This is a genomic window from Pseudomonas profundi, from assembly GCF_008638305.1.
Classification (GTDB): Bacteria; Pseudomonadota; Gammaproteobacteria; order Pseudomonadales; family Pseudomonadaceae; genus Halopseudomonas; species Halopseudomonas profundi.
Window position 1 is genome coordinate 229,395 of sequence record NZ_VTPZ01000006.1, and the last position, 48,730, is coordinate 278,124.

The 48,730-nt window shown below is 59.0% G+C and carries 55 protein-coding genes, 1 tRNA gene and 5 pseudogenes (1 of these 61 running past the window's edge); 33 read left to right on the forward strand and 28 right to left on the reverse strand.

Translation table 11 applies throughout. The features are described 5' to 3' along the window. Positions 1–330, forward strand: the end of a protein-coding gene (recA, locus tag FZE95_RS10450; protein WP_150300822.1) for a recombinase RecA. Its footprint begins 708 nt before the window's first position; 330 of the gene's 1,038 nt are visible here — the last part of the coding sequence; the start codon falls outside the window, past its left edge; it ends in the stop codon at positions 328–330. An 18-nt stretch (positions 331–348) separates the two neighbouring features. Continuing rightward, complete coding sequence (locus tag FZE95_RS10455; RefSeq protein ID WP_150300823.1) at positions 349–798, forward strand: regulatory protein RecX; 450 nt, start codon at positions 349–351, stop codon at positions 796–798. Here FZE95_RS10455 and FZE95_RS10460 read toward each other — a convergent pair. The 4 genes from FZE95_RS10460 to FZE95_RS10475 form a co-directional block, all read right to left on the reverse strand. Then, complete coding sequence (locus FZE95_RS10460) at positions 758–1,846, reverse strand: LOG family protein (protein WP_150300824.1); 1,089 nt, start codon at positions 1,844–1,846, stop codon at positions 758–760. The genes FZE95_RS10455 and FZE95_RS10460 overlap by 41 nt on opposite strands. 30 nt (positions 1,847–1,876) lie before the next feature. Then, on the reverse strand, positions 1,877–3,280 hold the full coding sequence (locus FZE95_RS10465; protein WP_150300825.1) for an MBL fold metallo-hydrolase RNA specificity domain-containing protein: 1,404 nt from the start codon (positions 3,278–3,280) through the stop codon (positions 1,877–1,879). Positions 3,281–3,363: 83 nt separating this feature from the next. After that, entirely contained in the window at positions 3,364–3,762 is a 399-nt protein-coding gene (locus FZE95_RS10470; RefSeq protein WP_150300826.1) for a PA3611 family quorum-sensing-regulated virulence factor, read from the reverse strand. A 122-nt stretch (positions 3,763–3,884) separates the two neighbouring features. After that, the gene (locus FZE95_RS10475) at positions 3,885–4,673 is read right to left on the reverse strand and encodes an IclR family transcriptional regulator domain-containing protein (RefSeq protein WP_150300827.1); all 789 of its coding nucleotides are present in this window, start codon (positions 4,671–4,673) and stop codon (positions 3,885–3,887) included. 364 nt (positions 4,674–5,037) lie between these two features. Here FZE95_RS10475 and FZE95_RS10480 point away from each other — a divergent pair, with 364 nt between their 5' ends. Beyond that, a complete protein-coding gene (locus tag FZE95_RS10480; protein WP_150300828.1) occupies positions 5,038–6,354 on the forward strand; it encodes a short-chain fatty acid transporter in 1,317 nt (438 codons plus the stop codon). A 98-nt stretch (positions 6,355–6,452) separates the two neighbouring features. Here the strand turns inward: FZE95_RS10480 and FZE95_RS10485 are convergent, their stop codons facing one another. After that, positions 6,453–7,382: a DMT family transporter gene (locus FZE95_RS10485; RefSeq protein WP_150300829.1), complete on the reverse strand. Its 930-nt coding sequence runs from the start codon at positions 7,380–7,382 to the stop codon at positions 6,453–6,455. A 190-nt stretch (positions 7,383–7,572) separates the two neighbouring features. Between FZE95_RS10485 and FZE95_RS10490 the strand changes: the two genes are divergently transcribed. From FZE95_RS10490 to FZE95_RS10510, 5 genes are all read left to right on the forward strand, one after another. Continuing rightward, entirely contained in the window at positions 7,573–8,229 is a 657-nt protein-coding gene (locus FZE95_RS10490; RefSeq protein ID WP_150300830.1) for a response regulator, read from the forward strand. A gap of 14 nt (positions 8,230–8,243) precedes the next feature. Next, positions 8,244–8,615, forward strand: coding sequence for a diacylglycerol kinase (locus FZE95_RS10495; protein ID WP_150300831.1), 372 nt, complete (start codon positions 8,244–8,246; stop codon positions 8,613–8,615). A gap of 106 nt (positions 8,616–8,721) precedes the next feature. Next, positions 8,722–12,219 carry a hybrid sensor histidine kinase/response regulator gene (locus FZE95_RS10500; RefSeq protein ID WP_150300832.1) on the forward strand — a complete coding sequence of 1,166 codons (3,498 nt, stop codon included), beginning with the start codon at positions 8,722–8,724 and terminating at the stop codon, positions 12,217–12,219. A 247-nt stretch (positions 12,220–12,466) separates the two neighbouring features. Continuing rightward, positions 12,467–13,198, forward strand: a complete 732-nt coding sequence (locus FZE95_RS10505; protein ID WP_150300833.1) for an AzlC family ABC transporter permease — start codon at positions 12,467–12,469, stop codon at positions 13,196–13,198. After that, positions 13,185–13,511, forward strand: coding sequence for an AzlD domain-containing protein (locus tag FZE95_RS10510; protein WP_150300834.1), 327 nt, complete (start codon positions 13,185–13,187; stop codon positions 13,509–13,511). The genes FZE95_RS10505 and FZE95_RS10510 overlap by 14 nt, the downstream gene beginning before the upstream one ends. On the opposite strand, the gene FZE95_RS10515 is transcribed toward FZE95_RS10510, so the two are convergent. The 3 genes from FZE95_RS10515 to FZE95_RS10525 form a co-directional block, all read right to left on the reverse strand. Further along, positions 13,504–14,736: an MFS transporter gene (locus FZE95_RS10515; RefSeq protein ID WP_150300835.1), complete on the reverse strand. Its 1,233-nt coding sequence runs from the start codon at positions 14,734–14,736 to the stop codon at positions 13,504–13,506. The two genes, FZE95_RS10510 and FZE95_RS10515, sit on opposite strands and share 8 nt — an antisense overlap. Positions 14,737–14,795: 59 nt before the next feature. Further along, complete coding sequence (locus tag FZE95_RS10520) at positions 14,796–15,878, reverse strand: metal-dependent hydrolase (RefSeq protein ID WP_150300836.1); 1,083 nt, start codon at positions 15,876–15,878, stop codon at positions 14,796–14,798. A gap of 80 nt (positions 15,879–15,958) precedes the next feature. Beyond that, on the reverse strand, positions 15,959–16,648 hold the full coding sequence (locus tag FZE95_RS10525) for a crotonase/enoyl-CoA hydratase family protein (protein WP_150300837.1): 690 nt from the start codon (positions 16,646–16,648) through the stop codon (positions 15,959–15,961). A gap of 197 nt (positions 16,649–16,845) precedes the next feature. On the opposite strand from FZE95_RS10525, the gene FZE95_RS10530 reads away from it, so the two are divergent. Next, a tRNA-Ser gene (locus FZE95_RS10530) sits at positions 16,846–16,936 on the forward strand. A 143-nt stretch (positions 16,937–17,079) separates the two neighbouring features. On the opposite strand, the pseudogene FZE95_RS10535 reads toward FZE95_RS10530, so the two are convergent. The 6 genes and pseudogenes from FZE95_RS10535 to FZE95_RS10555 form a co-directional block, all read right to left on the reverse strand. Next, positions 17,080–17,202, reverse strand: a pseudogene (locus FZE95_RS10535) (type I restriction enzyme endonuclease domain-containing protein); the annotation flags it as partial. A gap of 401 nt (positions 17,203–17,603) precedes the next feature. Then, the gene (locus FZE95_RS19610) at positions 17,604–17,780 is read right to left on the reverse strand and encodes a hypothetical protein (RefSeq protein ID WP_190324548.1); all 177 of its coding nucleotides are present in this window, start codon (positions 17,778–17,780) and stop codon (positions 17,604–17,606) included. After that, positions 17,777–18,718 carry a recombination directionality factor gene (locus tag FZE95_RS10540; protein ID WP_150300839.1) on the reverse strand — a complete coding sequence of 314 codons (942 nt, stop codon included), beginning with the start codon at positions 18,716–18,718 and terminating at the stop codon, positions 17,777–17,779. Before FZE95_RS10540 ends, FZE95_RS19610 begins: the two co-directional genes overlap by 4 nt. A 94-nt stretch (positions 18,719–18,812) precedes the next feature. Continuing rightward, the gene (locus FZE95_RS10545; RefSeq protein ID WP_150300840.1) at positions 18,813–19,820 is read right to left on the reverse strand and encodes a YqaJ viral recombinase family nuclease; all 1,008 of its coding nucleotides are present in this window, start codon (positions 19,818–19,820) and stop codon (positions 18,813–18,815) included. A gap of 96 nt (positions 19,821–19,916) precedes the next feature. Next, the gene (locus FZE95_RS10550; RefSeq protein ID WP_150300841.1) at positions 19,917–20,885 is read right to left on the reverse strand and encodes a DUF932 domain-containing protein; all 969 of its coding nucleotides are present in this window, start codon (positions 20,883–20,885) and stop codon (positions 19,917–19,919) included. Positions 20,886–20,967: 82 nt separating this feature from the next. Further along, entirely contained in the window at positions 20,968–21,276 is a 309-nt protein-coding gene (locus FZE95_RS10555; RefSeq protein ID WP_150300842.1) for a hypothetical protein, read from the reverse strand. A gap of 414 nt (positions 21,277–21,690) precedes the next feature. Here FZE95_RS10555 and FZE95_RS10560 point away from each other — a divergent pair, with 414 nt between their 5' ends. Together FZE95_RS10560 and FZE95_RS10565 are read left to right on the forward strand one after the other, a co-directional pair. Then, entirely contained in the window at positions 21,691–22,026 is a 336-nt protein-coding gene (locus FZE95_RS10560) for a YegP family protein (protein WP_150300843.1), read from the forward strand. Between the two features lie 167 nt (positions 22,027–22,193). Next, on the forward strand, positions 22,194–22,808 hold the full coding sequence (locus tag FZE95_RS10565) for a tyrosine-type recombinase/integrase (protein WP_150300844.1): 615 nt from the start codon (positions 22,194–22,196) through the stop codon (positions 22,806–22,808). 213 nt (positions 22,809–23,021) lie between these two features. Here FZE95_RS10565 and FZE95_RS19750 read toward each other — a convergent pair whose 3' ends face one another. Genes FZE95_RS19750 through FZE95_RS10580 form a run of 3 tightly spaced genes read right to left on the reverse strand, consistent with a single transcriptional unit; the run spans position 23,022 to position 25,447 of the window. Continuing rightward, positions 23,022–23,234: a hypothetical protein gene (locus FZE95_RS19750; RefSeq protein ID WP_036991829.1), complete on the reverse strand. Its 213-nt coding sequence runs from the start codon at positions 23,232–23,234 to the stop codon at positions 23,022–23,024. A gap of 8 nt (positions 23,235–23,242) precedes the next feature. Further along, positions 23,243–24,322 (reverse strand): ACR3 family arsenite efflux transporter, encoded by a 1,080-nt coding sequence (gene arsB, locus FZE95_RS10575; RefSeq protein ID WP_036991827.1) that lies wholly within the window; start codon positions 24,320–24,322, stop codon positions 23,243–23,245. A gap of 51 nt (positions 24,323–24,373) precedes the next feature. Next, on the reverse strand, positions 24,374–25,447 hold the full coding sequence (locus FZE95_RS10580) for an ArsO family NAD(P)H-dependent flavin-containing monooxygenase (protein ID WP_150300845.1): 1,074 nt from the start codon (positions 25,445–25,447) through the stop codon (positions 24,374–24,376). Between the two features lie 116 nt (positions 25,448–25,563). Here FZE95_RS10580 and FZE95_RS10585 point away from each other — a divergent pair, with 116 nt between their 5' ends. From FZE95_RS10585 to arsJ, 8 genes are all read left to right on the forward strand, one after another. Continuing rightward, entirely contained in the window at positions 25,564–25,977 is a 414-nt protein-coding gene (locus FZE95_RS10585; protein WP_150300846.1) for an arsenate reductase ArsC, read from the forward strand. A 7-nt stretch (positions 25,978–25,984) separates the two neighbouring features. Continuing rightward, the gene (locus FZE95_RS10590; RefSeq protein ID WP_036991825.1) at positions 25,985–26,341 is read left to right on the forward strand and encodes a metalloregulator ArsR/SmtB family transcription factor; all 357 of its coding nucleotides are present in this window, start codon (positions 25,985–25,987) and stop codon (positions 26,339–26,341) included. Positions 26,342–26,366: 25 nt separating this feature from the next. Then, positions 26,367–26,837 (forward strand): arsenate reductase ArsC, encoded by a 471-nt coding sequence (locus tag FZE95_RS10595; protein ID WP_036991824.1) that lies wholly within the window; start codon positions 26,367–26,369, stop codon positions 26,835–26,837. A 14-nt stretch (positions 26,838–26,851) separates the two neighbouring features. Then, entirely contained in the window at positions 26,852–27,562 is a 711-nt protein-coding gene (gene arsH, locus FZE95_RS10600) for an arsenical resistance protein ArsH (protein ID WP_150300847.1), read from the forward strand. A gap of 18 nt (positions 27,563–27,580) precedes the next feature. Beyond that, the gene (locus FZE95_RS10605) at positions 27,581–28,075 is read left to right on the forward strand and encodes a phosphatase domain-containing putative toxin (protein WP_036991822.1); all 495 of its coding nucleotides are present in this window, start codon (positions 27,581–27,583) and stop codon (positions 28,073–28,075) included. Position 28,076: 1 nt separating this feature from the next. Continuing rightward, a complete protein-coding gene (locus FZE95_RS10610) occupies positions 28,077–28,409 on the forward strand; it encodes a YnfA family protein (RefSeq protein WP_223825027.1) in 333 nt (110 codons plus the stop codon). A gap of 24 nt (positions 28,410–28,433) precedes the next feature. Then, positions 28,434–29,438, forward strand: coding sequence for an ArsJ-associated glyceraldehyde-3-phosphate dehydrogenase (locus tag FZE95_RS10615; protein WP_036991821.1), 1,005 nt, complete (start codon positions 28,434–28,436; stop codon positions 29,436–29,438). A 117-nt stretch (positions 29,439–29,555) separates the two neighbouring features. Further along, positions 29,556–30,773, forward strand: a complete 1,218-nt coding sequence (gene arsJ, locus FZE95_RS10620; protein ID WP_036991819.1) for an organoarsenical effux MFS transporter ArsJ — start codon at positions 29,556–29,558, stop codon at positions 30,771–30,773. A gap of 313 nt (positions 30,774–31,086) precedes the next feature. Here the strand turns inward: arsJ and merR are convergent, their stop codons facing one another. Further along, positions 31,087–31,521, reverse strand: a complete 435-nt coding sequence (merR, locus tag FZE95_RS10630) for an Hg(II)-responsive transcriptional regulator (protein ID WP_000429838.1) — start codon at positions 31,519–31,521, stop codon at positions 31,087–31,089. A 71-nt stretch (positions 31,522–31,592) separates the two neighbouring features. Here merR and merT point away from each other — a divergent pair, with 71 nt between their 5' ends. Genes merT through merE form a run of 6 tightly spaced genes read left to right on the forward strand, consistent with a single transcriptional unit; the run spans position 31,593 to position 34,740 of the window. Next, positions 31,593–31,943: a mercuric ion transporter MerT gene (gene merT / locus FZE95_RS10635; RefSeq protein ID WP_001294667.1), complete on the forward strand. Its 351-nt coding sequence runs from the start codon at positions 31,593–31,595 to the stop codon at positions 31,941–31,943. A 15-nt stretch (positions 31,944–31,958) separates the two neighbouring features. Then, complete coding sequence (gene merP / locus FZE95_RS10640; protein ID WP_000735441.1) at positions 31,959–32,234, forward strand: mercury resistance system periplasmic binding protein MerP; 276 nt, start codon at positions 31,959–31,961, stop codon at positions 32,232–32,234. A 2-nt stretch (positions 32,235–32,236) separates the two neighbouring features. Next, positions 32,237–32,482, forward strand: a complete 246-nt coding sequence (merF, locus tag FZE95_RS10645; RefSeq protein ID WP_000654684.1) for a mercury resistance system transport protein MerF — start codon at positions 32,237–32,239, stop codon at positions 32,480–32,482. Then, complete coding sequence (gene merA / locus FZE95_RS10650) at positions 32,479–34,125, forward strand: mercury(II) reductase (RefSeq protein WP_000136268.1); 1,647 nt, start codon at positions 32,479–32,481, stop codon at positions 34,123–34,125. Before merF ends, merA begins: the two co-directional genes overlap by 4 nt. A gap of 16 nt (positions 34,126–34,141) precedes the next feature. Then, complete coding sequence (merD, locus tag FZE95_RS10655) at positions 34,142–34,507, forward strand: mercury resistance co-regulator MerD (protein WP_003465059.1); 366 nt, start codon at positions 34,142–34,144, stop codon at positions 34,505–34,507. After that, entirely contained in the window at positions 34,504–34,740 is a 237-nt protein-coding gene (gene merE, locus FZE95_RS10660) for a broad-spectrum mercury transporter MerE (RefSeq protein ID WP_001087809.1), read from the forward strand. Before merD ends, merE begins: the two co-directional genes overlap by 4 nt. A gap of 52 nt (positions 34,741–34,792) precedes the next feature. Here merE and FZE95_RS10665 read toward each other — a convergent pair whose 3' ends face one another. The 5 genes from FZE95_RS10665 to tnpA all read right to left on the reverse strand — a co-directional run bounded on the left by FZE95_RS10665 (position 34,793) and on the right by tnpA (position 39,657). After that, positions 34,793–35,407, reverse strand: a complete 615-nt coding sequence (locus FZE95_RS10665) for a recombinase family protein (RefSeq protein WP_000904941.1) — start codon at positions 35,405–35,407, stop codon at positions 34,793–34,795. 60 nt (positions 35,408–35,467) lie between these two features. Further along, the gene (locus FZE95_RS10670; RefSeq protein ID WP_003465063.1) at positions 35,468–36,685 is read right to left on the reverse strand and encodes a TniQ family protein; all 1,218 of its coding nucleotides are present in this window, start codon (positions 36,683–36,685) and stop codon (positions 35,468–35,470) included. Further along, a complete protein-coding gene (locus tag FZE95_RS10675) occupies positions 36,682–37,590 on the reverse strand; it encodes a TniB family NTP-binding protein (protein WP_003465065.1) in 909 nt (302 codons plus the stop codon). Before FZE95_RS10675 ends, FZE95_RS10670 begins: the two co-directional genes overlap by 4 nt. Positions 37,591–37,592: 2 nt before the next feature. Then, the gene (locus FZE95_RS10680) at positions 37,593–39,272 is read right to left on the reverse strand and encodes a Mu transposase C-terminal domain-containing protein (RefSeq protein WP_003465068.1); all 1,680 of its coding nucleotides are present in this window, start codon (positions 39,270–39,272) and stop codon (positions 37,593–37,595) included. A 76-nt stretch (positions 39,273–39,348) separates the two neighbouring features. Beyond that, positions 39,349–39,657, reverse strand: coding sequence for an IS66-like element accessory protein TnpA (gene tnpA / locus FZE95_RS20075; protein WP_090275499.1), 309 nt, complete (start codon positions 39,655–39,657; stop codon positions 39,349–39,351). A gap of 138 nt (positions 39,658–39,795) precedes the next feature. Between tnpA and FZE95_RS19755 the strand changes: the two are divergent. Beyond that, a pseudogene (locus FZE95_RS19755) lies at positions 39,796–40,016 on the forward strand (IS3 family transposase); the annotation flags it as partial. A gap of 58 nt (positions 40,017–40,074) precedes the next feature. On the opposite strand, the gene cadR reads toward FZE95_RS19755, so the two are convergent. Continuing rightward, entirely contained in the window at positions 40,075–40,503 is a 429-nt protein-coding gene (gene cadR / locus FZE95_RS10690) for a Cd(II)/Pb(II)-responsive transcriptional regulator (RefSeq protein WP_036991837.1), read from the reverse strand. A 79-nt stretch (positions 40,504–40,582) separates the two neighbouring features. Here cadR and FZE95_RS10695 point away from each other — a divergent pair, with 79 nt between their 5' ends. Then, positions 40,583–41,476 carry a cation transporter gene (locus FZE95_RS10695; protein WP_036991838.1) on the forward strand — a complete coding sequence of 298 codons (894 nt, stop codon included), beginning with the start codon at positions 40,583–40,585 and terminating at the stop codon, positions 41,474–41,476. 9 nt (positions 41,477–41,485) lie between these two features. Further along, a pseudogene (locus tag FZE95_RS10700) lies at positions 41,486–41,758 on the forward strand (signal peptidase II); the annotation flags it as partial. A 243-nt stretch (positions 41,759–42,001) separates the two neighbouring features. On the opposite strand, the pseudogene FZE95_RS10705 reads toward FZE95_RS10700, so the two are convergent. Beyond that, a pseudogene (locus tag FZE95_RS10705) lies at positions 42,002–42,183 on the reverse strand (IS256 family transposase); the annotation flags it as partial. A 272-nt stretch (positions 42,184–42,455) separates the two neighbouring features. Between FZE95_RS10705 and lnt the strand changes: the two are divergent. From lnt to FZE95_RS10720, 3 genes are all read left to right on the forward strand, one after another. Next, the gene (gene lnt / locus FZE95_RS10710; RefSeq protein ID WP_036992120.1) at positions 42,456–43,895 is read left to right on the forward strand and encodes an apolipoprotein N-acyltransferase; all 1,440 of its coding nucleotides are present in this window, start codon (positions 42,456–42,458) and stop codon (positions 43,893–43,895) included. A 254-nt stretch (positions 43,896–44,149) separates the two neighbouring features. Further along, positions 44,150–45,343, forward strand: a complete 1,194-nt coding sequence (locus FZE95_RS10715) for a protein-disulfide reductase DsbD family protein (protein WP_220469429.1) — start codon at positions 44,150–44,152, stop codon at positions 45,341–45,343. A gap of 16 nt (positions 45,344–45,359) precedes the next feature. Next, complete coding sequence (locus tag FZE95_RS10720) at positions 45,360–45,944, forward strand: protein-disulfide reductase DsbD domain-containing protein (RefSeq protein ID WP_036991839.1); 585 nt, start codon at positions 45,360–45,362, stop codon at positions 45,942–45,944. 399 nt (positions 45,945–46,343) lie between these two features. On the opposite strand, the gene lspA is transcribed toward FZE95_RS10720, so the two are convergent. The 3 genes and pseudogenes from lspA to FZE95_RS10740 all read right to left on the reverse strand — a co-directional run. Continuing rightward, positions 46,344–46,856: a signal peptidase II gene (gene lspA, locus FZE95_RS10730; protein WP_150300848.1), complete on the reverse strand. Its 513-nt coding sequence runs from the start codon at positions 46,854–46,856 to the stop codon at positions 46,344–46,346. Continuing rightward, positions 46,853–47,200, reverse strand: coding sequence for a DUF3703 domain-containing protein (locus FZE95_RS10735; RefSeq protein WP_036991842.1), 348 nt, complete (start codon positions 47,198–47,200; stop codon positions 46,853–46,855). Before FZE95_RS10735 ends, lspA begins: the two co-directional genes overlap by 4 nt. A 140-nt stretch (positions 47,201–47,340) precedes the next feature. Then, positions 47,341–47,481, reverse strand: a pseudogene (locus tag FZE95_RS10740) (MerR family DNA-binding transcriptional regulator); the annotation flags it as partial. Between the two features lie 495 nt (positions 47,482–47,976). Here FZE95_RS10740 and FZE95_RS10745 point away from each other — a divergent pair. Both FZE95_RS10745 and FZE95_RS19915 read left to right on the forward strand, forming a co-directional pair. Then, positions 47,977–48,252 (forward strand): hypothetical protein, encoded by a 276-nt coding sequence (locus tag FZE95_RS10745; RefSeq protein WP_036991844.1) that lies wholly within the window; start codon positions 47,977–47,979, stop codon positions 48,250–48,252. A 133-nt stretch (positions 48,253–48,385) separates the two neighbouring features. Further along, positions 48,386–48,514 (forward strand): hypothetical protein, encoded by a 129-nt coding sequence (locus tag FZE95_RS19915; RefSeq protein ID WP_259364921.1) that lies wholly within the window; start codon positions 48,386–48,388, stop codon positions 48,512–48,514. Positions 48,515–48,730: the final 216 nt, after the last annotated feature.

Sequence of the window (48,730 nt, forward strand, 5' to 3'; positions counted from 1 at the left end):
GTCGGCAGTGAGACCCGCGTCAAGGTCGTGAAGAACAAGGTCGCGCCTCCGTTCCGTCAGGCTGAATTCCAGATTCTTTACGGTCAGGGCATTTACCACAATGCCGAGATTATTGACCTCGGTGTGCAAATCGGCCTGGTTGAAAAGGCGGGCGCCTGGTACAGCTACAAGGGCAACAAGATTGGCCAGGGCAAGGCAAATGCTGCCAAGTACATGGCCGAGAACGTTGCGATTGCCGAAGAGATCGAAAAGGCGATTCGTGACAAGTTGCTACCCAAGCCTACCAAGCCCGGCGCGGTGGTTGAAAACAGCGCCGAAGCGGATGCCTGAAGCCATTCGTGCTGAATAATGTTTGGTCGCAAGGGGCCCGGGCTGGAAACGCCGGTAGCTATTCGCCGCACCGCGCTGGATTTGCTGGCGCGGCGAGAACATACCCGTCTTGAGCTGCAACGCAAGCTGCTTCAGCGCGAAGCGGTAAGTGATCTGTTGGAAGTTGAGCTGGACCGTCTCGAAGAAGACGGCCTGCTCAGCAACGAACGGTTTTGCGAAGCCTACGTGCATGCCCGGTGCCAGCGGGGTTACGGCCCGCAGCGTTTATGCCAGGAGCTGCGTGAACGCGGTGTCGCTGAATATCTGATCGATTCGATATTGCGCGACGAAGCCTACGATTGGAACGAGCTTGCCCGTAAAACCTTCTGCAAGCGCTTCCCCGAAGGCGTAGCACGTGAACCCAGGGAACGTGCCAGGCAACTTCGCTTTATGCAGTACCGTGGTTTTGCTGGTTATGAGGTTGATTAAGCACGTCGATCAGCGCGCGCAAGCGTCCGTGGTCGCGGCCATTGAACACAAAACCCAGTCTTACCAGCTGGTTCAACTCGGGTTCGTCTGATTCGCTTGGTGAATCATGTGTTTGATGAAACCCGGGCTCCTTGCAGATTCCTGCAAACTCCTCATTGATCTGCTTGATTGCCGCTTCAGTCAGCGGGCGATACAGCCTGATGACGTATTGGTCGTCGACCCAGCGTGCCGAGTGGTAATTACTGTAGAACCGCAGGATGTGTTCCATGGCTTCGTCAGGCGAGTGGGCGACGGTCATCAGGTTCAAGTCTGATTCAGCAATGTAGCCGGACTCGCATAGTTGATGCCGGAAAAATTCCACCAGACCACTCCAGAATCGGCCATCCGGAAGGTCCAGCAGGATAACCGGCACTACTGGGCTCTTGCCGGTCTGGATCAGCGTCAGGAGCTCCAGCGTTTCATCCAGCGTGCCGAAACCACCGGGGCACAGCACCAACGCATCAGCCTCCTTGACGAAGAACAGTTTGCGCAGGAAGAAGAACTTGAATGGCAGCTCGTGATCGGTGCCGCGCACTATGTCATTCGAGCGCTGTTCGAAGGGTAGGGTGATATTGAATCCAAGGCTGTTATCGAGTCCGGCACCTTCATGGGCGGCGGCCATGATGCCAGCCCCCGCGCCGGTGATGGTCATGAATTCGTTACGGGCCAGAGCAGCGCCCATCTTTTTGGCGAGCATATACAGGTCGTGACTGATAGGCGTGCGTGCCGAGCCGAACACGGTGACCTTGCGACGCCGTTTGAACAACTCCAGCCGGGCGAACGCCTGCTCCAGTTCGCGTATCGTCTGCAGCATGATCTTGGCATCCCAGCGGTCCCGGTCAGCCTGGGCCATGCGCACCACAGTCAGGACCATCTCCTTGTATAACGCTGCGTTTTCGCTACTGCCCTGGCAGGCGTTGATCAGATCATCGACCTTGTCCTGGATGCCGGTGTCGCCGGTGCGCAAGTGCCGGTTCAGATACCCCACCGTGTTCAAGTCATCGGACATCTGTCACTCCTGCTAGCTCATGGATACTGATCACAAGGTGATCTTCTGCCCCTGTTCAGGGAGTTTGGCTTGTATGCCCAGCTGCTCCTTGATTGCCGCTGCGAGCATCTGGCTCTTTTCTTCTTCACCATGGACCAGATACACCTCGGGTGCGCTGGTAAAATGCCTGAGCCAGCCGATCAGATCGCTTTGGCCAGCATGTGCCGAAAAGCCACCCAGAGTATGCAGTTGAGCGTTGACCGCAAGGCTCTGATGCACCACGCGAATCTGTTTTTCGCCATCGACCAGTCGCCGCCCCACGGTGCCCTTGGCCTGAAAGCCCGGGAAGATCACATGGCAGTTCTTGCGCCACAGGTTGTGCTTGAAGTGATGGACAATACGTCCACCGTTGCACATGCCTGCTCCGGCAATGATGATCGCGCCGCTAGTGACCTTGTTGATCGCCATGGATTCATCCGGCGCCTGGGTGCACTTGAGTATCGGTAGCCAGTCGCGCAGGGTGCCCTTGCCGCTGGCCTTGATCAGTGCCTGGTCTTCTTCGCTGAACTGGTGATGGTAGCGGTCGTAGATTCTGGTGGCAGCGATAGCCATCGGACTATCGAGGAACACTGTATGTTGTTTGAGCAGTCCTGCCTGGTAGAACTTGCCCAGATAATAGAGCAGGTCCTGCGTGCGGCCTACGGCGAAGGAGGGGATCAGCACGTTGCCGCCGTCCTTCCAGGCCCGCTCCAGAATTTCCTGCAGCTCTACCAGAGTCTCCTGCTTGTTCCGGTGGTCGCGGTCGCCGTACGTGGATTCCATAAGCACCAGATCAGCTTGCTCAAGGAAGGCCGGGTCACGCAGCAGTGGGGCGTCCAGTCCACCGAGGTCGCCGGAGAACACTAGTCGACGGGTGCGTTCGCCTTCCTCATGCACGCTGATTTCCACGATGGCGGAGCCCAGTATGTGTCCTGCTTCGTGGAAGCATACCTCGATACCCCGGGCGATCATGGTGGGCTGCTGATACTCGGTTGGCTTGCACAGTTTCAGCGCCGCGTCTGTGTCGGCTTGGACATACAAGGGTTTGAGCAAGGGCTTGCCGGCTCGCTGCCGCCAGCGATTTTCCCATTCCGTGTCGCGCTCCTGCAGTCCCGCTGCGTCCTTGAGCATCAGCCCTAGCAGATCGGTACTGGCAGGCGTCAGATAGATCGAGCCACTGAATCCTTCGGCCACCAGCTTGGGCAGCAACCCCGAGTGATCAAGATGGGCATGGGATATCACCACCGCACTCAGCGCAGCGGGGTCGAAAGGAAAGCGGTTGCGATTATGTAACTCGTCGCGCTTGCCACCCTGCGTCATGCCGCATTCGATCAGAACCTGATCGCCATTGGCTTCCAGCAGATAGCAGGAACCGGTTACCTGACGAACTGCACCGTGAAACGTGAGTGATGCCATGGATATCTTCCTTAGGTTGGGAAAAATTGATTATCAATCCTTCCGCCTACCTATGACATGACCTGCGTCATGCCCGCTTCAACTCAGAGCGCCTGGCAATGTTCGGCAATAAACCGTTGGGTCAAGACCGGTTGTGTGGAGCCGGTCAGGACAAAGTGATAGGTGAGCGTGGCGCCCAGGTCCATTAACCGGCGGAAGCGCTGATTTTCGCAGACGCTGGCCTGTAGCTGGGTGCGAACGACCAGCGGGTCGCCTTGAAGTTTTTTCGCGTAAGCAGGCCGTACCGACAGGATATTGACCAGCTGCGTGCCATCAACGGTGAAGCCCTCATCGGTGATCTCTTCGTTAATCGCCCGCGGGGTGCCTTCGCTACTGATCACCGCGACTTCCTCGAGCATTTTCTGCAATTGCATGTCGCGAAGCGACGCCCCGTGCGCTGGCACGACTACGGACAAGGCTAGGACAAGACTTAACCAACGCATGAGATCTCCATTTGCAATAAGAAACGTTCTAACTCTCGGACCGCGCGGTAGTACAGTGGTTCGTCATACTATCCGTTTCGGTTGGCCGGTCCCACGTTGTCTGGCTTGATGCGCTCGGCTGTTCAGCCAAACGAGGAGCTCACCAGGGAGCGTACGGTATCAGCCAGAGCTTGCAGCTTGGGCAGATAGTCTTCAGTCAGTACTTCCATCGACAATCGCGCCGCGTTGGTGCTGATATTTACGGCTCCCAGCAAGTCTCCATTGCCGGCGAATACCGGCACGGCGACTGACCTCAGCGCTAGATCCAGCTCCTGATCAAGCACTGCATAGCCCTGGTCACGGGCCTGCAGTATTCGCTGCCGCAATTCGGCCCGAGTGGTTACAGATGACGGCGTATGCGCTTCCAGTTGCACACGCGCAAGGCAGGCCTCCAGCTCCGGTTTGGGCAATTGTGCCAGCAGCACCCGGCCCATGGAGGTGTAAGCCGCTGGCAAGCGAGTGCCCACGGACAGAGTAATAGCCATCAGCCGGTGTGGTGCGGCCGAGCGCAATACATACACCACCTCATCCTTATCAAGCACTGCCAGCGACGAGGATTCGCCCAGCTCGGCCGTAATGTTCTGCAGGTAATGCTGGATCACGGCGCGATGCTGGCTGGACATCTGATAGCCATAGCCCAGCTGCAGGACGCGTGGCGTCAGCTCGAATAGCCTCCCTTCCTGTCGTATATATCCGAGGGCATGCAGCGTTAGCAAAAAGCGACGGGCTTTGGCTCGATCCATCGCCGTGCGGGCTGCTACTTCGCTCAAGGTCATCCGCGGGCAATCAGAGCCGAAAGCCTGCAAAACCTGTAAGCCCGATGCCAAGGCGCCGACAAAATCCCTGTCTCCTGGTTGAAGCACATGTCCCATGACTATTCCTCGAAACGACGCCCAAAGTGAGCGAAACCATACCAGACCGACCGCAATCAGCCGCGGACCGTACGTCTTTCTAAGACTAAAGATGCGTTGACGCTTTTAATGCTTAACCGTCATTATGTTCGTGTATTAAACAAATGTTCGCATAACGAACTCCAGGCGGCAAGTGGAGCTGTTATCGCGGTGGGTCGTTTGGTTGGCATTTCCGGCATTGTTCTATCGTGGCCTGTTGCACTGCAGCCGCATTTAGGTGGCAACCATAGGCGATGCGTGAAATAGATCGAGGCGGGGCGGGCCAATGCTAGGCCGATCTGTCGGGGTCCACTCTCAACTCTAAAACACAGCGGGGCCTTCCTATATGGAAGCAATAACGAACTTTTCTGTGAAAATTGTTCAGCGCTATCTGCCAAGCGCCTTCGTACTGGCGGTGCTGCTGACCCTGGTTGTGGTGTTGTTGGGCATAGGGATTACGGATCAGACGCCGATGCAGATGGCCGGATATTGGGGTGACGGCTATTCCACGCTGTTCACCTTTGGCATGCAGATGGTGCTGGTTCTGCTGACGGGTTATGTGCTGGCGCTCAGTCCGGTCGTTCAAGCTATGCTGACGAGCCTGACCAAGCATGCATCGACGCCAAAACAGGCGCTGGCACTGGTGATTGTGGTCAGTTTCGTCTGCTACTACCTGAACTGGGGCTTTGGCATGGTGGTGGGTGCCATCCTGGCTCGTGAAATGGGACGCCGCGTGGCGATCCATTTTCCGTTGCTGGTGGCGGCTGCCTATGGTGGTGAGCTGGTCCGTGGGCCATCTTCGTCTATCCCGCTGGTTATCGCCACGCCTGGCCATTTCATGGAAGAGGCGATTGGCATCATATCGGTATCCCAAACGCTTTATGCAAGCTGGAACATCATCCTGACCGTATTGCTGCTGGCCCTACTGGTCGGATTTTTCATGCTGCAGAAGCAACCGAAGGAAATCATTCAGCTGCAGGATGATGGCTCGGATGATCTGGATCACGGTCCCGTGGACAAGGCCGGCATGAGCCCATCGGATCGCCTGGAAAATAGCCGCTGGCCAATCTTTCTACTGGGGCTGTTTGCTGCTGCGTACCTCGTCGGTTACGTAACGGATGGTGGCTTCTCGTTCAATATCAATATCGTGATCCTGATCTTCCTCGCGCTGGGCTTGTTGCTGCACAAGAGCCCTGCTGCTTATCTGAAAGCGGCAGGCAAGGCCGTCACTGCAGGGCAGGGGATTATTGTGCAGTTTCCGCTGTACGCCGGCATTGCCGGGATGATGACCGGTTCCGGTCTCGTGGCAGAATTTTCCCAGACGATGATCGCCATCTCCACACCAGAGACCTTCCCGTTACTGACCTTTCTCGCTGCCGGCATCGTGAATTTCTTCATTCCGTCCGGGGGAGGGCAATGGGCCATTCAGGGGCCGATCATGATGGAAGCCGCGTATGCCCTCGGAGCTGACCCGGCCCAGACCATCATGGCCTTTACCTGGGGTGATGGCTGGACCAACCAGATTCAGCCATTTTGGGCGTTGCCGTTGCTTGGAGTCGCGGGCCTTTCTGCTCGGGACATCATGGGTTATCTGCTGATCTGGCTGTGTATTTCCGGCGTGGCGATCAGCGGAACCTTCGTGTTGGTCTCGATGCTGACATGAGCTGATTACGTCGCTCCGCCAGAACCTGCAGCGGTTACATCGCTGCGGGTTTTATCGTTGGATCAGGGTTCAGCTCGCGTGACGGCATCCGAATCAACTCAATGATGCCCCGCCGGTTCCTGCTGTACCGGCGCGATGGTCCGGCGTCGTTCCAGGTAGATGGGCACGAGCTGCGCCAACAGCATGCCGCTTAGCATCAAGGCACAACCAATGAAGCCGCGTAGACTCAAGGTCTCACCCAGGATGAGCCACGCCGCCAGCGCAGCGAATACGGCTTCCAGACTGAGAATGATGGCTGCGTGGGAGGTAATGGCATCCTTCTGCGCGACCACCTGAAGGGTAAAACCGATTCCCACCGCCAACAGCCCGCCATAAAGAATCGCCGGGACGGCCAGTACAACGTTTTGCCAATCCAGCTCTTCGAAGATCAACGCCAGCGTCAGGCTAATGAACGCGCATACGACAAACTGCAAGAAGGCAACGCGGATCGGGTCGTAGCGGCTTGCCAGCGCACCAACCAGAAGTACATGGATGGCCCAGCAGGCAGCACCGATCAGCTGTAACCAGTCCCCCGAGGCCACGCTGTAATCATCATTGATGCTGAGCAAGAGCATGCCCACCAGCGCTAACAGCGCGCCGACCCAGGTGCCGAGCCCGGTGCGCATACCGATAAACAGGCCGAATACCGGCACGAGAATCACGTAGAGCCCGGTAATGAAACCGGAGTTGGTTACGCTGGTGAACATCAGCCCGATCTGCTGAAGGTTGATGCCCAGGGTTAATACCGTGCCGAGCACGAGACTGCCGAGGATCATCGGTCGGCTGAACTGGCGGTGAGGCTGGTCGGTTTGCGGTCGGGCCAGCAGCACCAGTGGCAGCACCACGAGGGCACCGAGCAGGAAGCGCAGGCCGGTGTAAAGAAAGGGCCCTATGTGTTCCATGCCCAGACTCTGGGCGACAAAAGTACTGCCCCAGATCAGGGCAGTAACAAGCATCAGGGCGTCGGCCCGATAGGTTCTAAGATTCATGGACGACAACCGCCTGGAAAAAGCGGAGAGTATGAACCTTGAGGCGCGCGCAAAACAGATACAGTAGCGCTACGATCGAGCGATGGTGTGCCGAAGCGAATTGACGCCGCTGGCGCCAGCTGGCACGCTCTCGCTGCTATTTGAAGGACTAATCATCGATAACAATAACAGTTCAATTGGAAATCCAGGTATGGACCCAACTTACGACATTCTGATCGCCGACGACCATCCGCTGTTCCGTAGCGCACTTCGTCAGGCGCTGAGCAACGGCCTCGAAGCAGATGTGCAGCTGACCGAAGCCGGAAGCATCGTCGAATTACAGTCTCTGCTCGAAACGCGTAAAGACTGGGACCTGGTGCTGCTGGATCTGAACATGCCCGGTGCCTACGGCTTTTCCGGCCTGGTATTACTGCGCGGGCAGTATCCGCATATTCCCGTGGTGGTGATTTCCGCCCAGGAAGAGGCGCCGGTATACAAGCGCGCCAAGGACTTCGGCGCCAGTGGTTTTATTCCCAAGTCGTCGACACTCGAAGGCATTCAGCAGGCGGTGCAGGAAGTACTTGATGGTGGCGTATGTTGGCCCCCGGCGGTTGACGAGGCGGGCCCCTTGTCCGATGAAGAAAAGAACATCAGCACCCAGTTGGCCAGTTTGACGCCCCAGCAATTCAAGGTGTTGACCATGGTCTGTGATGGTTTGCTCAACAAGCAGATCGCCTATGAGTTGAACGTCTCCGAGGCCACCGTCAAAGCCCATGTGACAGCGATCTTTCGCAAGCTTGATGTCCGCACGCGCACCCAGGCGGCCCTTGCGTTGCAACATATGGAGTTAACGCGCGCCGCGCAGTAGTCAGGATCGAATAGATGGAAGAAAACCCTTACAAGGGCGTGACCGGGTTACGGCGCGTGTGGCGTGCTACGGGTTATTCACTGGACGGTCTGGCAGTGGCCTACCGTGGCGAAGCCGCGTTCCGTCAATTGGTGTGGCTGGCCGCGATGCTTATACCGGTGGCGCTGGTGCTGCCGTTGGATGCGATCTCCCGCGTGCTGCTGATCGGCAGCGTCATGTTGTCGCTGATTGTCGAGCTGCTCAACTCGGCGATTGAGGCGGCCATCGACCGAATCTCGCTGGAACGCCACCCGCTTTCCAAGGCCTCCAAGGATATGGGCAGCGCCGCGCAGTTGATCAGCCTGAGCTTGATCGCTGTGGTCTGGGGACTGGTACTGCTGGGCTGAACCCTCTCTCGCAGCAATCACCATTTATGTGTGAACACGACCCGCTGGGCAAAGCCCGGGGTCGCTGCCAAACTATGACTTTGCCAAACAGGCCTGATTACTGCTCATGATGCTCACCGGCGGGCTGGTCGCCTCTATTTTCGTGTTGTATATCGCGCTGTTGTTCGCGATAGCGTTCTGGGGTGATCGACAGCCGGGCGAATTCAACCCGCGCGTACGTATGTGGGTGTTCGGGCTGTCCCTGGCGGTCTGGTGCACCAGCTGGACCTTCTTCGGTGCGGTCGGCATGGCGGCGGGTCAATTGTGGGCATTTCTGCCGATCTACCTTGGACCGGTGCTTCTGTTCCTGTTTGGCTGGCGTATCTACGCCCGCATGATCGCCATCAGCAAACAGGAGAACATCACTTCGATCGCTGACTTCATTGCCTCGCGCTATGGTAAATCGCAGGGGCTGGCGGTGATGGTCACGCTGCTATGTCTGGTCAGTGTGTTGCCCTATATCGCCTTGCAGCTGAAGGGCATTGTGCTTGGTTATACGCTGTTAAGCGCTCCGTCTCCGGCGCAAGCACTGGCGGCTGGAGAGGGTGGGGTGGCCGAAGACACTGCACTGGCCGTGACACTGGTGCTGGCGCTATTCGCCATTCTGTTTGGCACGCGCAGCCTGGATGTGACCGAGCACCACCGCGGCATGATGCTGGCGATTGCCTTCGAGTCGCTGGTCAAGTTGCTGGCATTTCTCGCGGTGGGCGCCTTTGTCACCTTCGGTCTGTTCAATGGCGTCGGGGACCTCTTCGAGCGCGCGGCGAACAGCCCAGAACTGAACGAATACTGGCAGCGCGAAACGCTGCACACCAGTATTCTGTTCCAGACCTTTATCGCGATTCTGGCGTTTATCTGCTTGCCGCGCCAGTTCCAGGTGGCCGTGGTAGAGAACATCCAGCCAGGGGACTTGCGTCTGGCGCGCTGGGTATTTCCCGCCTATCTGATACTGGCAGCGCTGTTCGTTATACCGATTGCCCTCGCCGGTCAGATGACGCTCGGTCCGAACGTGTCCGCCGATTCGTATGTGATCAGTATTCCTTTGACCGAAGGCCGACCTGTGCTGGCAATGCTGGCGTTTCTCGGCGGAGCTTCCGCCGCAACCGGCATGGTGGTGGTGGCGGCCATCGCGTTGAGCACCATGGTCTCCAACGATGTGGTGATGCCCCTGTTGCTGCGTAGCCGGCATCGCTCTGCGCAATCCTATGAAGAGTTCCGGGGATCGCTGCTCAACGTGCGGCGTACCAGCATCCTGGTAATTCTGCTACTGGCATATGTCGTGTACCGGCTGATTGGTTCGGCGGGCAGCCTGGCCAATATCGGTCAGATTGCCTTTGCTGCCATCGCCCAGCTTGCTCCTGCCATGTTCGGTGCGCTGTTCTGGAAGCAGGCAAACCGTACTGGTGTATTCGCCGGACTTACCATCGGCGTCAGCCTGTGGCTGTATCTGCTGATTTTCCCGGCGATGGGCGGTGGCCTGGGGTTGAATCTGGAAGGCTGGCCGCTGCTGGCGCAACTGCATGGCGACTCGTTCGGGTTGCCCATCGACAACATCACACTGGGCAGTCTGATCGCTCTGGCCTGCAATTTCGCTGCCTTCGTAATCGTCTCCCAGGCAAGTCGTACCCGCGTACTGGAGCACTGGCAAGCCAGTCGCTTCGTCAGCGAAGACGGCCAGATGTGGGCCAACGGACCCAGCCGCTCATTGCTGCGCGTAACGGTGAATGATTTGCTTGAGCTCGCTTCGCGGTTTGTTGGCGAAGAGCGTGCCTATTCCAGTTTCGAGCGCTTCGCTGCTGCGCAAGACACGGCCCTGGTGTCTTCCGTCGCGGCTGACAGTAGCTGGATCACCCACACCGAACGCTTGCTGGCGGGCGTGCTCGGTGCCTCATCGGCGCGGGTTGTGGTGAAAGCTGCAATCGAAGGCCGCGACATGCAGTTTGACGATGTGGTGCGCATCGTCGACGAAGCCACCGAGGTGCTGCAGTTCAACCGGGGTCTGCTGCAGGGCGCCATCGAGAATATTACCCAGGGCATCAGCGTGGTGGACAAGGAGCTGCGGCTGGTGGCGTGGAACCGGCGCTATCTGGAAATGTTCGAGTATCCGGAAGGGCTGATCGTGATTGGCCGGCCGATCGCGGATCTTATTCTGTGCAATGCCAGGCGCGGGCTCTGTGGCCCGGGCGACCCGCAGTCGCACGTCGACAAACGCATCAGCTGGATGCGCCGCGGCACTGCCCACCGTTCAGAGCGCCTGTTTCCCAGCGGCCGCGTCATCGAAATCATCGGCAACCCGATGCCCGGTGGCGGGTTCGTCATGAGTTTTACCGATATCACCGCGTTCAAGAAAGCCGAGCAGGGACTCAAGGAGGCTAACGAAAGCCTCGAACATCGCGTTGCCGAGCGTACCCGGGAATTGTCCGAGCTGAACGAAGCGCTGATTCAGGCCAAGGCGCAGACCGAGCGTACCAGCCAGTCCAAAGGGCGCTTCCTGACCGCGGTCAGCCATGACCTGATGCAACCAATGAACGCCGCCAGGCTGTTCTCTGCGTCCCTGGCCCATCAGCCCAATCTGCCCGCAGAAGCGCAGGAGTTGGTGCGTCATCTGGATACATCGCTGCGCTCGGCCGAGGACCTGATCTCCGACCTGCTCGACATGTCGCGGTTGGAAGCCGGCCGAATCAACCCGGAATGGAGCGATTTCCCGCTCAGCGAGCTGTTCGAAACCCTGCGCATCGAGTTTGGCGCGCTGGCGACGGAGCAGGGCGTGGATCTGCGCGTATGTACGAGTCGCTTGCCTGTGCGCAGTGATCCACGGTTACTGCGCAGGATCCTGCAGAATTTCCTGACCAATGCGTTTCGCTATGCGGGCGACTCGCGGGTGCTGCTCGGTGTGCGGCGGGTCGGTGAGCGCGTTCGGATCGAAGTATGGGATCAGGGGCCCGGGATTCCGCGCGACAAACTGGAGATTATCTTCGAGGAATTTCAGCGGCTGGACAGCCATCGCAACCAGGCCGAGAAGGGGCTCGGATTAGGGCTGGCCATCACTGATGGTCTCTGCCGGGTGCTCGGGCATCAACTGGCTGTACGATCCTGGCCAGGCCGCGGCAGCGTATTTAGCGTCACCCTGCCGATTGCGCGTTCCAATGGGCAGCGTGATCTGCCCGGTCAGACACAGGCAGCGCCTGCGGTCAGCGGGGCGCAGGTGCTGTGTATCGATAACGAGTCGAATATCCTCGCTGGCATGCGCAGTCTGCTGGGTCGATGGCAGTGCAACGTGGCCACCGCCCGGGACCGCAACGAGGTAAGCCGCATCCTCGAAGAGGGCTTCAGGCCGCAACTGGTGCTTGTCGATTTTCATCTCGATGAAGGCGACACCGGCCTTGAGGTCATGCAGTGGCTGCGTGAGCAGCTAGGCGCCGATTTACCGGGGGTGGTCATCAGCGCGGACGGTCGCAATGAGCTGGTTACGCGCATACGTCTGGCTGGCCTGGATTTTCTGCCCAAACCAGTCAAGCCGGCAGCGATGCGTGCGCTGATCAGCCGCTACGTGACCTTGCAGTAGAGGATAGTGGATGAATTGCGTCGCGCAGGCGCAAGACACACCAGGTAGGGCTCCCGGTTTGCAGTGGCAGCCGTCTCGGATCAGTGGTGAGCATCTTCGGCAGGGGTGCTCCCTGGGGTTGTTGAGCGCCTGCTCAACGACAGCGCTCTCCAGGCACCACCTGTCCGAACTGTATTAACCCAACTGTAACTTGAAGCGACGCGTAACCCGCCTTAGTCTTCCCGATTACCATGCAGAGTCAGTATCCATGTCGTCGCGTTTCAAACAGGCGCTGCTGGGCGCGCGGGACACCATTCCCATGCTCGTCGGCGCAGCGCCCTTCGGAATCATTTTCGGCACCCTGGCGGTCTCGTCGGGATTGTCGGTGGCGGCCACCCTGGCGATGTCCATCTTCGTGTTCGCCGGTTCGGCTCAATTCATTGCGGCAAGTCTGATTGCATCCGGCACGGGGCTGGCGGTGATCCTGGTGACCACCTTCGTCGTCAACCTGCGGCACATGCTCTATAGCGCAAGCCTGCTGCCCTACGTCAAGCATCTGCCGCAGCGCTGGCGCATTCCGTTGGCCTTCTGGCTGACCGACGAAACCTATGCCATTGTGCAGAACCATTACCTGCGCCTGCAGGTGCCGCTGAAGCACAAGCACTGGTACTTCCTCGGGTCTTGCCTGGCCATGTACGGCAACTGGGTGGCCTGTACCCTGATCGGTGTGTTGCTGGGGAGTTCATTGCCTGGCATGGCGGGGTGGGGGCTGGACTTCGCCATGGTGGCCACCTTTATCGGCATCGTCGTGCCGTCGCTACGCAGTCGCCCTATGGTCGTCGCAGCGCTGGTCGCGGCGGCCGTGGCGCTGCTGGCGCATACGCTGCCCTACAAGCTGGGGCTGATACTGGCTGCGCTGGCGGGTGTAGTGGCGGGGCTGGTTGCCGAGCAGCTCAAAGGCGCGGACCGAACCGGGGAGGTCGCTGATGAGCAACGCTGAGATCATTCTCATCGCCGGGATGACGGCAATCACCTTTGCCATTCGCTACACGCTGTTTGCTGTAGGCCACCGGGTGCGTTTCAGTCCTCTGCTCAGCAGAGCATTGAGCTACGTCCCGGTGGCGGTGCTGACGGCCATTGTCGCGCCGGCGATGTTCATGCCGGACGGCGAGCATTGGCAGCTTTCGTTCGACAACGCCTATCTGTTCGGAGGCCTGGCGGCGATCGGGATTGCCGCCAAATGGCGCAATCTGCTGGCGACCATTGCCGGGGGCATGTTGGTGTTTGTGCTGTGGCGCTGGCTGTTCAGTTGAACGCTGTCACTCGGCCGCTGCGCACCGCAACGACGATCAGACCGAACGCGGCTACCGACACCACAACGGTGAAGCCAAGGATAGAATTGCCCAGCCCGATCAAATCACTGACGAAGCCCAGCGAAAGCACCACGGTGGCCATGGTCAGATAGGCCAACAGATAGAAGGCGGAAGTGATACCGCCGCGCTCGGCCGGCGGTGCGACTTCACTCACTGAAGCAATTGCCACCACTCCAGTCGCCCCGGCGCCAAAGGCGGTGGCGATAGTGGCGAAGGCGAAGATCCAGGGTGAGCTGAACAACACCGCCGCCGCCATTGCCAGCAAGCCGACCATCAGGGTAGACGGGCCTAACAGCAACATGCGGCTGACGGGCTGGCGCTGGCAGGCGAACTGGCTCATGCCGGCGAGCAACTGCCAGGCCGCAGCGAACAGTCCCGCTGTGGAGCGATCACCGATACCTACCAGATTCGTTGCCAGCGACGGCCCGAGCGAGCCGTAAAGGCTGCCGGTGGACCACGCCAGACTGATCGCCGCGCCGGCAAAGGCAAATACGCCAAGCATCTCCCGGGGCATCTTGATCCTTGTGGGGCGCCAGGTCCGCCAGCTGAAATCGGAACGGCGCTGTCCCAGATGAGCCGGCCATGGGGCGATGAGCAGCAGCGTGATGGTGGTCATACTGAGTGCAATAATGACCACGAAGGGCCAGAGCCCGGCATCGATATCCCAGCGCAACGCCAGGGAGCTGACCGTTGGTCCGGCGAAAGCGCCCAGCGTGAAGAACAGGGCCGACAGTGTGGCGCCGCGGGCCCAGTTGCCATCCGGCTCCATTTCCACCACGGCGGCGGACGCAGCGCCGGTGATGATGCCCGTGCCGATGCCGGTCAGTACCCGGGCAAAACCGAGGTCGAAAATATCCTCGGCAAGCATGAACATGCCCGCGCTGATTATCGTCAGCAGCATCCCCGGAACAAGCACCTGGCGGCGCCCGAGCTTGTCCGATAGCGAGCCCAGCGTCAGCAATGTACTGGCTACGCCAAATACATAGACAGAAAAGATCGCCGTCAGCGCCATCGAGGAAAAGCCCCATTGCACCTGCCACACGGCATACAGGGGCGTCGGCAGATTACTGGCGAAGATGGTGGTGAAAATCGCCATCAGCGCTGCCGTCATGGCCAGTCTGTTTCTGCTCTGCAGGATTGCCTGGACGTTATCGCCTGTCATCATCGGAGTGCCTGTGTGCTGCGCAAAAGCGGCGATTATCGCAGAGTGCGGCGCTCAGCGTCTCAGTCATCGGTGGCTGCCGGATCCTTTGCGGTCGGCGGTTTATGCATATCCGCAGCCAGGGCAGTGATCGATAGCGAGTAGTCCTGATCAAAGGCCCGGCGCTTGAGATCTTCCAGTCGTGACCAGTCCGTATCGGAGTCAGGCCAGTACTCGACATGCCGGATCGGCTCGAATGTGCCGGATTCAGGGTTGCGCGTAGCCAGAGCAAACCGGAACGGGTGGTAGCCGGGCATACCCAGGCGCAGGTCAGTGGCCACCCAGTCGTCGCCGATCAGGTCATAGCGCAGCAGACCTTGAGTAAACCAGCGCAGCCGTTCGTGTTGCGGCGAATCCTCCAGCGCCGGCATGGCAGCGCTGGCATTGCGTGGCAATTGCTCAAGGATAGGGGGGCGGCTATCCAGCCAGCTGACCAGGCCTTCGTAATAGTTGTCGCCATCCACCGCAACCACACGCCAGAGCAGGGTATTGAAAGGCGTTGGTGAGATAAAGGTATGCTGCGGCACGATCGCATCACGCTCCAGCGCCTGGTTCAGATTCCGCTCGGCCATCTGCTTGCCGGCCAAGGTGCTGGCTAGATACAGCGTGCCCAGCCCGAGGGCGACATACTGCAGACGGATGCCGCTGCGCCGTAACCCGAACAGCAGGCAACCGATAACCGCCACCAACAGCGGCACGGTGTACAGAGGATCGATAATGAAGATGCTGGAAATTGCCACCGGCGGCGTGGGCAGCGGCCAGAACAATTGCGTGCCGTAAGTGGTGAAGGCGTCCAGCAATACGTGGGTGAAAAGCACCAGAGCGATACAGGCGAAGAGTCTGCGCGCTGAATACTCCGCGTGTGGCCAGACCTTGCGCACCAGCCAGGTAAGCAGAACAGCGACGAGGCCGATGACAAACAGCGAATGGCTAAAGCCGCGGTGGTAGGTCACATCGGCCACCGCGTCCCCGAAATCAATCACTACATCCATATCTGGCAAGGTGCCCAGCATCGCGCCGAATACCAACGCCTTGCGACCTTGCCAGCGGCCCAGTACAGCGCCCTGGATGGAGGCACCCAACATCGCCTGTGTTATCGAATCCATGCTGCTTCAACCGTTATGACGAAGCGCACAGGATACTCAACCCGCGGGCGATTTGCGCTGTGGCGTGGGTAAATCATGGGTTACAGCGTGTGTTGGCGGTCCAGCTCAATGGAGCGGTCGAGTAGCTCAAGCAGTTCCCGGCGCGCCTTCAGTTTAGTGTTGCGATGCGCGGTCATGTTCAGCGAGCCAAGCTGGCGCGCGATCTCCATGGCGCGCTCTTCCAAGGCATCGGCGGAAACGACTTCATCGAGGAATCCTGCATTCATCGCGGCGGTCGGCTCGAACATCTCCGCATTGATAACCGAACGGTTGAACGCTGCGGACGTCAGCCGCCCACGGGCCAGCTCGGTCCCGGCGTTGTGCATCGACATACCGATGGCGACTTCATTCAGACCAATCTTGAACGGCCCCTCGACCCCGAGGCGGTAATCAGCCGACAACAGCAAGAACGCGCCCTTGGCAATCGCATGGCCGGTACAGACGGCAACGACAGGGAAGGGATGGGACAGCAACCTGCGCGACAACGTCGAACCCAGTTCAACCAGCGCCTTGGCCTGGTCCGGCCCGGAGGTCATTACTTTCAAGTCGTAGCCACCGGAAAAGATCCCCGGCTTGCCGCTGATGACCACGACCGCGCGGTCAGCTTCGGCCTGATCCAGCGCCGCATTGAACGCCGCAAACACCTCCGGCGACAGGGCGTTGGCCTTGCCGTTATCCAGATTGAGTCGGGCAATACCCTCAGCAAATTCATAACTAACCAGCGCGCTCATTGATTTATCCTCGTTCATAGGTGTGGCATCCACAGGCCACAGTTGCCGAGCAGTGTACCAAGATAAATTCGACCGGCGAGTCTCGCACGCCGCAGCCAAATTTATAGCGCTTTCAAGCAAATAGCGTTTGCCAAAGCCGGCATGTTTCGGTAAATTAGCGCGCCTTGGAGACAGGGGTTACCCTGCCTGCAAGATCCGGAGAGGTGTCCGAGTGGCTGAAGGAGCACGCCTGGAAAGTGTGTATACGTTAATAGCGTATCGAGGGTTCGAATCCCTCTCTCTCCGCCAGATATAGCGCTAGAAGCCCCGAACTTCGGGGCTTCTTCGTTTTTGGGAATCGCTAGCCCATACTTTTGCCCATACCGGGCGCCTGGTAACGTACGCTGATGCCACGACGCCGACGGCGCAGGACTCGCACCCTAACCTATGCGTCAGCTAGCAAGCGCGCTGTGCGTCTTGGAATTTTCCGCCTGCTCGAAAATCTCCTCATACACCTCATCCCGGTCCACCGACGGATAGCCGTGTTTGGCCAGTAAGAGAATCAGCTCCACCTTCTGTTCAGCCTTGTTACCGGTTTAGCTCTGCAGCGAGGGCCGACAGTTTCTTCCAGGTATGAGGTCATGCTGCATCGCAGCGTTTTTAGAATGCCATATGAGCCACGCGGCCACGCGGACGCGTTCTACGCTTGCTCCTACCTTTGCAAAGTTCAGACTAGGGTATTCGAGCTCGGCTTTCACCGCTTTGGTTGCTTTGGTTGCTTTGGTGCACGCCAGTCGCAACGCAGCAAAGGGAGAAAAGAAACGTTTCGTAAGCCACTAGCTGTTGGTTTTTCGGCCTTCTCAAGATGAACCGGATAGCTGACGGATCGAGCGAATAGCAAAAAAAAAGGAGGCCGCCACGGCCTCCCACGAACTCAACAGCCGAGCGGTCTGTACACCCCGGCAATGCAGGGTCTTCAGACAGCAGAATCTCGCATGAGGAGTTCGAAAAAGTAGACGGCTAAGCCAAGAGCGGCTGTGTACAACAGCGCTGGAAAGCGCACCATCATAAGCACAACAAACACAGCCATGGCTGCACTGGTCATAGAACCGATGAGGTTGATGGCGGAGGTGAAACGGCTTCGTGCGCTCATGCTCGCTCCTGAGTCTCGTTTGGTAAATGCCGCGCACGCTCTAACAGCAGATCATGCAGGGTAGGCTTGTCGTCTCGCCGCTGGCGCTCGCTGTAGCCGAGTTGGGTGGGTCGACTGGCTTGATGTGTGGATGCCGCGCCGTCTGGATAGAATTCCTCCAGTAAATGCTGGGCATCGTCCTCTTCATCTTCGAATACCCCATTTGCGAAACCAGAGCGCGCGGCAGCGTCCAGCGCTTGCTGATCGAAACCCGCATCCCGGCGAGCTCGCTCGATGTGCTGAGCGTGGGTTAGCGCGTCTTCAGTAGTCATGCCGTTTCTCAACGGTAGGTCCACGTAATAGATTGGCGCGCCGTGGCTTTGGCGGGTCGACTTGCCCCGCAGCCGCAATTCCAAGGGCATGCACGCCAGCCGGTTCGCAGACAGCGCTTGCAGGTAGCTGAGCCGTGCCGTCAGGGTGCGGATGCTGTTGTACCCGGTGGTTCTGAACGCGAAGGTACCTAGCGGATCGTCGTCACCGATCGCCACGTTGAGTCGTCCATAGGGCTTGCAGCTACCGCCTTGGGCTAACGGACAGCTGTCCGGAGACGGGCAGGGTAGCGATTGAACCCCCTCTGCGGTCGAACGCTTGCAGGTTTCCCCATTTCCTACACATAGCGGCCTGCCACTGCTGCGATCGAACAGGCAGTACTCCACGCGGAAGTTCAGCTCGGGATCGTTGAACAACAATCGCACAGGAATACTTCGGACCTTGCCGCCTTGGTCCTTTCTCAATTGTTCATCGAGTGGATGGGGTAGCCATCCTTCACGGGTTTGTACCTGGCTAGTAATCGTGAATTGATCATCTTTCTCCGGCAGTCGCTTGCCGTTTTTCTCGACGACCTTGCCGATGGATATCCGCCCTAGCACTGGCGGGGTGATGACTAGACCTTTGATCATGTTTCGCTCCTGGTTTTAGAAAACGCAGAAAGGCCGGCCGCCGTAAAGCTGCCAGCCTCAGGTTGGATGAAAAGGGAGGTCAGGCTGAAATGGCTCAGCCAACCAAAAAGCGCCTGCTGCCCGGCTTGCTGATTTGATACTTGGCTTTGAGATCAGGATGATCTTGAAACAGCGCATCGAGGTCGAGCCCGGTGCTGTCCTTGGCTTTCTTCCAGCTAATAGTTCCGCTAGCAAATGCAGCCCTGCTAGCCGAGCCCATCGCTTGTTGAAGCCGCTGCTTGAGCGCAGCCTCTTGCTTGCCAAGCTGGGCGAGCGATTGGCGCACCTGCTTGAGATCAGAAAAGGCGGCACACAGCCCTTCATCCTGGGCGAAGTCCAGATGCTCGCCGTCGTCCTCCGGATACAGCAGACGTAGCGCGAGCTCGGCCGAGTCCGACCCGTCCGCTGCCGGTGGGGTGTCGGTTTCGACGTGACGCCAAAACTGCCGCTCCAGTTCGATCAGCTGCTCGATCAACGGTTCGTTGCGCTCAATTCGGTATATCTGAAGCTTTTGTCCACCGAGCAGCACGGCCACATCAGCCGTCTGCTTGCCGGTCACTGCGAGCTGATGCATGACCTGTACCTCGACATACTTCGGTACCCCGTCACTCCACAACCGAGCGCCGTTGAGCCCCGCAGTCTTGCACTCAAGGATGTGCACCTCAGCGTTGCCAACGACCTCTCGATCGATGTTGGCGAGCATCCAGGGCATATCCGGGTGCTGCAACACTGCATTCACCTTGCGCACTTTGTTGCCAGTGCGGCGCTGATACTGCGAAGCGACAACCGGCTCAAGCACCACGCCCCAAAATACCGGCGTACCATCATCGTCCGGGTTGGGCTTAGCCAGGCCCTGATCGCGGTTGGTCTTCTCAAGCCAAAGCTCTAGCTGGGACTTATAGGGATTGAGCCCGATGGCCGCGGCGGCATCTGAGCTGCCGATGCCACGCTTACGCACGTCAAGCCATTCATCACGCGATAGATCCTTGGTGCTGACGAGTCGCAGCACGCCACGGCTGCCTTTGGCTGATGGAAGGGTAGGGGTGGGATGGGTTGTGTTCATAAGAAACTCCAGACGCATATAAGCCCGGCCAGTTGAAGCTGGCTGGGCTTATGACGTTGTGTTATTGGTGGGTTGTAAGGCGGGTTTGCGGGCGGCTCAAGCGACCAGAGTCAAAGCATGATCAAGAGCCCTTTGCTTCAGGTTTGCACCTTGGCCAAACCATGCTGAGTCGAGTCGATGATCAACGCTGCGGGCGCGCTTCTCATGGTCGACGTACTCGGTAACGGCGTTCAGCAGGCCCCAGGCGGTATCCTGCGCTGACTCAAGCTGCGAACCACGCCCTTTGCCGGCGTAAAGATCCTGTACCTTTTGCAATGCGCGGTGCTGAGTCAGCTCGCGCCGATCCTCTACGTCCTCGTCGGTATTGCAGATCACCTGAAGGAAATAACCCAAGGCTTCGCCGGTGTTCACCTTGCGCTGGGAAAGCGTTTTCATGCGGTACATGAAGTCATCCCATTGCGAGACTGAAACTCCCAGCTGGCGCTTGACTGCCTTAGCATCGAACTCCGTGTTATGCGGCACCTTGATCGACTCGGCCGAGCCGTTTAAGGCGATTGCTAGGGTATTGTTACAGACCACACGCACCGTGGTTGGGGTTGCTACCGTAGCCAGGCTTCCATCGCAGGAAGTAGCTAACAGCAAATATCCACTCACCAGGTCGTTGCCCTTAAGCGCAGTCGCTTGACCTGTGCGTGCCAGAGCCCAGAATTTGCGGCCGCCCTTGAGCACGCCCGCGGTTTCCAGCTCGAAGCCTGCGTACTCAGTCAGGTCGCGATAGAACTCCATCACGTCAAAAGGCTGTACCACCTTGTAGCGCTGTGAGACCACTGACAAAGGTGCCTTGGTGTCCGACCGGTACAGCACCTTCTGTTCAGGGAAAATGTGAGTGCTGCCGAGATGCGCGGCCGAGTCAGATAGAAAGCGCACCGGGGATTCATCGATGTGCCAGTTCATGCCCGCCTCGTGCTGCCAGACCTCTAACGGTTGGTGACGGGATAGTTTGTTACCCAGGCCGTGCCAGGGCGTCGAGCCCACGTAAGCCATATTTTCGAGTTGATGTGCCATGATGCCTCCATACGGCGGAAAGCGGCTGGACCTAAGGCCCAACCGATCTGCTATTTATTTTCAAAAGACTTGAGTGGGGATGTCAGAAGTGAGCGCGGCAGGCTAAGCAACGGAAGCGGCTGAGCAGTTGCTCGTCTAGCACCTTGCCGAGGCGCAGCCCAGCCACACAGCCGGTCAAGGCGCCAGTGATCGCACCGAGTACGGCCCCTCCGCCGGCACCGGTTGGTCCCGCTGCAATGCCGACGCGAGCCCCTGCAGCCGCACCGGCGACAGTGGTAGTGGTGAAGCCGCTAACGCCTCCTGCGACGGTGCCAACGGCACCCCCTATTCGCTTGCCGTAATGGCAATAAACGACGCGCTGCGAGCTGCAGCGAGGACATGAACCAGACATAACGATTCCTCAGCGACACGCCAGTTGAGCGGACTGGCTGGGGTTTGCTCGTGAGGAGGATATAGGTCTGAAAAACGTTGGAATCGACTCAAAGATAGGGGGAGAAGCGAGAGCCTCCACAGGCAGAAATCGGCCAAAAGCAGCCTCTCGGATATCACTACAAAAAGCAGCGATTATTCACTCGACGAAAAAAACGGGCCGCGTTGAGATCTGCGTCTATACTTTTACTGTTGAAAAAATATGATTCAACGCTTGAATTATTGTGCATTTGTCATGCATTTCTATTGAAGCTGGAGCATCGATTTTGCTTGCCTAGCATCACACAGAAGCCATATTTATATTGAGTTGACAGTCTTTTTTGAGCCGCAGCGATGTGGATGGATTTCATCAAAGCCAAAAATAAGGAATAGCTATATGTCTGGAACGTTTGAAATATACAACGACAAAGCAGGTGAATTTCGTTTTCGACTCAAAGCCAGCAATGGCCAAGCAATTCTGGCCAGCGAGGGCTACAAGGATAAGTCTGGATGCCTAAATGGAATCGAGTCAGTCAAAAAAAATGCCCCTGATGATGCGCGCTACGAGCGAAAGGCCAGCGGGGCTGACAAGTTTATGTTCAACCTTAAAGCTGGCAATCACCAAGTAGTAGGGACTAGCCAGTCATATGCCTCCGAAGCTTCACGCGACAAGGGCATCGATTCGGTAAAAAACCACGCCCCCGACGCAAAGGTTGTAGAAGTGGGCAATTAACCGCCTCAGTCTGTCCAGATGAATCACCTGAGCATTTCGTTGAGATGGGCGGCTGAGTATTCTTAATTGCCGCTTTTCTCTTCACGGATGTGATCGACTGCTTCTGGCCGGTTAGCGCTTTTGCCATTAAGGGTCATGGTTATCCTCCATAACGTGGAGGACAAGCCATGAACACCAGTGTTGCTCGTGAACCCTGGAATAAAGGCAAGCTAATCGGGCAGAAAGCGCCGCTTCGGCTCAGAGATATCTGGTCTATTCGAGTAAGGCTCCAAATTGCTGAGAAAACTCGAGATCTAGCTCTTTTTAATTTGGCAATCGACAGCAAGTTAAGGGCCTGTGATTTGACGAAGCTACGGGTGCGCGACATCGCCCATGGTGCACAAGTATCGTCTCGGGCAATTGTGATGCAGCAGAAAACTCATCGACCAGTCCAGTTCGAAATCACCGAACAAACCCGGACGGCTCTAGAAGCCTGGATACATAAGGCCCAACTGCGAAGTGAGGATTTCCTGTTTCCGAGCAGATTGCACGCCTCAGCCCACCTTTCCATCAGACAATACGCTCGAATCGTCAAAGCCTGGGTAATATCCATTGATCTTGATCCGGCCATGTACGGCACCCACACGCTAAGGCGCACCAAGGCTTCACTGATCTACCGTAGGACGAAGAACCTCAGGGCCGTTCAGCTTCTACTGGGCCACACGAAGTTGGAAAGCACGGTCCGGTATTTAGGAATCGAAGTGGACGACGCTCTTGATATGGCAGAACAGACCGAGGTCTGACCAGCGATAGCGCCGCCTTAAACCAGACCGGCGCTATCCGGCCAGAAGCGGTCGTTATCGACATGCCGCTTTCAACTCACAGCCAACACACGCCCTGCAAAATTCTAGGACAGGAATCGTTCATATGGATGGAAAGGTAAGCTGGTGATTGCGCATGCTACGACTAGTGCGCATCGCAGCCCGTAATGTGAGCCAAATCCCTTCTAAGGTTGGTCAGGCTGCAACATCTGGGGGCGGCATTTGGCGAACAGGTAATTCCATCAGTTTGCGGTATGTGCGTATGCACATGTAAAGCGCAGAAGAAGGCCAGGCACCGACACGACTGCTTATGTCCATGCCGAAGCCATCCTCCAGCAGCGCACGCACCAGCCAGGCCAGCCAGTCCATGCGCAGCAGTTGGTCATTCAGCCATTTGAACAAGTCCATGTGAGTCCTTAGGTGGTCGGCTGCGTGCGCTCGTACCAGCCTTTGCTGTTATTGACCATACGCACCAGCCAGAGCATTACCGGTACCTCGATTAGCACGCCGACCACCGTGGCCAGCGCCGCGCCGGAGTTGAAGCCGTATAGCGCAATGGCGACCGCTACGGCGAGTTCGAAGAAGTTCGACGCACCGATCATTGCCGCCGGCCCAGCGATATCGTGGCGCACCTTGAGTTGCCGGCACATCCAATAACCGAGTGCGGCGATAAACAGCGTCTGCAGCAGAATCGGTACCGCCAGCATGGCGATGATTAGCGGCTGCGCGACTATGGTCTGGCCCTGGAAGGAGAACAGCAGCACCAGGGTGGCCAGCAGGGCGAGGATGGAGAACGGGCCGATGCGCGCGAGCACCGCTTGCAACGCCGCATCACCCCGGCGCAGCAGACGCGCGCGGATAAATTGGGCGATGGCCAGGGGGATGACGATATACATCACCACCGACAGCAGCAGGGTGTCCCACGGCACTGGGATCGACGACACGCCCAGCAGCAGGGCGACGATGGGGGCGAAGGCGAACACCATCACCAAATCGTTGATCGCCACCTGGGTCAGGGTGAAGTTGGCGTTGCCCTTACACAGGTTGCTCCAGACGAAGACCATGGCGGTGCAGGGCGCGGCGCCGAGCAGAATCAGCCCGGCCACGTAGCTGTCGATCTGCTCGGCCGGCAGCCAATCGGCGAACACATGGCGCAGAAACAGCCAGGCCATAAAGGCCATGGTGAATGGCTTGATCAGCCAGTTGATGCTCAGCGTCACGCCCAGACCGGCGCGCTGCTGGTAGACCTCGCCGATGGCGCGAAAATCGATCTTCATCAGCATGGGGATGATCATCACCCAGATCAGCAATCCCACCGGGATATTGACCTGAGCGATTTCCAGCGCGCCCACCGCCTGCGCTGCCGTCGGCGCATAGAGGCCGAGCAGAGTGCCGCCAATGATGCAGAGAAAAACCCAGAGCGTCAGATAGCGCTCGAAAAAACCCAGAGGGGCACCTGCGGCTTGCTTACCGATGACTTCACACTGACTGGACATTGCTGGTTCCTTGTTGCTGAGTGCCGAGTTTAATGGCACTCGGGTGGTCTGCTATTGATCTGTATCGCCCTGCAGGGCTTCTGCGATTTCATTGACCGTACTGCGCGCGGTGCGGGTGACGCCGATCAGGGTCGCCGAAGCCGCCCCGGTCCACTCGCCATAACCGACCAGCCACAGCTTGGGTTGCTTGCTGGCGCGAGTGTCGTCGACCGTGACCTTGCCATCGGCTTCCAGCACGTCCAGGCCTTGCAGATGATCCAGCGCCGGGCGAAAGCCGGTGCACCAGATCACCGCATCAACCGCCTCGCGGCGGCCATCGATCCACTCAACACCTTCTTCCGTGAAGCGCTGGAACGGCCGTTCGGCCACCAGTACGCCGCGCTCGCGGGCTTCCCGCACCGGCTCGACCATCACGATATCGCCCAGGCCGCCCACCGGCTGGTCGATCACGCGACCTTCCTGTTGGGCCTTCCAGCGTTCGGTGGCGCGCTCGAACAGCACCCGACCATCGACTTCATCGGGCAGAAAGGCCGGCGGCTCTGGGGTGATCCACAGGGTCTCGGCGACTTTTGATACCTCGGCGAGAATCTGCGCCCCGGAGTTGCCGCCGCCTACCACCAACACGCGCTTGCCGGTAAAGGCCTGCGGGTTGCGGTAATGCGCCGAGTGCAGCTGCTCGCCGGCGAACTCTGCGCTGCCGGGATAGGACGGGATAAACGGCTTGCTCCAGGTGCCGGTGGCGCTGACCAGGGCGCGGCAACGCCATTGCTGGCTGCCGGCCTGCACCACAAACAACTCGCCGTCATGCGTCACCGAATCGACATGTACCGGTCGCACAATCGGCAGCTGATAGCGCGCTTCGTATTGAGTGAGATAGTCGATCACCGTATCGCGGTGCGGGTAGCCGGGCTCAGGGCTGGGCATCTGCCAACCGGCGATGGAACTCCAGGTGGCGGGGGAGAACAGCCGCAGCGAATCCCAGCCATGCTGCCAGGCGCCGCCGGGTTGCGCCTGATCATCCAGCAGCAGAAACGACAGCTGGGTGCGCCGTAGAAAGTAGGCTGTGGCCAGCGCGGCCTGGCCGCCGCCGATAATCAGAACATCCACTGGCTCTTGCAGGGTCATGCAATCGCTCCTTGGTTGCTCGCTTGTGGCGAGAGTAGGGTCATCAAGATATTCGGTTTACAAGATATATGGTTTTTAATATATTCGCCAAACCGAATTTTAATGGCGTTGCTGCAATGACATCGAAAACCCGAGTGTTATTTCTCTGCGTGGCCAACTCGGCCCGTTCGCAAATGGCCGAAGCCTTGCTGCGCCATACCGACCCGGATGGCTATGAGGCGTTCAGCGCCGGTACTTTGCCTGATGAGGTTGACCGGCGAGCACGCATGGCGCTGGATCAGCTGGGGGTTGCAACCGATAGTCTGCGTAGCAAGTCATTAGATGAGTTTGCTGGTCAGCACTTCGACTACGTCATCACTTTGTGTGACAAGGCTGCTTTCGAGTGCAGCACCTTGCCGGGCGCCGGAGAGTACCTTGCCTGGAATTTTGCAGACCCAGCGACCAGCCAACAGGCCAACGCCTATAAACACACGCTTCACGAGATTCACGAACGCATCAAGATGTTTGTATTGGTGAAGAGCAAGCGCTGAGGCCCCGATGCTAGAACCCATAAGTCCCACCAGTGTCTTTAAATGCCTGGCCGATGAAACCCGCGTACGCATGACCCTACTTATCGCTGCCGAGGGCGAGTTGTGCGTATGCGAGCTGACCACTGCGCTGGAAGACAGCCAGCCGAAGATTTCTCGTCACCTGGCACAACTGCGCAGTTGCGGCCTGTTGGAGGATCAGCGTCGCGGTCAGTGGGTGTACTACCGCCTACACCCACAGCTGCCCGAGTGGGTGCAGCAGATGCTGAAGGTGGTTGTGCAGGCCAACCAGTCTTGGCTGGCGGTTAATAGCGAAAAGCTGCTGAGCATGCGCAATCGACCCGAGCGGCTAAGCCTCTGCGGTTAGCCTAAGCCTCACATCAAGGAATGCCATGAAAGTCTTGTTTCTCTGCACCGCAAATAGCTGTCGTAGCATCCTTTCCGAGGCGCTATTCAATCACTTGGCTCCAGCCGGCATGCGCGCTTACAGCGCCGGCAGCCAGCCCAAGGGCGAGGTTCATCCTCAGGCTTTGGAGGCCTTGCGCCGCGCAGGTATTTCCACTGAGGGGCTGAACAGCAAGGGCACCGAGGTACACGCCGAACTGGCGCCGGAGTTGGTTATTACCGTGTGCGACAAGGCCGCTGGTGATGCCTGTCCGGTGTTCTTCGGTCCCGCGCTCAAGGCACATTGGGGTTTGGCTGATCCATCCGAATTGGTCGGTACGCCCGCGCAGATCGACGCGGCTTTCGATGCAACCGTGGCGATTATTCAGGCGCGGCTTAATGCTTTTTTTGCGGCCCTGCCGACCACTCTTAACCGCGAGGCTCTGCGGGCCGAGTTGCGCCGTATCGCCAGCCTCTGATGCCAGGAATTGCTATGTACCCTGAACTGCCGAATATCGACCCCGAACTGCTTGATCTGCCGGATCACGACCAACTGAGCAAACCGGCAGTGCTACACAAACCGCGCATTCTGCTGCTGTATGGCTCCAACCGCGCGCGCTCTTACAGCCGCCTGCTGACCGAGGAAGCCGCGCGTCTACTTGAACAGTTCGGCGCCGAAGCGCGGATCTTCAACCCCAGCGGCTTGCCGCTGCCGGATGATGCTCCCGAGGATCACCCCAAGGTGCAGGAACTGCGCGAGCTGGTGCTGTGGAGCGAGGGCATGGTCTGGTGCTCGCCGGAACGCCATGGCGCGATGACCGGGGTGTTCAAAGCGCAGATCGACTGGATTCCCCTGAGCATGGGCGCGGTGCGGCCGACCCAGGGCAAGACCCTGGCGCTGATGCAGGTCAGCGGCGGTTCGCAGTCGTTCAATGCGCTGAACCAGATGCGCGTGCTGGGGCGCTGGATGCGCATGTTCACCATCCCCAACCAGTCCTCGGTGGCCAAAGCCTTTCTCGAATTTGACGACGCCGGGCGGATGAAGCCTTCGGCCTATTACGACCGCGTGGTCGACGTGATGGAGGAGCTGGTCAAGTTCACCCTGCTGCTGCGCGGCCAAACGGACTACCTGGTGGATCGCTATTCCGAGCGCAAGGAGTCGGCCGAGCAGTTGTCCAAACGGGTCAATCAGGCTTCCATTTAATTTTCAGGATCACTCAGCATGTCCCATCCCTTTGATGTTCTCAGCATTCCCAATCGTCCCGGTCGGTTGATCTTCACGCCTTGCCCAGGCACCAAGGACAGCAGTATCGACAGCGCCTTGAGCACCCTGAGGCAGGCCGGCGCCGATGCCGTGCTGACCCTGATGCCATACGCCGAGCTGGCGCAAAACGCCGCCAGCGATTTGCCCGCGCTGTGCGCCGCGCAAGGGTTGCTCTGGCTGCATCTACCCGTGGCCGATGAGCAGGTGCCACAGGCGGATTTCGACGCAGCCTGGCCGGCGGCCATGGCGCAAATTGCTGAGCTGCTGGCGGCTGACAAGGCCATCGCCATCCACTGCAAAGGCGGTTCCGGGCGTACCGGGCTGATTGCTGCGCGCATCCTGATCGAGCTGGATATCGCCCGCAGCGAAGCCATTAGCCTGGTGCAGGCGCTGCGGCCGAAAGCCATTCAGCATCCGGCCCATGCGGGCTGGATCGCCCAGTTCGGCAACTGAGATGAGCATGCTCAATACCCTGGGCCTGTTTGCCCTGACGGCGCTGGCCGAGATCATCGGCTGCTACCTGCCGTACCTGTGGCTTAAGCAGGGCAAGAGCATCTGGTTGCTGGTGCCTGCCGCCGCCGCGCTGGCGCTGTTCGCCTGGCTACTGACCTTGCACCCGACCGCCGCCGGCCGGGTGTATGCCGCTTACGGCGGGGTGTATGTGGCGATGGCAATTATCTGGCTGTGGCTGGTGGACGGGATTCGCCCGACCCATTGGGACCTGCTGGGCGCCGGCGTGGCCCTGCTCGGTATGGCGATCATCATGTTTGCGCCGCGTAGCGCCTAATCACTTTGTAGAAGGAATTCGTTTATGGCTATCAAGGTAGGTATCAACGGTTTTGGTCGTATCGGTCGTCTGGCGCTGCGCGCCGCCTGGGGCTGGCCTGAATTTGAGTTTGTGCAGATCAACGACCCGGCCGGTGACGCCGCAACCCACGCCCATCTGATCAATTTCGATTCGGTGCATGGCCGCTGGAATAGCGAGGCGAGCAGTGAGGGCGAGTGCATCCTGATCGACGGCAAACGCATTCAGGTCACGGCCAACAAGACCATTGCCGATACTGACTGGAGCGGCTGCGATCTGGTGATTGAGGCCAGCGGCAAGATGAAAACCGTTGCGGTGCTGCAGGCGTACCTGGATCAAGGCGTGAAACGCGTGGTGGTCTGCGCACCGGTAAAAGAGCAGGGCGCGCTGAATATCGTGATGGGCGTTAACCAGCAGCTATTCGACCCGGCGCAGCACCGCATTGTTACGGCGGCGTCCTGCACCACCAACTGTCTGGCCCCAGTGGTCAAGGTGATTCACGAGAACCTCGGTATCCGCCACGGCTCGATCACCACCATCCACGACCTGACCAACACCCAGAGCATTCTCGACACCCCGCACAAGGACCTGCGCCGCGCCCGCGCCAGCGGCATGAGTCTGATCCCCACCAGCACCGGTTCGGCCACGGCAATTGCCGAGATCTTCCCCGAGCTGCGCGGCAAGCTCAACGGCCACGCCGTGCGCGTGCCCCTGGCCAACGCCTCGCTGACCGATTGCGTATTCGAAGTCGAGCGTGCGACCACGGTGGAAGAGGTCAATCAACTGCTGAAAGCTGCTGCCGCTGGCCCGCTCAAGGGCATCCTCGGTTACGAGGAACGTCCGCTGGTATCCATCGACTACCGCACCGATCCGCGCTCTTCGATTATCGACGCGCTGTCGACCATGGTGGTCAACGGCACCCAGGTGAAGCTCTACGCCTGGTACGACAACGAGTGGGGCTACGCGAATCGCGCGGTTGAGCTGGCGCGGATGGTCGGCGCCGCCGACTGAGAATCGCCCTGCGTATGTGGGAGGGGCTTTAGCCGCGACTTGCCTCCAATTTGTCGCGGCTAAAGCCCCTCTCACCTAGTTGCACACCCTCCAGCCAAGCTTCCGAGCAGGATCGTTATGCACGCCTTATCCCGCCTAGCCCCCGAAGTGCGCCAATACCTATTGGTAACCGGCAACTACTGGGCCTTTACCCTCACCGACGGCGCGTTGCGCATGTTGGTGGTGCTGCATTTTCATAGCCTCGGTTACACGCCGCTGCAGATTGCCGCGCTGTTTCTGTTCTATGAGATTTTCGGCGTCATAACCAATCTGGTCGGCGGTTATCTGGGCGCGCGGCTGGGGCTTAATCGCACCATGAATATCGGCCTGGGTCTGCAGGTGGCGGCCTTGCTGATGCTCACCGTGCCGGCGGCCTGGCTGACGATTCCCTGGGTGATGGGAGCTCAGGCGCTGTCCGGTATCGCCAAAGACCTGAACAAGATGAGTGCGAAAAGCTCGATCAAATTGCTGGTGCCTGACAGCCAGCAGGGCACGCTATACAAGTGGGTGGCGATCCTTACCGGCTCGAAGAATGCGCTCAAGGGCGTGGGTTTCTTTATGGGTGGCGCGTTGCTGGCGCTGCTCGGTTTCGCTGGGGCGGTGCTGGCCATGGCGGCGGTGTTGGCGCTGATCTGGCTGGCCAGCCTGGTGCTGCTGAAAAAGGATCTGGGCAAGGCCAAGGCCAAGCCAAAGTTTCGCGACATTCTGTCCAAAAGCCGGGCAATCAATATTCTCTCTGCCGCCCGCTTGTTCTTATTCGGCGCCCGCGATGTGTGGTTTGTCGTCGCGCTGCCGGTGTATCTGTCCAGCGTGTTTGGCTGGGATTTCTGGATGGTCGGCGGCTTTCTCGCTGCCTGGGTGATCGGCTACGGCATTGTGCAGTCCTTCGCCCCGGCCATCACCGGCAAGGCCAGCGGCCAGTTGCCGGATGGTCGTGCGGCATTCGCTTGGGCGGCCGTGCTGGCTGGGTTGCCCGCCGCAATTGCCCTGGGTCTGAACAGTGATTTGCCGGCGCAGTGGGTCTTGCTCGGCGGGTTGATGGTGTTTGGCGCGCTGTTTGCGGTGAACTCCTCGCTGCACAGCTACCTGATTGTCAGTTACGCCAAGGAAGACGGCGTGTCGCTGGATGTCGGCTTCTATTACATGTCCAACGCCCTCGGCCGGCTGATCGGCACGCTGCTGTCGGGCTGGGTGTATCAGGCCTATGGCTTGGAAGCTTGCCTGTGGGTGTCCTCGACTTTTGTCTTGTTGGCGGCGTTGATCTCCATTGGGCTGCCTCGGCATACCAGTAACTGATCTGCCTTATTCCATTTGGCCAGCACAGCGACCTCATTTGATATGAATCGCCACTGGTCTTGTAGGCGCTCGATGACCGCTATTGGCCGACACCTGCCTGTCATAAATGGTCGGCTCCAGTCAGCCAATTTGGCTATACCCATACTGGCGAGTCTGGTGTTGGCTGGTTAAGAAATTATTATCCGGGGTTAAATTTGTCACTTTCAGAAGGCGACAGCACGAAATATCAAAAGTCGACCGCACGGTCTTTTCTGACGTTGGAGTCGCCTCAGAAAACGGAAAATAAAGCACGCTAAGGCGTAGTTCCCTCGGGCTACACGGCGTCCGCACTGCGCGGTTCTTTCTTCCCTTGCAGTGACGCAATCAGCGGGCAGGAAACGTTCCCCTTCCGCGCATGGCAGGCGCACACCAAATCAGACAGCACGGCCTCCATGCGCGCCAGGTCAGCCATCCTCTCGCGCACGTCCTTGAGCTTGTGCTCGGCCAGGCTGCTGGCTTCCTCGCAATGGGTGCCATCCTCCAGCCGCAGCAGCTCGGCGATCTCATCCAGGCTGAAGCCCAACCGCTGGGCTGATTTCACGAAGCGCACCCGCGTTACATCCGTCTCGCCATAGCGGCGAATGCTGCCGTAAGGCTTGTCCGGTTCCGGGAGCAAGCCCTTGCGCTGATAGAACCGGATGGTCTCCACATTGACCCCGGCCGTCCTGGCGAAAACGCCAATGGTCAGGTTCTCCAAATTGTTTTCCATATCGCTTGACTCCGTACATAACTACGGAAGTAAGCTTAAGCTATCCAATTCAGATTCGAAAGGACAAACGTATGTCTGAACCTCAAAACGGGCGCGGCGCGCTCTTCACTGGCGGGCTGGCCGCCATCCTCGCCTCGGCTTGCTGCCTCGGGCCGCTGGTTCTGATCGCCTTGGGGTTCAGCGGCGCTTGGATCGGCAACTTGACGGTGTTGGAACCCTATCGCCCCATCTTTATCGGCGTGGCGCTGGTGGCGTTGTTCTTCGCCTGGCGGCGCATCTACCGGCCGTCAGCCGCCTGCAAACCGGGTGAGGTTTGCGCGATTCCCCAAGTGCGAGCTACTTACAAGCTCATTTTCTGGGGCGTGGCCGTGCTGGTTTTGGTCGCGCTCGGATTTCCCTACGTCGTGCCATTTTTCTATTGATCACAGGAGTTCACCATGAAAAAGCTGCTTTCCGCCCTTGCCCTCGCTGCCGTTGTTGCCCCCGTGTGGGCCGCCACCCAGACCGTTACGCTGTCCGTACCGGGCATGACCTGCTCGGCCTGTCCGATCACTGTCAAGAAGGCGATTTCCAAGGTCGATGGCGTCAGTAAAGTTGACGTGACCTTCGAGACGCGCGAAGCGGTGGTCACCTTCGATGATGCCAAGACCAGCGTGCAGAAACTGACCAAGGCTACCGAGGATGCGGGCTACCCATCATCAGTCAAGAACTGATCATGAAAGACCCGAAGACACTGCTGCGGGTCAGCATCATTGGCACAACCCTCGTGGCGCTGTGTTGCTTCACCCCTGTTCTGGTCATTTTGCTCGGTGTGGTCGGCTTGTCCGCGCTGACCGGCTATCTGGACTATGTGCTGCTGCCTGCGCTGGCGATTTTCATCGGCTTGACCATCTACGCCATCCAACGAAAACGCCAAGCCGATGCCTGCTGCACCCCGAAATTCAATGGAGTAAAAAAATGACCGAAATCACCGTGAATGGCATGACCTGCACATCCTGCGCCACCCATGTCAAAGATGCTTTGGAAAAGATTCCCGGCGTGAATGCCGCTGTGGTGTCCTATCCAGAAAGCCGCGCGCAAGTCATGGCAGACACCGCCGTGAGCCACAACCAACTGCTGGCCGCCATCGCCGCATTGGGTTATCAAGGCTCGATCCGGGTTGGTGATTTCAAAGATGAACCAAAAATCCGTGATGCACTTGAGGGCGCCGGTTTGCATATCGCCATCATTGGCAGCGGCGGGGCCGCGATGGCGGCGGCGCTGAAGGCCGTCGAGCAAGGCGCGACGGTCACGCTGATCGAACGCGGCACCATCGGCGGCACCTGCGTCAATATCGGCTGTGTGCCGTCCAAGATCATGATCCGCGCTGCCCATATTGCCCATCTGCGCCGGGAAAGTCCGTTCGACGGCGGTATTGCGGCAACTGTGCCTGCGATTGACCGCAGCAAACTGCTGGCCCAGCAGCAGGCCCGTGTCGATGAACTGCGGCACGCCAAATACGAAGGCATCCTGGACGGCAATCCAGCCATCACCGTTTTGCACGGTGAAGCGCGTTTCAAGGACGACCAGAGCCTGGTCGTCCGTTTGAACGAGGGTGGCGAGCGCGAGGTAACGTTCGACCGCTGCCTGGTCGCCACCGGTGCCAGTCCGGCCGTGCCGCCGATTCCGGGCCTGAAAGAGTCACCCTACTGGACTTCCACCGAAGCGCTTGTCAGCGACACCATTCCCGCACGCCTGGCCGTGATCGGTTCGTCGGTGGTGGCGTTGGAACTGGCGCAAGCCTTTGCCCGGCTCGGCAGCCAGGTCACGATCCTGGCACGCAGCACCTTGTTCTTCCGGGAAGACCCGGCCATCGGCGAGGCCGTGACAGCCGCTTTCCGCGCCGAGGGCATCGAGGTGCTGGAGCACACGCAAGCCAGCCAGGTCGCCCATGTGAACGGCGAATTCGTGCTGACCACCGGACACGGTGAATTGCGCGCTGACAAGTTGCTGGTTGCCACCGGTCGGGCACCGAATACGCGCAGCCTCGCGCTGGACGCGGCGGGGGTCACTGTCAATGCGCAAGGGGCCATCGTTATCGACCAAGGCATGCGCACGAGCAACCCGAACATCTACGCGGCCGGCGACTGCACCGACCAGCCGCAGTTCGTCTACGTGGCAGCGGCCGCCGGCACCCGTGCCGCGATCAACATGACCGGCGGCGACGCAGCCCTCAATCTGACCGCGATGCCGGCAGTGGTGTTCACCGACCCGCAAGTCGCCACCGTGGGCTACAGCGAGGCGGAAGCGCACCACGATGGCATCGAGACCGACAGTCGCACGCTGACACTCGACAACGTTCCGCGAGCGCTTGCCAACTTCGACACACGCGGCTTCATCAAGCTGGTCATCGAGGAAGGTAGCGGACGGCTCATCGGCGTGCAGGCGGTGGCCCCGGAAGCGGGCGAACTGATCCAGACGGCGGTGCTCGCCATCCGCAACCGCATGACGGTGCAGGAACTGGCCGACCAGTTGTTCCCCTACCTGACAATGGTCGAGGGGTTGAAGCTTGCGGCGCAGACCTTCAACAAGGACGTGAAGCAGCTTTCCTGCTGCGCTGGATAAAAAAAGGAGGTTTTCAATGAGCGCCTACACCGTGTCCCGGCTGGCCCTTGATGCCGGGGTGAGCGTGCATATCGTGCGCGACTACCTGCTGCGCGGATTGCTGCGTCCGGTGGCGTGCACCCCGGGCGGCTATGGCCTGTTCGATGATGCCGCCTTGCAACGGCTGTGCTTCGTGCGGGCGGCCTTCGAGGCGGGCATCGGCCTGGACGCGCTGGCGCGGCTGTGCCGGGCGCTGGATGCTGCGGACGGCGATGAAGCGGCCGCGCAGCTTGCCGTTCTGCGCCAGTTCGTCGAGCGTCGGCGCGAAGCGTTGGCCGATCTGGAGGTGCAGTTGGCCACCATGCCGACCGAGCCGGCACAGCACGCGGAGAGTCTGCCATGAACAGCCCCGAGCGCTTGCCGTCCGAGACGCACAAACCGATCACCGGCTACCTGTGGGGCGCGCTGGCCGTGCTCACCTGTCCCTGCCATTTGCCGATTCTCGCCATTGTGCTGGCCGGCACGACGGCCGGCGCGTTCATCGGAGAGTACTGGGGTATCGCAGCCCTCACGCTGACCGGTTTGTTCGTCCTGTCTGTGACACGACTGCTGCGGGCCTTCAAAGATCGATCATGAGCGCTTCCCATTGAGACAAACCACGCTGTCGCTACGTTGCCTCATGCCGGCATCAAATTCGGCTGAGTAGCTTCTCGCCATCTGGACGTAGCTCACCCTTGGGTGAAACATGCCGATACAGGGTCTGCCGCGTGACGCCAAGTTCCTGGCACAGGTCGCCGACCTTGGTCTCTGGCTGACCCATTGCCGCCATCGCCAGCCGCAGCTTGGCGGCGGTCATCTTGAACGGCCGGCCGCCTTTCCGCCCGCGCGCGCGGGCCGAGGCTAGGCCGGCAATCGTGCGCTCCGCGATCAACTCGCGCTCGAACTCGGCCAGGGCGGCGAAGATGCCAAAGACCAGCTTGCCGGCGGCGGTCGTGGTGTCGATGGCCGCGCCGTGCCCGGTTAATACCTTCAAGCCGATGCCGCGCCCAGTCAGGTCGTGCACGGTGTTGATGAGATGTCGCAGGTCGCGTCCGAGCCGATCCAGTTTCCACACGACCAGTGTGTCGCCAGTTCGCAACGCCTTCAGGCAGCTCGTCAAGCCGGGCCGATCCTCGCGCATGCCGGATGCCTGGTCCTCGTAAAGATGTACTGGATCGACCCCGGCGGCAATCAGCGCGTCGCGCTGCAAATCGGTAGCCTGGGAGCCGTCCGCCTTCGATACCCGCATGTAGCCTATCAGCATGTCGTACCTGTCACATATACGTTCGATTATGTGACAGTGTGAGCCAGAAAGTTCTCGCCGTCAAAAACTGTCACTTAACCCGTCATTTAGTCTAAGACCTGCAAACGGCCATTCAGGCTCGTAATGTGACAAAAACTCCGGCGGGATGCCCTCCTTGGTGAACGTGGCGCGCAAACGTTCCAGGGATTCGGGGTCGCGTCGCCCGTAGGACGCCAGTGTGAACAGCAAGCGGGCCGTCTCCGGGTTGTGTCGCGCTTCAATGATGGCCTCATCGATGGCCTGGGCTGCTCGTTGCCAGTGGTTGATGGGTTCCGGCTTCGGCACCTTCGCCGGCAGGCCGTTGGTGAAACCAGTGTGCGGCTCCGTCTGAAACAGCGCGGCCTGTTCCCCGCGCGGGATCAGCGCCTTTGACTCGATCAGCGTGATGGCGGTGGCCGCCGCCTCCAGCATCTGCCACTGCACCGCCGGGGCCAGAATCTCGTAGGGACGCCACAGACTCTGCCCGGCGCGCAGCGGATGGCCGCAGCGCTCCCAGACATGGCGGATGCTCGCCGAGCAACTGCCGCAGTGCGAGAGCGGCGTGTTCAGCTCATCAAGCAGGGTGCGCAGCAGCCGGAACCACAAGCCGGCGTGGACACGCCGACGCGGCAGCTCCACAAAACCCGTCGTCAGCGCCTGCCAGGTGCGCCGGTCCATGCAGGCGATTGCGTCATCGGCAGGGCGCGGCGCAGCATCGGCGATTTCCCACTGAAGATACCGGCCGGGCATGCCCCAGTAGGACTCCAGCCAGCAGCCATGCTGCGGGCAGCTCAGCATCAAGGGGAGCTGCCAGACGAGTAGCACAGCTTGATTCGTTGGATCGTTCAGACACTGCGGACACGCCCGGCGAATCGTCTGGCTCGGTAGCCAGGCACGCCAGCGAGTGATGGACCGCACCTTGCGGGTGCGCTTGGGCAGGAGCACCGCGCATTGGAATGTATAGGTTTCCAAGGCTGCTGGTACCGAATCGTCGAGACTGTCGAGCAGCCACGGCACCCAGCCTGCAAGACTCATGCTGCGCAACCGCTCCAGCTCGACGCCACTGCGCTGGCAGAGCGCCGTCAGCAACGACAAGGATGGTGCGGTATCCAGGTCATCAAGTTGGCTGTGACCAAGATCGTGGGCCAGCAGCTCGTGCACGTCCATCTGGTAGCAGGCGGCGACCCGGTTGAGCCATGAGGACAGGGCTTCGCCTTCCTTGGGTGCCGGATGCAGCGGCCAGCGCGGCGCGGACTTCACATCAGTTCCCGCTCGAACTGTCGCCGCCGCTCACTGGGGCCGATGTAGTCGGCCATGCTGAGCGTGCGGTGGTTGATCGCTTCCTCGCCACTCTCCACGGCGGCGACGGCCGCCGCCACCAGCAGATGTGCAAGCTCGCCGATGGTGCCTTCGCTCCGGGTGAGCAGGTAGCGGGCCATGTCCAGCGTGGCAATCGGGGATGGCCGCCGTAGCGGGAGTGACGCCGCGAAGCTGGCCAGCAGCGAGCAGCAGTCCTCATTGGCCTCCCACGGCGGCAGCAGCATCGGCTCGAAGCGGTTTTCCAACTGATCGTCCGAACGGATGGCCAGGTACGCCTCGCGCGTGCCGACCCCGACCAGGGGGATACGCAGCTCGTTGCCGAGGAAGCGCAGCAGGTTGAGGAACTCGCGCCGGTTAACGCTGTTGCCAGCCAGTACATTGTGCAGTTCGTCGATCACCAGCATGCGCACGCCGACCTTGCGCAGCAGGGCCAGCGCCAGTTGCTCCATTTCCGGCAGCCGTGGGCGCGGGCGCAGCGGCGCGCCCATCGCAGCCAGCAGCGCGACATAGAAGCGGATCACCGATGGCTCTGACGGCATCTGCACGACCAGCACCGGGATATGTTCTTGGTCAGCGTCGGTGCCGACCGGGTGCGCCCGCCGGAATTTCTCGACGATCATCGACTTGCCGTTGTTGGTGGGGCCGACCAGCAGCAGGTTTGGCATGCGTTGCTTGTTCGGCCACGCATACAGAGTTTCCAGCCGGTTCAGCGCCTCGACCGCGCGCGGGTAGCCGATCCAGCGGTCGGCGCGAATGCGCTGGATGCGCTCGTCTGCCGGCAGCCTGGCCAAACCCTGTGCCGCTGGCAGCAGGTGGGACAGGTCAATGACGGGATATTCGTCCACGGCTACCACTCCTCGATCTGATCGAACGGTTTGGCCGGCGGCAGGTTGTCTGCCTGCGGGTCAGCCATGTCCACATCCGGCGGTATGGGCTTGGCCGGTGGCTCCGACGTCTTGAGGTGCTGGCGGCGATCAGCGTCGCGCCGCGCCTTGCGCGTGGCCTTCTGGGCGGTGGTCACGATCTCGCGCATCTGCCCGATCATGCGGAACAGCGCCGACTCGTCCACCTGCTCGCGCCCGAGCTGACGCAATTTGGCCAGCGCCTGGCGTTGTTCCCAGAGGGTGACGGCCGGATGGGACAAGGTGCGGTAGTGGATCTCCAGATAGTGCTGACCTTCCGGTTCCAGTACCCAGATGCGGCTGATGTCGCGCGGATCGCGCCGGATCAGGAAGGCGGGCAAGCGCTCGCGCCGGGCAATCCACGGCTTGAGGGCGTCGGCGTAGTAGTGGATGTGGTCGATGACAAAGCCGGTGCGGGTCAGGGTGCGGCGGATCACCGGCAGGAAATCGACCAAAAACGCGGTGGGGCGGGTAACGACGGCCGGGACGCCAACGCGCTCCACGGCCTCGGCCCAGCGCGCGGCCGGCGGCTGGAGCAGGCCGTTGTGCACGGAGCCGTGATAGGTGCCTACCGCCAACGCGAGCCAGCGCTCCAGCTCGCGCAGCGTCAGGGTGGCCATCTTCTCGGAATCGTACTCGCCGCGCTGGCCGGGATTGGAGAAGGTCGTCCCCGGTAATTCGTCGTGGATCATCTGCATCGCCGTGCCGATGATCCGTTCCACGATGCCGCCGTAGTGCGGCTGGCCTGGTGGGCGATAGTCCAGCCGGATGCCATGCTGTTCGCAGCCACGGCGCAGCGCTTCGCTTTTGAACTCGGCCGCGTTGTCCAGATAGAGCAGCCTGGGCTTGCCGCTCATCGGCCAGTCCATTTCCACATTCAGCCCTTCCAGCCAGGGCCGCTTGTCGCAGGCGGCATGCGCGAGGCATAGGCCGACCGAGACGGCGGACGGCGCTTCCAGCGTGACCACCATGCCGAGTACGCAGCGCGTGAACACGTCGATGGCGAGGGTCAAATATGGGCGGCCAATCGGTTGCCGGTCGCGCTCGTCGACCACGATCAGGTCGATGACGGTGTGGTCGATCTGCACCTGTTCCAGCGGCATGGTGACTTCGGGCGGAATGCCACCCGCGCCTTGCAAGGGACGGGCAGCGTCCTGCCCGCCCCGGCTGCGGGCTATTTTCGCCGGGTGTAGTCCGGCAATCCGCTGGGCCACGGTGTTGCGCGCCGGCACCGGCAGCTTCTGGGTTTTGCACGCCTGCGCGACTTCGCGGTGGAACGCCGCCAGGCTGCGTTTCTGCTTGGTCAGGAAGCGCTTTTGCAGCAGCTCGCGGATGATGCGCTCGACCGGTTCCGGCAAGCGCCCCTTGCCTTTGCCGCCGCCGGATCGGCCGGGCGTCAGGTCTGTTACCAGGCCAGTACCCTGCCGGGCGCGACGGATCAGGACATATACCTGTCGCCGGGACAGGCCCAGCGCTTGGGCTGCCTCATCGGCGGCTTCATGCCCGACCACCTCAAGCGCTGCCAGTGGCCCGATGATTTCCGTCCGGTGCCGGGCTTGCGCCCATGCCTCGTCGGGCAGGGTGGCCACGCCTTGCGCGGCAATCGGTGGAGTGTCTGATGTCATGCCCAAACCTCGCTTTGGTGCACACGAGTATTGAGCATAGTCGAGATTGGTGCAGACGACTCCTGATATTGGGCTGTCAGGAGCCGTATGCACACCAGGCGTTACATCCAGTCAGATGGTGCGGTCGTCTTCTGAAAACGACAGCAACGGTAGACGGAGCTGGCAGGTTAACCGGAAGGAACGCTGGAATCGACGTGAGCGCATTATCGGTTCGGCGTGACTCACTGATCCAGCGTCGCACCAGATTGGCGTGGAGGCCGTTATCCAGCGCAACGCGTGAGACGGAGGCTCCCGGTTCATTGCAAGTGGTGACGATGCTGGCCTTGAATTCCCGGGAATGGCGACGACGTTTTTGACAAGGCTTGGTTACGCTTACAGTGCTCATATTAAGTGTCCACTAGAAAATAAGTGGACACTATCCTGACGGCCCCAGTGCTCAGCTCAAGACGGGATCACCGGACGCTTACGTACGAACAGCGTGACCGACCCCAGGACGTGCTGTTCATTCGGACCAGGGTACCTATGCCATGACAATGCGCCAATGGAGCGGCTGTTTCGCAGTCTGGAAGCAGAATGGGGCTGACCGTGGGCTACATGAGTGCATCGCGGGCACAGCAGGATATCAGTCGGTTTCTGATGCCAGGGTACAACTTGCAACGGCCATATCAGTTCAACGGTGGACCACCGCCCGCTGTGGCTGGGGGAGAGTTAGAGAGTACTTGCTCTTCCGGGTACGCGGATTAAATGGTTGATCTTACCTTTGCATGAGAGAGAGAGTGAAGCAAGCCGATATTTTATCGGATTATCTGGTTAGTGCTCCAACCTCCTGCTGATGCACACTTCCTTCGCTAATTCCAGCAAGAACCCCACAAACCTCAATTTCCCGATCATCGTTGCAGCTCGCTCTTAATGAAACGAGTTGTTTCTCAAGCGCTTGCAGACCGGTTATCTGTGACCGCACTTGAGAGATGTGATCATCGAGCAAGGCGTTGACGGCGGTGCAAGGCTGATGAGGCTCGTCTTGATAGCTCTGTAGTTCGTGAATCTCAGCCAGTGACAGGTCTAGGATTCTGCAGCGACGGATGAAGGCAAGCCGCTCACTATGCTTCTCGGTATAGACACGATAACCGTTGTTCTGCCGATCAGGCGGCGGCAACAAGCCCTGCTGTTCATAGAAGCGGATCGTCTGCGTTTCGACCCCTACCAGCTGCGCCAACTGACCAATACGCATCAGCCTTCTCCCCTGTTGACCTTGTAGTGGCTTTATGGTTTTAAATGGTACCACAACATTTGTCAAGTGGAATAGTAGCATGAGAAAATCCTGTGGTAGCGCCTGTGACGGTGACGCAACGTCCGCAGTGGATAGCAATATGCATGCCTCCTCCGAAGCGTCAGGGAACTGGGTCAGCGTTTATGCCGTGCCGAAGATGGACTGCCCATCAGAAGAGCGAATGATTCGCCTGGCCCTGGACGGCTTTGAGGAAATTCGGGCGCTGTCCTTCGACTTGTCGAACCGCCGGCTCAAGGTCGTGCATGACGGCGAAGTCGAGCCCATCACCTCGAAACTGAAGACCTTGAGGCTAGGAGCCTCGCTTCAGGAAACCGTCGCTGCAAATCCGGAGACCATCAAGGCCGCTGAGTTCTCGCCAGCTTCTGCTAAGCAAGAATCCAGGACCCTGCGTTGGTTGCTCGGCATCAATGCACTTCTGTTCGGGGTGGAAATGACTGCCGGTCTAATCGCCCAGTCCACCGGGCTGATTGGAGAATCCCTGGACAATTTTGCAGATGCAGCCGTCTATGGCCTTGCCCTTTATGCGGTCGGGCATAGCGTAAAAATGCAGGTACGCGCCGCGCATCTAGCAGGCTGGCTGCAGCTAATTCTGGCTATAGGCGTACTTGTGGAGGTGGTGAGACGCTTTGTATTCGGTAGTGAGCCTGAATCGCTGGTGATGATGGCTATCGCATTTGTCGCATTGATTGCCAATACCAGTTGTTTGCTGCTCATATCCAAGCACCGTGAGGGCGGGGCGCACATGAAGGCAAGCTGGATATTCTCGGCCAATGACGTAGTGATCAACCTGGGGGTTATCATTGCCGGAGCTTTGGTTGCCTGGACAGGATCCAATTATCCGGATCTGATTATCGGCACAGTCTCGGGGGTCATTGTACTTAACGGTGCCAGGCGCATTCTGGCGTTGAAGTAATGCCCATCATTGGCAAAACTCTCGCCGTATGCCCTGTTGCCCATATCAAGCCTGCTGGCAGCGTCTGATCAGGCTGTAAAGTGGCTGGTGCAGCAATCAATGGTCTAGGGCGAATCTGTTTAAGTGATCCTGCTCTTTAACTGGGTGCATCTATGGAGCACCCGTGCCGCATTCAGTCTTTTTGCGCATGGTGGGGGCTGGCAGCGCTACTTTTTTAAAAATCGTCATAAAAGAGAATTCATTGCATACCGTCTTATCCTCGGTGGCACCATGGGCAATCTGACATGCTTTCCGAGTTGCCCAGTGTCGTACTTTTCTTCCAGTCGACAGCCTTAGAGGACACCGCGGGAGACCTCCTGACAGGGCTGATCGCAGCCTACTGCTTATACGGGTGATAGATGTCATTCCACGGCTTCGGAAGGAAAAGCAGACCATGTAAGCCTTGAACCACTTGGTCACCTCAGTGGGACTGTCAGATTTTTTGTGTTCGGGCTGTTAATGGCCTGCCATCAGGTAGGCCCTCACTTACCAGGTTGGCTTGGTGAAACGATCTTCGTACAGGATCACGAACTGAGTCATAGCGGTTTCCAGTCATGCGCCGCACTACCCCAGTTGGCAGTGATATTACGTAGCGCCAACCAGAATACCTTTCGTATGGCAGGCGGGAAGACAAGGAACGGAATGAACCTATCCCATCCACGCCGCCATTGTCTTGCTGGCTGAATACGAAGCAGCAGCTCCCAGCTTGCGGCGCACCGAGTCGAGTCCAGAAACATTCACTTTGCCACCCTGGTGAGCCCGAGGAATGGGGTGATGGGATTGAATTGAGCGGAGCAAGAAAGCATGAGCCACAGGATTGATCTTGATTTCGGAGGCGAGAGCATTGGGTGATAAGTGCGCGCTACTCTTCGACCTATCCACGGGAATGCGCTACAAGACTCTTGTAACGAGGGTGATGGCTTTGCTTGCCGGAGGCGCCATGCCGCTTGCCTTTGCCCCTTTTGGTTGGGCATGGCTTGCGGTGGTCGCTCTGGCCGCATTGTTTGTCCTGACCGCGCAACCTTCAAAGCGTCAGGCGTTATGGTCGGCTTACTTCTTTGGCCTTGGTTACTTCGGTGTAGGTGTCTCCTGGGTCTTCGTCAGCATCAGCCAGTACGGCAATGGCCCCGTGGTGGGGATGTTAGCTACAGCGGCCTTTGTCTCGCTGCTTGCCCTCTTTCCATGGGGCGTCGCGTACCTCGTACGCCGCCTGCACCCTGAGATGGATGCGACGGCCCTCTGGCTAGGGCTACCAGCGACATGGGTGTTGAGTGAATGGATGCGCACCTGGTTCTTAACCGGCTTTCCCTGGCTCTTTGTCGGCTACAGCCAGACCGACACCACACTCGCCACTATCGCGCCTGTCTTTGGTGTGCTTGGCGTGAGTTTTCTGGTGGCCTTGCTCGCTGGCGGCCTGGCTTGGGTTGTTTTAAATCCAAGCCTGCGCCGTGCAGCGGTAGCCGGTGCCGTGTTAACCGCTACTCTTGCCAGCTTGCAGCTCCTGGATCATGAGTGGACGCAGCCAGCCGCTGATCCTATCAATATTGCCCTCTTGCAAGGAAACATCGCGCAAGACAGAAAATGGGACCCGGATTCACGGGGAATCACGCTGGACCGTTATCAGGCGCTTACGAAGCAGCATCTCGGGGCCGACATTGTGATTTGGCCAGAAACGGCAATCCCGATGTGGCATGACGAGGCTAGAGAATATCTTGCTGAGCTTAAGGCGTTAGCCGATCAGGCCGGCACCTCGTTGATGATTGGCGTCCCGATACGCGAGGAGGACGGTCGCACCTACAACGCGGTGACAAGCCTCTCCGATCCCTCAGGCTTCTACTACAAACGTCACCTGGTGCCCTTCGGTGAGTATGTTCCGTTTCGGGAGTTTTTGGGTTCGTCCCTCGACGTGCTCGGGGCGCCCATGTCCGATTTCACACCGGGACGGGAAGCGCACGTCCTGAAGGCAGCAGGGGTGCCTGTAGGGGCACTCATCTGCTACGAGGCGGTCTTTGGTGCTGAAGTCACGGAGTTTCTGCCCGAAGCGCAGTTGCTGGTGAATGTCAGTAACGATGCCTGGTTCGGCAGCTCGCTCGGCCCTTTCCAGCACTTTCAGATGGTCCGCATGCGTGCCATCGAAACCGGACGTGACCTACTGCGAGCCACGAACACGGGTATCACAGCAGCTGTCAGCTACGAGGGAAAGGTTCTTACACGCGCTCCTCAATTCCGCGTAGCCACCCTCAGTGCCGAAGTGACCCCCAGAACTGGCGCAACCCCTTATGTGCGCTGGCGGGATTGGCCTGTCCTTGGCGTGATCGCACTCGGACTCGGCTTGCTCCTGCTTCGTCGAATTCGGCAGTATCATCGCTTGGGTACATGACAGCGAGCAGATTTTAAATCGGATGAGGAGGAAGGGATTTGTCTACATGTGGCAATTGGCTATCAAGAAAAAAGCTCACAAGCCGGGAAAGCGATGCGTTGCTGTGGCTCTCGCTCCTGTTAATGTTGGCGGCGTCTATATGGAGAAGAGATATGAGCACTCAAACAACCTTCTGTTTAAGGATGCAAGCGGCCAATGGCGGGGTCAGACCGGACGTTTCAGTCGGGAATCGTGGGAAGGGCTGGAATAGCTGAATGATCGATCACATTCCCTCTTTACTCATCGCCAGCCAGCTCTTAATGGCGACAGTGGCAGGTTTGCTGCTCAACCTGACGCCCTGCGTTTTGCCCGCGATTCCTATTAAGGTCCGGACTATCTTACGAGAGGCGGGCAGCCAACGATCGCACCGCGTGCTGGCCGCATTGGCGTTCACCGCAGGAACACTCGCGTTTTTCTTGACGCTGGGCGGATTGACCGCATTTCTTCAGTGGAGCTGGGGCACTTTGTTTCAGTCCGCGGTGTTCGTTGGTATCCTTGTTGCCTTGCTGGTCGGGTTTGCGGTGGTCACGTGGCTGGATTTGCCCATTCCGATCCCGTCGTTCGCCGCCTCGGCCCATGGCCGGCGTTACTCTGAAGCATTCTTATCGGGGTTATTGAGTGCGGTTTTGGCTGCACCTTGTGCTGGTCCTTTCCTGGGTGGAGTCCTAGCCTTTGCCGTTACCCAGCCGGCGCCGGTAACTATGGGGATATTCGGCAGTATCGGGCTGGGGTTGTCGCTGCCCTACGCGGCACTGATCCTCAAACCCAAGTGGCTGAGCCGGTTGCCCAAGGCGGGGCCCTGGACTCTGGCCATTCGAGAAGGGCTCGCGCTGGTCTTGCTGGCCGCAGCCGTCTTCTTCAGCGCGAGCCTGATGCCCAAAGCGGTTTATCCCTGGCTATGGTGGTCTTGGCTGGCACTGGTGCTGGCCTGGGGTGCTCGCCGTTTCGTCCAGGGTAATGGTACCGTGCGTGTGATCACCACAACGGCGGCAGGCCTTGCCCTTGCGATGACTATGGGATTTGCATCCCCGCTGGACAGCAACGGAGACGAACTCGTCTGGCAACCCTACTCCGCAAAGTTACTGACGGAGACAAAAGCCCGGGGCACACCCTATTTGCTGGAGTTCACCGCCGACTGGTGCATCAACTGTAAGATACTTGAGCGCACGGTCTACCAAGAGCCCTCCGTGGCCAAAGCCGTGCGGCGCACCAAGATGGTGCCTATACAAGTGGACGTGACAGCGAGCAACCCCGAAAAAGATGCGCTATTAACTGCGACCGGTGGGCAGGCCTTACCCTTCGCAGTGGTTATTGACGGTGACGGCACCGTTATCGCCCGTTTCACGGGGCTTTTTGACGCCGACAGCTTGGTCGAAGCTATCAGTCGTACCGAAAACCTACAACCTTAGATACTGGAGATGAATCATGGTGATTCGACATAAAGGATTGCTGGCTGGTGTAGTGGCTTTTCTCCTCGCGATCGCTGCGTTCATGTTGATCGACACCAACGGAAACAACCCCGACGCTGTCCAGACTGAACGAGCCGCTCTTGAAGTCCCGGTTTCGGCCCGAACAGGATTGGCGAATTCCGCTGATAAGGTACGCCTCACTCTTGCGAAAGGCGACGCAGCATTGGCGGGAAAGCCTGGTGAATTCGTTCTGACATTGAACATTGAACCGGGCTGGCACGTGAATGCCAATCCGGCCTCTATGGAGTTCCTGATTCCCACTGTCGTCAATTCTTCAGTCAACGGCCAAGCGCTTGAAATCCCGACGCAGTACCCGCGCGGCCGGGTCAGTGACATTGTGCTGGGTGACACCGCCCTTGAGGTGTATGACGATGGTGCGAGTATTCGGCTGCGGCCCGACGGAAAACAGATTGCCGTGCTGGAAAAGGTAGGCAGGCTCGAAATGATTGTACGGGCGCAGGCCTGCAGTGACGAGGGCGTCTGCCTGGCACCGACTGACATGCCTGTTGCGCTGAATCTGGACGATACCAGCCGACAATAAGTCAGAACGCACTTTGGAAGTGACGCAACTGGGGAATGACTGTGAACAGCTTATTCAGAGTATCCCGATTGCCGTGGTTGCTCTTGGCAGCTCAAGGCCATGCCAGAGTTCATGTCTAGAGATGGGCGAGACTCGCTTCGTTAAACGGCAAACTTACATTGTAATTCGCACATTCCGCATGATGAAGTGGCTTCGGGGAAGTGTCGGCATCCTGTCCCAGATAATCGATAAATCTTGTTGGGGAATCTCGTATTGGAGCGAGCGAGCCAGAAAACGGGCTGCAACGCTCATCAAGGCGCCGGCAACGCCTTCTCCCGGACAGCGATGGTTAACATGCGGGTCGCCTGGTCCTTGCGGGATTGCCTGCCCAGCGCACCGTAACTGTTGAGGGTCAGCCTTTCATTCTTTGACTCGGCCGGCTTCCGCCTTTGGGCTCAGCAAACTGCCCAGGATCAACATGGCGGCGCCGACGACGATACCAATATCCGCCAGGTTAAACGCAGGCCAATGCCAGGACTGCCAGTAAAAATCCAGGTAGTCGATTACATGGCCTCGAAATGCGCGATCGATCAGATTCCCAACTGCCCCGCCCAAGATAAGGCTATAGCCTAGCGCTTCACTCTTGACTCTGGGCTTACGCAATACCAGAGCCAGCACGATTGAAATGACCAAAGCTATGACGATGAAGAAGTAACGCTGCCAACCGCCCGCGTCAGCCAGGAAGCTGAACGCTGCACCGGTATTCCAGAAATGAACCAGATTGAAGAACGGGGTGAAAGGAATCACGGTGCCGACCGGGAGCGAACCCGTAACTGCGCTTTTCATCGCTAGGTCGGCCGAGGCAATGGCCAGCGATAGCATCCACCAGAACCAGGGAGCAGCGAGAAGTGACCTTCTAGGAGACGAGCTCATCGCGTTTCTCCTTGAAGAAGTCGCTGCAGCTCCGGTGAGATGGGCATCGGAGCAAAAGCACTGACCCTGGCGCGCCCGCTGTTTCCGAGCGGCACCCAGATCTTAGAGAACAGCAGGGCCGCTATGATTCGCGGAACTTGGCTGGGCACCTCTCGAAAGTCGCGCAACTGCCAGCCAGCCCTTAGCATCAGCCAATGGCTCTGAGCATGAAGAATAGCCATTCGCTGGCTCAATATGTGGGCTCGCTCCAGCCAAGAGAAAGCCTCGGTTGGCGCCTTTTCACTGAGTGCTTTCCTAGCTTGGAAAAAGGCCTCATCGATGGCAATGCGGAGAGCGGTATTCATCTGGATCTCACTTACGCAGCAGATTGCCTAAGTGAACACCCTATAGCAGCTATAGGGTCAAGCGCTATGGATTCAGGCGACGCGAAAAATGACTTGAAGCCGAAATCATAAAAGAGGTTTGTCGCCCCCCAGCAGGCCAGCAGTTTGTCCGCATGGTCTGCTTTATAGGTTCGATAGCCAGTGTCTTCGCGATTAGGCGGTGGAAGCAGTCCCTGACGTTCATAAAAACGAATCGTCTGAATGTCCACCCCCGCCTGATGTGCAAGTTGGCCGATGCGAATAGTCTGTCCCTTGGTAAAAAGCCAGTATATCCAGGCTTGACCCTATGCCTGCTACATGGTTTTTAATCGGCAGGATCAAGTTCTATAGGAGAAGCTGATCATGAATTCCTGTGAGAAACCCAGTGGCTGTGGCCCCGTGTCGGCAACCACTGAAGCGGCAACCGCGCCTTTGAATGAAGGAGCATGGATCAGCAGTGCCCAAAATGGGTTGCTCTTCAGAAGAACGAATGATTCGGCTCGCGCTGAATGGCTTTCCTGAGCTCAATTCGTTGGCCTTTGATCTAAGCAGCTGACAGGTGCGCGCTTTGCATGACGGTTCGGTTGACCAGATCGCGACCAAGCTAGAATCACTTGGCTTCTTCCTATCCAGATTTGGTGATTGGTACGGTCGCTGGCCTCATCGTACTCAACGGTCCGCGCCGAATCCTGGCATTGAAAGCCTGGCCAACCGGATCGACAGCCACTCCCATTTACCCAAACAGAGGCGCGTAGCTTATGACTGACGTTAAGACGACTGAGATAGAACAGTTGATGGCTGGATTGAACAGAAAAATTGCCGAAGGGAATGCCGCCCAGAGTCGCGATGCAGCTTATGCCGTCTATGTGAAGCTCGCGTCGCTTCGTGAGCAGCTCCCAGCCCTCACAGAAGCCGGGGTGGAGAAGGCCTTGGAGCACGCCAGCCAGAAGGCCTGGCGACTCTATGAGGCTTTTCACCTTGAAGTGCAGTATGACTTGGAATGGGCGAGCAGCCGCAGCTACGAAGACTCTTAGAAATTTGTCCTTGAAGATGAGCAAGCGGCGAATGGGCCACGGGTGAAGCCCGGCCTAAACGAATCCATTGTGCCATGAATGAGGTTTCCACTATGCAGCATCGAACTACCAGATGAGCTGAGTGGAAGTGAAGATGACACTACTCGAGACTGCCAATGAGGGGGCCGCAGACCCTGTCCGTTTAGCTACGCCGCTGGGCCGGGCCATTGGTAATCTGTTCGCCCAGGCCTTGCCGCTACTGGACGGCAACCCACCAGGCTAGCTCAATGTCTTCATTATCGGTGGCGGTGCGGTGCATCTATTCACCCATGCGCGTGGCAGTGTTGACATCGATGCAGAGATCGAGGCCGCGTGCTGCGCAAGGACGAGATCATGACCGTTTACACGCCGCCCGAGGGCTACGAGGATAGCGACCATGCTCGGTGGTTTTTTGGCGAATGAATCACACCGGGTTTCGTGGAGGCCTCAACTCTTGAGA

Coding starts and splice junctions, on each gene's coding strand:
- FZE95_RS10455 (WP_150300823.1), top strand. CDS start 349: ATGTTTGGTCGCAAGGGGCCCGGGCTGGAAACGCCGGTAGCTATTCGC.
- FZE95_RS10460 (WP_150300824.1), bottom strand. CDS start 1,846: ATGTCCGATGACTTGAACACGGTGGGGTATCTGAACCGGCACTTGCGC.
- FZE95_RS10465 (WP_150300825.1), bottom strand. CDS start 3,280: ATGGCATCACTCACGTTTCACGGTGCAGTTCGTCAGGTAACCGGTTCC.
- FZE95_RS10470 (WP_150300826.1), bottom strand. CDS start 3,762: ATGCGTTGGTTAAGTCTTGTCCTAGCCTTGTCCGTAGTCGTGCCAGCG.
- FZE95_RS10475 (WP_150300827.1), bottom strand. CDS start 4,673: ATGGGACATGTGCTTCAACCAGGAGACAGGGATTTTGTCGGCGCCTTG.
- FZE95_RS10480 (WP_150300828.1), top strand. CDS start 5,038: ATGGAAGCAATAACGAACTTTTCTGTGAAAATTGTTCAGCGCTATCTG.
- FZE95_RS10485 (WP_150300829.1), bottom strand. CDS start 7,382: ATGAATCTTAGAACCTATCGGGCCGACGCCCTGATGCTTGTTACTGCC.
- FZE95_RS10490 (WP_150300830.1), top strand. CDS start 7,573: ATGGACCCAACTTACGACATTCTGATCGCCGACGACCATCCGCTGTTC.
- FZE95_RS10495 (WP_150300831.1), top strand. CDS start 8,244: ATGGAAGAAAACCCTTACAAGGGCGTGACCGGGTTACGGCGCGTGTGG.
- FZE95_RS10500 (WP_150300832.1), top strand. CDS start 8,722: ATGATGCTCACCGGCGGGCTGGTCGCCTCTATTTTCGTGTTGTATATC.
- FZE95_RS10505 (WP_150300833.1), top strand. CDS start 12,467: ATGTCGTCGCGTTTCAAACAGGCGCTGCTGGGCGCGCGGGACACCATT.
- FZE95_RS10510 (WP_150300834.1), top strand. CDS start 13,185: ATGAGCAACGCTGAGATCATTCTCATCGCCGGGATGACGGCAATCACC.
- FZE95_RS10515 (WP_150300835.1), bottom strand. CDS start 14,736: ATGATGACAGGCGATAACGTCCAGGCAATCCTGCAGAGCAGAAACAGA.
- FZE95_RS10520 (WP_150300836.1), bottom strand. CDS start 15,878: ATGGATTCGATAACACAGGCGATGTTGGGTGCCTCCATCCAGGGCGCT.
- FZE95_RS10525 (WP_150300837.1), bottom strand. CDS start 16,648: ATGAGCGCGCTGGTTAGTTATGAATTTGCTGAGGGTATTGCCCGACTC.
- FZE95_RS19610 (WP_190324548.1), bottom strand. CDS start 17,780: ATGAGCGCACGAAGCCGTTTCACCTCCGCCATCAACCTCATCGGTTCT.
- FZE95_RS10540 (WP_150300839.1), bottom strand. CDS start 18,718: ATGATCAAAGGTCTAGTCATCACCCCGCCAGTGCTAGGGCGGATATCC.
- FZE95_RS10545 (WP_150300840.1), bottom strand. CDS start 19,820: ATGAACACAACCCATCCCACCCCTACCCTTCCATCAGCCAAAGGCAGC.
- FZE95_RS10550 (WP_150300841.1), bottom strand. CDS start 20,885: ATGGCACATCAACTCGAAAATATGGCTTACGTGGGCTCGACGCCCTGG.
- FZE95_RS10555 (WP_150300842.1), bottom strand. CDS start 21,276: ATGTCTGGTTCATGTCCTCGCTGCAGCTCGCAGCGCGTCGTTTATTGC.
- FZE95_RS10560 (WP_150300843.1), top strand. CDS start 21,691: ATGTCTGGAACGTTTGAAATATACAACGACAAAGCAGGTGAATTTCGT.
- FZE95_RS10565 (WP_150300844.1), top strand. CDS start 22,194: ATGAACACCAGTGTTGCTCGTGAACCCTGGAATAAAGGCAAGCTAATC.
- FZE95_RS19750 (WP_036991829.1), bottom strand. CDS start 23,234: ATGGACTTGTTCAAATGGCTGAATGACCAACTGCTGCGCATGGACTGG.
- arsB (WP_036991827.1), bottom strand. CDS start 24,322: ATGTCCAGTCAGTGTGAAGTCATCGGTAAGCAAGCCGCAGGTGCCCCT.
- FZE95_RS10580 (WP_150300845.1), bottom strand. CDS start 25,447: ATGACCCTGCAAGAGCCAGTGGATGTTCTGATTATCGGCGGCGGCCAG.
- FZE95_RS10585 (WP_150300846.1), top strand. CDS start 25,564: ATGACATCGAAAACCCGAGTGTTATTTCTCTGCGTGGCCAACTCGGCC.
- FZE95_RS10590 (WP_036991825.1), top strand. CDS start 25,985: ATGCTAGAACCCATAAGTCCCACCAGTGTCTTTAAATGCCTGGCCGAT.
- FZE95_RS10595 (WP_036991824.1), top strand. CDS start 26,367: ATGAAAGTCTTGTTTCTCTGCACCGCAAATAGCTGTCGTAGCATCCTT.
- arsH (WP_150300847.1), top strand. CDS start 26,852: ATGTACCCTGAACTGCCGAATATCGACCCCGAACTGCTTGATCTGCCG.
- FZE95_RS10605 (WP_036991822.1), top strand. CDS start 27,581: ATGTCCCATCCCTTTGATGTTCTCAGCATTCCCAATCGTCCCGGTCGG.
- FZE95_RS10610 (WP_223825027.1), top strand. CDS start 28,077: ATGAGCATGCTCAATACCCTGGGCCTGTTTGCCCTGACGGCGCTGGCC.
- FZE95_RS10615 (WP_036991821.1), top strand. CDS start 28,434: ATGGCTATCAAGGTAGGTATCAACGGTTTTGGTCGTATCGGTCGTCTG.
- arsJ (WP_036991819.1), top strand. CDS start 29,556: ATGCACGCCTTATCCCGCCTAGCCCCCGAAGTGCGCCAATACCTATTG.
- merR (WP_000429838.1), bottom strand. CDS start 31,521: ATGGAAAACAATTTGGAGAACCTGACCATTGGCGTTTTCGCCAGGACG.
- merT (WP_001294667.1), top strand. CDS start 31,593: ATGTCTGAACCTCAAAACGGGCGCGGCGCGCTCTTCACTGGCGGGCTG.
- merP (WP_000735441.1), top strand. CDS start 31,959: ATGAAAAAGCTGCTTTCCGCCCTTGCCCTCGCTGCCGTTGTTGCCCCC.
- merF (WP_000654684.1), top strand. CDS start 32,237: ATGAAAGACCCGAAGACACTGCTGCGGGTCAGCATCATTGGCACAACC.
- merA (WP_000136268.1), top strand. CDS start 32,479: ATGACCGAAATCACCGTGAATGGCATGACCTGCACATCCTGCGCCACC.
- merD (WP_003465059.1), top strand. CDS start 34,142: ATGAGCGCCTACACCGTGTCCCGGCTGGCCCTTGATGCCGGGGTGAGC.
- merE (WP_001087809.1), top strand. CDS start 34,504: ATGAACAGCCCCGAGCGCTTGCCGTCCGAGACGCACAAACCGATCACC.
- FZE95_RS10665 (WP_000904941.1), bottom strand. CDS start 35,407: ATGCTGATAGGCTACATGCGGGTATCGAAGGCGGACGGCTCCCAGGCT.
- FZE95_RS10680 (WP_003465068.1), bottom strand. CDS start 39,272: ATGACATCAGACACTCCACCGATTGCCGCGCAAGGCGTGGCCACCCTG.
- tnpA (WP_090275499.1), bottom strand. CDS start 39,657: ATGAGCACTGTAAGCGTAACCAAGCCTTGTCAAAAACGTCGTCGCCAT.
- cadR (WP_036991837.1), bottom strand. CDS start 40,503: ATGCGTATTGGTCAGTTGGCGCAGCTGGTAGGGGTCGAAACGCAGACG.
- FZE95_RS10695 (WP_036991838.1), top strand. CDS start 40,583: ATGAGAAAATCCTGTGGTAGCGCCTGTGACGGTGACGCAACGTCCGCA.
- lnt (WP_036992120.1), top strand. CDS start 42,456: ATGCCGCTTGCCTTTGCCCCTTTTGGTTGGGCATGGCTTGCGGTGGTC.
- FZE95_RS10715 (WP_220469429.1), top strand. CDS start 44,150: ATGATCGATCACATTCCCTCTTTACTCATCGCCAGCCAGCTCTTAATG.
- FZE95_RS10720 (WP_036991839.1), top strand. CDS start 45,360: ATGGTGATTCGACATAAAGGATTGCTGGCTGGTGTAGTGGCTTTTCTC.
- lspA (WP_150300848.1), bottom strand. CDS start 46,856: ATGAGCTCGTCTCCTAGAAGGTCACTTCTCGCTGCTCCCTGGTTCTGG.
- FZE95_RS10735 (WP_036991842.1), bottom strand. CDS start 47,200: ATGAATACCGCTCTCCGCATTGCCATCGATGAGGCCTTTTTCCAAGCT.
- FZE95_RS10745 (WP_036991844.1), top strand. CDS start 47,977: ATGACTGACGTTAAGACGACTGAGATAGAACAGTTGATGGCTGGATTG.
- FZE95_RS19915 (WP_259364921.1), top strand. CDS start 48,386: ATGACACTACTCGAGACTGCCAATGAGGGGGCCGCAGACCCTGTCCGT.